The following is a 47,386-nucleotide window of genomic DNA, read 5'->3' as shown; positions in this document are numbered from 1 at the left end:
AATTCAGCATCAAATCCTAAAGCAGCTTCAGTAAGCCAGGACATAGAATATGACTGGGTTGTTCAGAATAATGGCGGACTAGCCAACACCAACTACTGTTTCAGAATGGTTAAATCAGATGGCACAGCATTAAGCACTTACAATAATTATCCCAAGGCAACTACTCCTTCTTCAGCTTTTGACCAGACTACTTTCCGTTTCTATGACAATGCTGATGCTGTTCAGCCAACAACAGCCAAAGCAGCTGAAAACACTGCCATTACAGATGTTACTAGTGGTGATGTATTAAGAATCAGAATGTCAGTAGGAGTGAGCAGTGTTGCATTAGCCACAAGCTCTCAAGCTTTTAAGTTACAATACGCTTCAACCACAGCTGCCTGCGCTCCAACTCTTAACTGGTATGACACTGGAGCAATATCAAGTTCAGTTATCTGGAGAGGCTTCAACAATACTACACCTGTTGATGGAGCAAGTATTACTTCATCATTACTGGATTCTCAAACCAATAAGCTGCAGTCATATGAAGAACAAAATAATTCCTTGTCTAATCCTGCTGCTATTGGTGTAGCAGAAAAAGGAGAATGGGATTGGGCAATAGAGAATAATGGAGCTTTAGGTTCTACTGCTTACTGTTTCAGAATGGTTAAATCAGATGGCAATGTTTTAGATACATACACTAATTATCCCAAAGCTACTACAACTGCAGCTACATTTATCCAAAACTATTACCGCTTCTATGACAATACTGATGCTGTCCAGCCAACAACAGCCAAAGCTGTTGAGAATACTGCTATTACCAGTGTAGCTACTAATGATGTATTAAGAATCAGAACATCAATACAAATAGCATCATCATCTTTAGCCACTTCAACACAAGCATTTAAACTTCAGTATGCATCAACAAGCGATGCCTGCAGCGCAGGTCTTAGCTGATCTGACTTAGGAGCAATATCAAGCGGAACCATCTGGAGAGGCTATAATAATACTACACCATCAGATGGAGCTACTATTACTTCAACACTCTTATCAGTATCTGATGTATTAGGCACTTATGAAGAAGAGAATAATTCAGCATCAAACCCCAAATCAGCTTCAGTAAGCCAGGACATAGAATATGATTGGGTTGTTCAGAATAATGGAGGGTTAGCCAATACCAGCTACTGTTTCAGAATAGTTGAATCAGATGGTACAGCGCTAAGCACTTACAATAATTATCCTAAAGTTACTACTCCTTCTTCAGTACTTGACCAAACTACTTTTCGTTTCTATGACAATGCTGATAATGTTCAGCCAACAACAGCCAAAGCATCTGAGAATGCTACTGCGACTGATATTGTTAGTGGTGAAGTGTTGAGATTAAGAATGTCATTGGAAGTAAGCACTATTGCTTTGGCAACAAGTTCTCAAGCATTCAAACTACAATACGCTTCAACAAGTGATGCCTGCAGCGCAGGTCTTAACTGGTATGACACTGGAGCAATATCAAGCGGAATCATCTGGAGAGGCTATAATAATGCTGCTCCTTCTGATGGAGCAAGTATCACTGCTTCATTATTGGACTCTCAAGCCAACAAACTTGAAAGCTATGAAGAACAGAATAATTCTTTATCTAATCCTGCTGCTATTGGTGTAGCAGAAAAAGGTGAATGGGACTGGGCAGTAGAGAATAATGGGGCTAGTGCTTCTACTACATATTGTTTTAAAATGGTTAAATCAGATGGAACTAGTTTAACTACATATACTCAATATCCTAAATTAATTACTGCTTCTGGTCCTGACGCTCTTTCATTTACTAACGGCACAGAAGCAGGGCTAACTGACGGCGGACGTATTGGTCAGCAGATTACGGTTTCTGGTACTAATTTTGGTTCTTCCTGCAGTTCACCGCAGCGTAAAGTAAAAATTGGTTCTTATTCTATTTCTTGTGATGATGTTTCTTCTTGGAATTCTACAACCATTACTTTTACTGTTTCTTCGGATATTAATATTTTTGGAGGCATTAATAGTAATGGATTAATAATTAGAGCTAATAATACTGATGATTCTACGCCTTTAACATTTTATGTATATCCTGATATTACTTCTTTAACAACGCCAAATGTAAGTAATGCTGCTAGAGAATATAGTTCAGGAGATAGTGACGGTATAATAACAATCAATGGAAATCGTCTTTCAGGAACACAGGGAACAGTCAGTGTATTAGGAGAAAGTGTAACAGTTAATTCATGGTCTGATACTGCTGTTCAGATAAGAATTCCCACAAGTATTAATAATGACACTTATACAGGCAGTATTATTCTAACTCGTTCTTCTGACAGCAAGGCAGATAACTGGACTAATTTTAGAATTCTTCCAAAAATTACCAGTCTTAGTCCAAGCACTGCTCAAGCTGGAGAATCAGTTGTAATTTCAGGAGATCATTTTTGCCAATCAGGAACTTGTCCTTCTCAGGGTAATCGTGCAAGTTCCAGCGATAAAATTACTATTAATGGGGTTTTGACTGGAGACAGCAAGGTTTCTGCCTGGACAGATACATCTATTACTATTGAAATTCCAGATGACGCTTCTTCTGGAAACGTAATAGTTCGTTCTAATAGTTATGACTCCAATAGCAATAGCTTTACCTTAACAGGAGAGGAGGAAGTTCCTGAAGTAGTTACAGCTCCAGCGCCGACGCGTCCATCAGGTGAAGCGCCGCCTGCGCCTGAAGAAGAAATTCCGCCTTCTGTAATTACAGAGGCTTTAATCACAGATTTAAAAATTATAATTATAAATATTCAAAAAGAAATATTACGGCTTCAAAAAGAGCTTCAAGAGCAAATTTTTCCTGAACCAGAGGTTGAAGAACCTTTGCCCGTTCCAGTACCTCCAGAGATTGAAGAACCCCCTGTTGTTTTACCAGAACCAGAACCTTTATTGCTTCCAATTGAGATAGAAGTTCCTCAGGCCTTGAAGGAGCTGGGAAAAGAAATTATTGAAACAACCCAGGAAGTGATTAGTAAAGGATTTGAGACAGTTAAAAGCATAACTACATTTATAGCTGAGTCTTTTGAGAATATAGCCGAGAAAACCCAGGAAGGAACAAGAAGTATAACCAAATATTCGCGCCAGGTTGTAAAAACGATAGACGAGGAAATTGATTCAATAGTTTCTGAAATTGAAAAATCAAGAGATTTGGCAATTGAAAATGTAACTGAACAAGTTCAGGAAAATACAAGAAAAATAACCCAGTTCATAAATCAAGTTGCAAAAACAGTGGACCAGCGCATTGAATCAATGAATGGTAGGATAAGTTATTTCACTGATTTAACATTTCGTCAATTAAAATCATTCCAGACTTATTTTCAGATTCCTATAGAGCTGCCTTCAGAAAAGAAAGTAGTTCAACCAGAAATCATTCCTGACCTTAGACCTTCTGTGATATCTGAAACTGTAAAAGTGGATACTATCTTCGTTCGCAGCAGTTTTGGCAATATTGATTTGGATATAGATTATGATCAATCCCGGGTGATTGCTGGAAAACAGGTTACTGTCTTTATTAAGCCCTCTAAACCAGTTTCAAGCTTGCAAGGATTTTTATACTTTGAAAAAATATCTCAAATAAAATCAAAACAAACATTTCATCTTCCTTTTGTTAATAAAGTGTCTGCTAGCAGTGTTTTTGCAAAAACCTATGAATTATTATCTCTTATCTTTGAAGGGCCAGATGAGCAAGGGTTTTTCAAAGCAGTGTTAAGTATTCCTCCTGTGGCAGGAGAGTATAAAATAGGGGTTGATATTGATTTTGCTGATGGAACAGAAAAAGAAGTAGAAAAGATTGTTCTAGTTGACCCTGAAGGATATGTTTATGAGCAGCTTAAAAGAGGTGAGCTTCGTATTAGGGGAGCTGTTGTTAGGTTGTTTGTGTTTGATAAATCTGTAAATGATTTTATTCTTTGGCCAGCAGGAAGTTATGATCAGAAAAACCCTCAAATAACAAAACAAACTGGCCAGTACTCATTCTTAGTGCCAGAAGGAAGATATTATATTACAGCAGAGCATTCTGATTATGAAGATTATCAATCAGATATACTTGAGGTAAGGGAAGGTGATCCGGTTCATTTTAACATTGAAATGAAACTAAAAAGTTTTTGGGAAAGAATATTTTAATTATCCACAAGCTTACTTAAATTTATTTATATATAATAAAAGAGCATGGTTTCAAAATGGAAAAAACTAGAAGTAATGTTTGAATTCTTGCTTTTCGGAATTATTATTGGTATCACTGAAGATATTATTGCTGTTAAATTAACAACAGGAGCTTCAATAACGCCAAAGATGATTCTTATAATAGTGGCAATTGCAGTTCCTTTTGCAATAATAGGGGAAATGATTGCTGATAGAGTTAATCTAGCAAAACCTTTAAAAAGAATTTCTGACGGAATGAATCATAACCACAAAAGAAATCATCAGAGAAGAAGATAGTGTTAATAAGTCTAAATTTTCATTGCGTGATTAAACCAAAAACAAAAAACTACTAAATAGTAGTTTTTTTGCTTTTGGAAAATTCTATTTACAAACAGGCTTGCCGTAAGGATAGGTATTAATGACAAGGCCGTTTTTATCTTTTAAATAAAGCGTGTCATAACAATCATCAGCAAGAATATTTTTCCCATGAAGGTAAATATACCAGTTGTTTCCCAAAAAATATTTATCTTGAGAATGATTCATAAAACAACCAATATTATTAAGGTTTTCATCAATGTACTCTGTGCATTGTTTATCGCTTCTTACATCTGCATCCTCAGAATAATCAGGATATTGGCAGGATTTTAATTTAAGAATGAATTGCTGGCAACATGGGTCCAGATGCGATACTTCTTGTGCTGTTGGTTTTGGACATTTTTTAGAAATAGAAACAGGAAAATCAAAAGAGTTTGTTAAATATCCCATGCACTTATTGTCTTTAAAGTTTCTATCTCTTCCTAAAGGATTATATCCGCTCGATAAATAGATTCTTTCACCTTTTTTAATTATAATATCTTCATTATTATGTGAGCCATAATAATGATAATATTTTTCTGTTGCTTGAGGAATGACTATCTTTCCGTTTTTGGATTCAATAGACCAGCCAGTAATATTAATTTCTTCGTTCTGATTCAAATTGGTAATTAAAGTAATTAAAGCTGGCCTTGATGTAGATTCATATTGAATGGTAGATATCTTAACTTTCTTAAAATAAGGAGAGATATTTAAAGTAAAAGCTCTTTGCGCTGGAGTTAAATCAACTGTTTTATTAATTTTCGCCCTTACTAAAAAAGTGTATTGATTGGAGCCAGAGGGAAGAACAATTGTTCTTTTTTTAGCACTGGTTTTTTTCCAATCATTATCAAATCCCAAAACTTTTGTTTCAAAATATAATTTCCCTTTTAAATTATCTGATAAAATATTTGCATCAAATTCAAAAACAACACTATTAGTGTTTTTTAGAATTTCACCTTGCTCTGGTCCCGACACTATATATGTATCAATCAGGTTTATTGTTGGTTGCTGAATTGCTGGTTGAGATTGGATTGTTTGGCTTGGTTGGACTAAAGATGCTGTATAAATAACATCCTGAACAGCAGGTTCTTCATTCACATCAGTAGGTTTTTTAGCCGGAGAACTAGCAAAGGAAAAAAGCAAGGCAATTATAATTATAAAGGTTAAAAATGCTTCCATGGTTTAATATTATGTAATGATTTTATGAAAGAGTCAAGTTTAATTACCTTTCGGCGAATTGTTATTAATGGGTTTTTTTGTTAGTATAATTTTAATTAATAACCAATAAAAACAATTAATAAATATGAAAAAAATCATTATATTCACTGTTTCAATTATTTTAATCTTCGCTTCTTATTTTTACCTTCAAAATAAAAACAAAAATTCAGAATCAGTAAATGAACAGGAACTAGCAGCTAAGTTTGAAAGACAAGGTGTTCAAATTGAAATTTTACAGCTTGGCTCAGGAGAACAAGCGCGAAGTCAAGATATTGCAACAGTGCATTATACAGGATGGCTGGAGAATGGAACAAAATTTGATTCAAGCCTAGATAGAAATGTACCTTTTAGTTTTGCTTTGGGAGTTAATCGAGTAATCCAAGGATGGGATATAGGGGTTTTAGGAATGAAAATAGGGGAGAAAAGAAAACTAACAATTCCGTCAGAATTAGGTTATGGGACGGCTAGCGTTGGCCTTATACCAGCTAATTCTACATTAATATTTGAAGTTGAATTGTTGAGTATTCAAAGATATTAATATGGATCATTTGGCAATAATGAAAAAATCGTGGGGATTGCTTCCTAAAATTCTGACAGGAGAAAAAACAATAGAATCTAGGTGGTATAAAACAAAATATAGGCCTTGGGACAATATACAAACAAGGGATGTAGTATATTTTAAAGATTCTGGAAAATTAGTTAGTGTCAAAACTGAAGTTAGAAAGGTTATTCAATTCTCTAATCTTATACCAGAAAAGGTGAAAGAAATTTTAGAAAAATATGGAGAAAATGATGGTTTAGGAATAGACGATATTCCTAGATTTTTTGAAATGTTTAAAAATAAAAAATATTGTATCTTAGTTTTTTTAAAAAATCCAAAGAAAATAAAACCTTTTAGAATAAATAAAAAAGGATATGGAACGATGAGTGCTTGGATAGTGGTTAATGATATTTCTCAGATTAAAATTAAATAGTTTATTTAGCTTTATTCTTCTAAAAAAATAGTCTGGATATTATCCAGACTTTTAGTTTTTAATAATCTTCTATTTCTTCTCTTGCTTGGTCATGAATTGTTGCGAGTCCTGCAAACAGGGTGAGCTGTTGTGCAACATTGCTTATATTGTGACAATCAAAGTTATATCCAACCCCAGGTTGATTGTAGCCATCAGAAGGGTCAATACCGCAAGCATTTCCTGGACAGCTGGCATGAAGCAAACCTCTTTCGTCAATAACATAAGCGCTGAAATTGTGTTTATTGATATGTTCTAGGCCTAGCATCTGACCATAAGAGGTTTTCATTGCTTGAATCATTTGTGAAAATTTGTATTCATTTTCATCAAGAGATCCTAGAGAGTTTAACCACTTGCGAAAAGGAATACTGAACGATCCTGATATAGAATATCCACGACCATCTTTTCCATTTGTAGTTATCACCGTCATGAGCTGAGGTAGCTTAGATGAAGTATCTTTTTTAAGAAGACAAAGCTTGTTGGTAAGTATAGAAAGGCTTGCTGATATCATACTGGCAGTGCGCCAGTTATGAACAATTTTTCTTCCAGTGCCATCACAATACAAACACTCTTCGTTATCATCTTGACCGGAGCCTTTGCATTCTACACATTCTTCATCGGTTTCAATCCTAATCGGCGGTATTCTGATAAGAAATTCATTAAAACCATTCTTTTCATTAATGAATTCCAGTATTCCTCCAAAACCAAGGTCCTTGTTAAAATCTCCTGAAAAATCAGGAAAATTGAAATCTTTTAATTCTCTCACTATTGGAGCCGTTTGCGATATTGGCTTGGATTCTTCAATGAAATCTTGATGTATTTTTAGTAAAATAGCTAGGTTTTCTGCTTGCCAAGATAATTCATACCAACATGGTATTGTTTCTTTCGTTAAGTTTTTCATATCTGTTCATTCCTTATTTTGTTGTAAAACAACAATATTTCTGTTTACTATCAAGAGGAAACATAGTCAAGCTCAAATAAAACAGTTTTAGGTTGGATTGAAAAGTAAAAACAGGCTCATTCTAACCTGTTTTTAAAACAATAATTTTTGATAAGAATTCCTGACTTTGAATTATTTTATTTTTTGAGTGCGTCAATAATGTCTTTTGCTCCCTCAATACTTGTTGAAAGAGCATCTTTTACAGCAGTAACTGATTCATCACTTATATCCCTAGCAGCAGAAATAGCAGCAGTAACAGCTTGTTTTGTTGCTTCAGCTGCATTGCCACCTACTTTTTTGACTGCTTCAACTGAACCGCTTACTGCTTCAACAGCAGTTTTGCCAACATCTAATCCAAGTTCTTTTGCACTATGAATTGATTGAGCAACAGCTCCTTGAATTGCTTGTTCTTGTTTTCCACCAGCTTCCATAACGCCATTTATTGTTCCCATTACAATTCCTTTTATTGCTCCTATCACTGAAGTTCCAATATCAGATATCCCGAATATTGCACCTTTTACAACTGAACCAGCGACTTCAATTCCTTTAGAGACTACTTCTCCTGTACCTTTAACTAAAGTTATTGTTGTGTTTTTAACAACGTCAATAACAGCATTGCTAGTGTCGCTTACTCCTTGAAGGCCTGCTTTTACTCCTTCTTTTACTCCGTTAACTAAACGTGAAATAATAGAAAAAACCATATTATTAATGTAGGTTATGTTATAACACGACCTTTTGTGTTTTAATTTTAACAAATTCTGTTAAAATTAGAATACATATCTATACTATTACCTTTGACAATATAGGCAAAAGTACGTATAGTATAGCGTATAAAGATTATATGAAAAAGCTAATTTTTGCAATACTCATCTTATTTTCATTGCTTGGCAGTGCTAATTTTTCATTGGCTCAAGAAGAGGTGGTCGTTGACTTTTTCTTTAGTCCAACCTGTTCTCGTTGTGCTGATGAAAAAGAATTTCTTAAAAATTTAAAAGAAAAATATCCTGATATTGAATTTAGAAATTATGGAATTTTTGAAAAAGAAAGCACAAACCTTTTAAAGCAGATGTATCAAGAATATAGTGTTCCTGTTAACGAACAGGGCCTTGTCCCAATAACATTTATTAAGGATCGTTACTTTTTAGGTTTTGCTCAGAACATAGCAGTTGATATGGAAAGCTATCTTTTAGAATTAGTTGAACGGGCGTCTCAGCCTGAGTCTCCAAGTCAAAGCAGAAAAATAACCCTTCCAATCATAGGTGAAATTTCTCTTGAAAATATGTCTCCAATGGTTTTGGCAGTAGTGCTGGGAGCTTTAGATGGATTTAATGCTTGCGCTATGATTGCTTTAGGATTTTTGCTCACTGTTTTAGTTTCTACTGGAATCAGAGAAAGAGTATTTTTAATAGGAGGAACTTTCATTTTAGTTTCAGGAATAGTATATTTTCTATTTATTTCAGCCTGGCTAAATCTATTTTTAGTTTTAGAACAGGTAAGATATCTTACGCTTTTAATAGGAATAATAATAATTGTATTTTCAATATTTGTACTCAAGGACTATTTTCACAATGTGATTTGCAGGGTTTGTGAAGTAGATCCTGAAAAAGAAAAAAGTATTTTTGTTAGATTTGAGAAAAAATTATTTAGAAAAATGCAGGAAATTTCTCAGGCAAAAACCTCTTTACCATTAATGCTTTTAGGTGTAGCTGTAGTTGCAGCTGGGGTTAATTTAGTAGAGTTGGTTTGTTCTCTGGGTTTTCCTTTAGCATTCACAAAGATGCTTACAAGCTATAATTTAGGCACCAGTTCTTATTATTCCTACCTTCTAGTCTATATCTTATTTTATATGCTTGATGATTTAATAATTTTTGGCTTAGCTATTTGGACATTGAGGATTACTCAGGTTTCAGAAAAATATCTTAAAGTAATAAAATTAATTTCAGGGATTGTGCTCTTGATTTTGGGCCTAATAATCCTTTTTAAACCTCAGTTTTTAATGCTTATTTAAAAATGACAGTTTTGCTAAATATCATTATCTCCACTTTTTTAATAAGCTTCATCGCTTTTATAGGAGCTTTAACTTTGTTTTTAAAAGAAAAGCTACTTGATAAGATTCTTTTGATTTTGGTTTCCTTTTCCGCAGGTTCTTTAATGGGGGGAGCATTTTTTCACTTAATCCCAGAAGCACTTGAAGGGATTGGATTGGAAAATAGTTTAAATGTATTTCTATATGTTATTTTAGGGTTTTGCACCTTTTTTATTTTGGAAAACTTTATCAAATGGCATCACTGTCATGCAAGAGAGCACCCTAAAATAATGCCATTTTCATACTTAATTTTGGTTTCTGATGCTGTTCATAATTTTATTGATGGTTTGATTATTGCTGCTTCTTTTGCCACCTCTTTTTCTATTGGAGTGATTACAACTTTAGTGGTGGCTTTTCATGAGATTCCTCAAGAAATAGGGGATTTTGGGATTCTAGTTTATGGAGGAATTGAAAAAGTAAAAGCACTGTTTTTAAACTTTTTATCAGCTACTGGTGTTATCTTTGGCGGAATTGTTGGGTTTTTTATTTCAGAGAAAATAGGGGATTCAATCTTTTTTATTCTTGCCTTTGCTGCTGGGAGTTTTATTTATATTGCTTCATCAGACTTAATTCCTGAAATTAAAACCTGCACGGCCTTAAAAAAATCAACAAGTTATTTTTTAGTTTTTTTGTTCGGGATAGCATTAATGTTATTAATGAAAACAATTCCTTTATTATAGGTTAAAGGAATTTTAATCAGATTACTTAATCTGCTATTATTTTTTGAGAATAAATTTATGAACTTAGATAAAAAAACAAAAAAAGAAATTCTGACTGCTCAAAGGAATGAAATTACTGAATACTTAATATATAAGAAGTTGTCTGAATCAGCCAAAAATCTTCACAATAAAGAGGTTTTAAAAAGAATATCAGACGATGAGCTTCGTCACTATGATTTTTTCAAAAAATATACTGGTAAAGATATAGAGCCAGATAATTTAAAGATAAGGATGCATCTTCTAATTTCAAAAATATTGGGTATAACTTTCACAGCAAAATTAATGGAAGACATGGAGGGGAAAGAGGGAGTAGTTTATGAAAAAATATCTAAGCTTATACCAGCTATAAAAGATATTGCAAAAGATGAAGCTAATCATAAAAGGCAGCTTATTAACTTAATCAACGAAGAGCGGCTTAAATACATGGGCTCTTTTGTTTTAGGGCTAAATGATGCTTTAGTAGGGCTTACAGCAGCCCTGGTTGGATTAACCTTTACTCTTCAAAATACACGCTTGGTAGCTGTTACTGGTTTGATTATAGGGCTGACAGCATCTTTATCAATGGCAGCCTCTGAATATCTATCAACCAAGTCGGAAAAAAGCAGTCGAACTCCTCTTAAAGCGTCAATTTATACTGGTTTTGCATATATCGCTGTGGTTTTGATTTTAACCTTCCCTTTTTTAATTTTAGAAAATATTTATCTTGCTTTAGGAATTACAATTTTAAATGCTATTCTGATAATTATTATGTTTACATTTTATGTTTCTGTAGTTAAAAGTGTTTCTTTTAAGAAAAGATTTTCTGAGATGATAGTAATTAGTTTTAGCATAGCAACTTTTAGTTTTAGCATAGGGTTTTTGTTAAGAAAATTTTTCAATATAGACATATAAAAACCACCATGGCATTTTAAAAACATGAAAATTAGAATAATAAAAACTAAAGCTAAGACCATATTCACAAAGACGCGCCTCCCAGGCGTTTCTTATGTTATTAATCAATATGTTGGTTGTGACCATCTTTGTTTATATTGTTATGCCAGGTTTACTGCTAGATGGAAGAATTATGGAAAATGGGGGTTATGGGTTGAGGCAAAAATAAATGCTCCAGAACTAGTTAAAAACAAATATGTCAAAGGATCTGTCTGGATGAGCTCTGTATCTGATCCTTATCAGCATGTTGAGAAAAGACTTAAGCTTACAAGAAAAGTTTTAAAAAACATGAATAAAAGAATAAACTTAGCTGTTCAAACCAAATCAGATTTGATTTTAAGGGATGTTGATTTATTTAAAGAATTTAAAAATATTGAAATTGGCCTAACTGTCAATGGCTTTAATAAAAAAGCTAAAGAATTATTTGAACCTTATTCTTCAACCCATGAGAAAAGATTAAAGACTTTAAAGAGCTTAAAACAACAAGGCATTAAAACATATGCATTTGTAAGTCCAATAATCCCAGGATTGGTTGATGTTAAAAAAGTAATAAGTCAAACCAAAAGCTTGGCAGATTATTATTTTTTTGAAACTATAAATACCAGAGGAGCTGGCAAAGAATTTGTTAGTGTTTTGGAAAAAGAATTCCCTGATAGCTGGGAGATTTTAAAAGATAAAGAAAAGTTTAATGGATTTGTAGCGGATATAAAACAAATTGTTAAAAAAGAAAAAATAAAAAGCAGGGGAGTATTTGTTCACTAGTTAGGTTTTCCACAGGCTGTTTACTTGACAGTTTCTTTATTAGTAATAATATTTAGATAGGAATGATTACTAATAAATATTATGACTAAAGTAGAAAGAATTACTTCTCAAAAAAAGATTGTATTAGATTATTTAAAAAGTGTTGAAACTCATCCTTCTGCAGATAAGGTCTATTTAGTTGTGAGAAGAAAACTTCCAAGAATCAGTAAAGGAACAGTTTATAGAATATTAAAAAATCTAAAAGAAAAGGGGGAAATATTAGAACTTCCTTGTAAAGAATGTCAGCGCTATGACGGTGATATTTCAAATCACGGTCATTTTTTTTGTAGGAAATGTAAAGAAGTTTTTGATATTTTTGAAGATTTTAAAATTCCAAAATTAAAAAAAATAAAGGTTGGCGAAATTAATAATTATCAAGTTTCTTTTTATGGCACTTGTAAAAAATGCAAAAAATAATTTAAATTTATTTTGTCATGACTGCAAAAAACAAATAAAGGTTGAAAATAAAAATATTCAGGACGGAATAATACTTGTTTATAATGATGAAGGAGAAAAGATAAAGATTCTGAAATGCAATGATTGTTTTAAGAAAAATCCAAGTTTAACGAATTTTAAAAAATGTGAAGTGTACTCCAGAATAGTAGGATACCTTAGGCCTGTTAGCCAGTGGAATGTTGGAAAAATTCAGGAATATGAACAAAGAAGAGAGTATAAATTATCAAAAAACTAATTAATTAAATTAATCTTAAAAAATATGACAAAAAAAGAAAAAAATAAAGTAAACAGAAAAGAAATTCAGTGCTTAAAATGTAAAGTCAAATTTGATTCTTGGCTTTCTGGAACTGAATTTACTTCTGATGTCGAAGGGGAAATAAAGGAGAACTTTCATCTTCATTGTCCTTCTTGCAGAACTTTAGAACAGAATAATTAAAAAAGGTCTAATTCATTAATTAAGTAAAAACAAATAAACATGTTATCACAATTACCAATTAATCTTAAAAATGTAAAAAAAGAGGATATAGACAAAGAAATACTAAGAGCTGGGATGATTGCTGAACTTGATGCAGTAAGTTTTTATGAACAAATGGCTGCTATGACTGACAATGAAAATATTAAAAAAGTTCTTTTAGATATTGCCAAAGAAGAAAAAACTCATGTTGGAGAATTTGAAGCTTTATTAGTTAATCTTGATAAAGAGCATGCACAAGAATTGGAAGAAGGAAAAAAAGAAGTTGAGGAATTAACAAACTAATAACTGCATTATGAAACATTATACTTTACCTGATCTTTCTTATAGTTATAAGGATTTGGAACCGCACATATCTCAAGAACAGCTGGAGATTCACCATAAAAAACATCATCAATCATACGTAGATGGCGCAAATGCTATTCTGGAAAAAATAGAACAAGCAAGAAAAGATAGTATTGATTTGGATTTAAAGTCAACTTTAAAGAACCTTTCTTTTAATATTGGAGGACATTTGCTTCATTCTCTGTTTTGGGAGAGTTTAACTTCACCATTAAAAGGAGGTGGAGGAAAACCCAGTGATAAGTTGGAAAAAGCTATTAATCATGAATTTCAGAGTTTTGAGAGGTTTAAACATGAATTCAGTCAGGCCGCAGCATCTGTTGAGGGTTCTGGTTGGGCAGCTTTATCTTTTGATAAGCAAATAAAAAAACCAATAATAATGCAAATAGAAAAACATAATACCAATATTTATCCAACATTCGATATTTTAATGGTAATAGATGTTTTTGAGCATGCGTATTATCTGGATTATAAGAATAACAGAAATGGCTTTATTGATGCTTTCTGGAATGTTGTCAATTGGAAAGCAATAAGTGAAAGACTTGAGAAATTGCTTTAATAAAAAATAAAGGATAAAATATTGAGCAAAGAAATAAGAGGCAAAATTATAGGTTTTTAAATGTTGAAATATAATTAAAAATTGATAAAATAGATTTTGTCGTCTTAATGAATAATAAATGGTCGTTTTATGAAAAAAATCTTATTCGTCATATTACTGTTTATTATCGCTTTTGGCTTGGGATTGGGAATTAATAGTTTTCTTTCTTCTTTTGAAAGATTATCACCAGAAGAAATGCAGCAGCGGGTTGCAAAAGAACAAGGTTTAGGCATTGAGAAAGCAATTGCAGCTGGAGTTTATAGGTGCTGTGTTGAGCCAGCTTGTACCATGTGTTACATGGAGGATAACATCTGGAACAACCAGACTGCAGGAACTTGCGCTTGCGATGATTTGATTGCTCAAGGAAAAGAGCCTTGTCCTCAGTGTGGGGGAGTAATTTCTGGAAATGGAGATACGACTTGCAGTGTATTTGAAGAGGAAGATTTATAAAATTAAATTAAAAAAAACATGACAAACAAAGATACAACAAGCAAAATTTTTTTAAAGGGATTGTTGACAGGATTAGCTATAATAACTTTAGTTGGTGCAGGATTTTTGATTGGTCAAAATAAAAATGTAGCCAGTGTAAACCCTTCACTAAATGAAAATAGCCAAAAAAAAGAAACTACCAAAGAAATAGAAATCAGCTCCGATGATAACATTAAAGGGGATGTAAGTGCAGCCATTACTATTGTTGAGTTTTCTGATTTTCAGTGTCCATTTTGTCTGAGATTTCATCAAACAATGCTACAAATAATGAAAGATTATCCTGATAAAGTAACATGGGTCTATAAGCACTTTCCTTTAGATTCTATTCATCCTCAGGCCAGGCCAGCTGCTGAGGCTTCAGAGTGTGCCGCAGAACAAGATAAATTTTGGGAATTTTCAGATGGTTTATTTAAAAATCAATCAGAACTTGGATTAAATTTATACAAAGAATTAGCTTTAGAACTTGGTCTTAATGAGATTCAATTCAAGGATTGTATTTCTTCAAGAAAATACAAAGACAAGGTTGAGGCAGATTTACAACAAGGAATAGCAGCAGGAGTAACTGGAACACCAGGCAGTTTTCTAAACAACCAACCGCTTGGTGGTGCTGCGCCTTATGAGAACTTAAAATCAATTATAGATCAGATTTTGTCTGAAATTTAAACAAGAATAGTTGCTTTATTCTATGCAAGAGTTTAAAAAAGTTGATAAAAAAGGTGGAGTGATCGGTGCCTTGACTGGACTTTTAGCATCTCTTTGTTGTATTACTCCAATAGTTTTAATATTTTTAGGATTAGGCAGTGTTTCTTTTGCCTTTTCTTTTATAAAGTTAAAACCTTATTTTCTGTTGACCAGTACTTTGCTTTTAGGGATTGCCTTTTTTATTCATTTCCGACAAAGAAAATGTGGGATTCGAGCAGGAATTAAAAGTCCATTTGTGTTAACTGCTTTAACAGTACATTTAGTATTGTTTGTAGGCAGCCTTTATTTTCTTTTGCCTATAGTTAGTCCTTATGTTTTTGAAAAGAGACTTTTTTCAACGCGTGATACTCCCTTACATCCTCCTTCTTGTCATCTTCAACTAGAAATTGTTTCAAAGTCTTTTAATGCTTTGACCTGCGTTAGTTGCGAGGCATCTTTAAAATATTCACTTGAAAAGAATTCTGGAGTCTATGCGGCTGAAGTTGATTTATCTAATTCGCAAACTTTGGTTCACTATAATAAAGAAGAAGTTTCCTCAAGAGAAATCCTTGAAGCTGTGCCTGTTGATTTTGAAGTAAAAAACAAAGTCGATTTATGCTCGTAAATCATTATTAACATTATTAATTAGAAAAAAATATGTGTGAAAGTTGCGGATGTAGTTCTTCTGAAGAAAAAGGACAAGAAGAAAAAGGACAAGAAGAAAAAGAAGAATAGTCTAAACATAAAACTTTGATATGTCAGAGAAGAGAAAAATAAAAAACAAACTTTATAAGTGTAAGTTTTGCGGTTTAGAGTACAAAGAAAAGAAATGGAAGGATGAATGTGAAACTTGGTGTAAAAAGTATAAAAGCTGTAATCTAGAAATAATAAAGTATTCTGTTAGTAAGCAACAACCAGAATAATATGTACAATGCTGAAGATTATTGTAAGCCAGACAAAAACACTGTGCATGTAAGCAATAGGCTGAAATCCTTTCCAATCACATTTATCAGGTCCTGGATAATCGCCCTTCCAAAGACACTTGGTTTTTGACCAAGGCATATTCAAACACGTTAAAAAATTTAAAGCTAAGGATATTGCTGCTGCCCAACCTGAATAAATCACTAAATTATGTAAATTCATAGTTAGTATGTTTAATTAATTTTTAGTAACTAATCCATATACAGCATAACCAGTAAAGAAGTCAGTTAAAGACATCATTATATCTGCCCAGCCACCTGGTAAAAATTTAAGGTGAAATCCTATTCCTATAATCACAAAGATAGAATTAAGAAAAAGAGCATAAACAGCTGTTTTTCTTGATTTAAACATTAATGTGACAACAATAGCGTCAAATAAAGTCAAGTAAGGTAGCCAAACTATTCCCGAATGGATTTTAAAGTGAATAAACGTTGCTCCGGCTGGCAGGAAAAATAAGGCCAAGAGCAGGGCATATATAATTCTTTTTTCTTTCATAATTTTCAATTAAAAGTAATATAACCTTTATTAGCTTATTATAACAAATATTGAAATGAAATAATTGTGGATAATTTTTATTTTTCTTGACATAAAAAGAGTCTCAGTGCTATTATTTATATACCCCTCCCTATAGGGTATAAAAATATGAAAAAATTAGAAGAAAAACAAATTCTAAACAGAATGAATTATCTTTCTGGTCATTTGGAAGGAGTTAAGAAAATGATTAAAAATGATAAATATTGTATTGATATTATAAAACAAAATGAAGCAGTGATTGCGGCAATTAAAAAAGTAAATCAACTTATTTTAAAAGACCATCTTAATAGTTGTGTAAGTAAAGCCATCAAGGGGAAAGACGAAAAGGAAAGAAGGAAAAAGATAAAAGAGCTTTTAGAAATCTTTAAAAATGGAAAAAATTAATTAATGAAAATATGGAAAATAATTCTCAATCTGAAAAACACGGACCTGCTTTAAATAACAATCAAAACTTTTCTCCAAGAAAGAACTCTTATTATCGTGCCGCAAGTTTTTTGTGGGGTTTTGCGTTGGGAGCTGTTTTATTGAGCCTTGTTTGGTTTTATTTTCCATCTTTAGCGCCAAGAAAATCAGCAAAAATAAATCTTGCTCAGGTTAGCGATTTAATGGAGAATGTTCCTAAAACCCTTGAAGATATAAATGAAGAAGATGAAAAAGAACTTTTAGCCTATTTGCAATTTAAATACATTAAACAGTCTTTTATTCCTACTGGAGTACCTGAAATTTATGGTGAAGAATTAAATATTTCTTTTGATAGGGTACAGGACGCTATTAATAAGGTAAGGATTTTCGGGCCCACTTATGGACAGGGTAGCAATAAAATTGTTTTAGCTGGTGATGATCTAGAAAGATATATAGACATAGGTTTTAAAATTGCTTGTGAATATTGCTGCAATGTAAAAACATTAGTTAATAAGGACGGTAGTGCTGCTTGCGGATGTGCTCATTCTATAATGATGAGGGGATTAGCTGCTTATTTGATTAAGAATCATCCGGAATTGATTAACGAAGAAATTTTAGGAGAATTAACTAAATGGAAAATCACTTACTTTCCCAAACAAACTTTATCAGCTCAGCTTTTTGAAATGGAAAGAGCAGGAGTGGAAGGAGTGAAAGAATTATTAGAAACATTTCCAGACTTTTTACCGCAAATGGTTGGAGGTTGTTAATTAAATATAAATAAAGATGCAAAATTTAAATTCACAATCTAAAATTAAAAACACATCTAATCAATTAATAAATCCTTGGAAGATTTTTAGTTTGATATTAAGTATTATTTTGGCAGGAAGTTTAATTCTTAATGCGTTTTTTATTCAAAGGAATTCTCATAAAAACAGCAACCTTTCGGCGTCTTTAATTGAAAATGTTTCAGCAGAAGAAATTTATCCAATTTTTGAATGTCCTTGCTGCGGCAAACCAATTGATCAATGCACTTGTCCAATGGCCAAGGAAAGAATGACGTTTATAGATGCGTTAGCTGGAGTAAATATTTCTGAACATGATATTATGATGGCTTATGTTAAAAAATATGGACTTAATTATTTTGTTGATAAGGAAAGGCAGGAAGAGTTTAAACAATATTTAATAGAGCAGGCTTCAGAAGAAAGGCCAATTATATCTTTAAGTTCTGATGTTTATGATTTTGGAGATGTTAGTCAAAAGGATGGAAAAGTTTTCGCTTATTTTGAAATTAAAAATAATGGCCAAAATGATTTAATTATAGACAGATTATCAACTTCTTGCGGCTGTACTTTTGCTTCAATTATTTTTGAAGGGGCAGAAGGGCCAGGCTTTACAATGTCTGGTCATGGCTATGAAAATCCAACTAATTGGAAAGTTGTAATTCCAAAAAACCAAACAGCTCAATTGAAAGTTAGTTATGATCCAGATATGCACAAAGATTTTAGAGGCCCAGCCATTAGAACTATTTCTATATTTTCTAATGATCCAATTGATTTTGAAAAGAGTGTTAAAATTGAATTAGATCAAGTCGATTAAAATAACTTGAAAGATTAAAAAACTATGACCAAGAAATTAAAACTATCCTTAATTTTAAAACCATTTTTAATAACAGTTTTTTCTTCCTTACCAAAATATGTCTTGGCTGATGAAAATGATCATATGATGTCAATGATGGGCGATTTTAATAACATGAGTTTTTGGGGTTGGCTGGGCTGGATATTTATGATTTTATTTTGGGTTTTAGTTGTTTTAGCTATTGTTGCTTTAGTTAAATGGCTGACCGATCAGGCAAAAACTAAAGATGAGAGTAAATCTGTTTTAGATATACTTAAAGAACGTTATGTCAGGGGTGAAATCGATAAAAAAGAATTTGAAGAAAAAAAGAAAGATTTAATTAGTTAAAATCATGAAGTTAAAAATTAAACCATTTTTGATTTTAATAACAGCTATTTTAGTTTTGGCAATTTATGGATACTTTCAATCCATTCCAGAGTCAGAGCAGGGTCAGGATGTGCCAAAAATAGAACTTACATCAAACTTTTTTGATTTTGGAGAAGTAGAATATGGAAAAGTTTTAGAGCATTCATTCCAAGTAAAGAATATTGGGAAAAAAGTATTAGAAATTCAAAGAATAGCTACTTCTTGTGCCTGTACTAGCGCTGTGATAAATAAAGAACAAATAAATCCAAATGAGCAGGCTGAATTAACAGTGGAATATGACACAGGAGCTATGAGCGGTCCTCATGGCCAGGGAAAACAGGAAAGAATTATATATATTAAAACTAATGACCCATTAAATCCCCAAATAGAAATAACAATCAATGCTTATGTTAGATAATTTATCAATATTACCTTTAGTAATAACAGCAGGTTTTTTAGACGGACTTAGCCCTTGTGTGATTGCAATTTTAGTTTTTTTCATTGCTTTTCTGTTAAGCATGAGAAAAACTTTTAAAAACATTTTTTCTTTAGGTCTTTTATATATCTTTGTTATCTTTCTAACTTATCTTAGTGTGGGAGTGGGGCTTTTTTCAGGAATAATGCTTTTTGGAAGACATCATTTTTTTGCTGAGCTTGGTTCAGGAATTCTGATTCTATGGGGAATTATAGAAATAAAGAACTATTTTTTCCCGAATTCACCTATTCAGATTGGGATGCCAAAAAAACTTGGTGAAAAATCAAAAGCTTTAATAGAAAAAGCAACTATTCCTGCTATTATCTTGTCTGCTTTTTTAGTGGGCCTTTGTTCAGTGCCCTGTTCTGCTGGGATTTATACTGCCATCACATCTTTTTTGGCCTCTAAAACAACTTATTGGACTGGCTTCTTATATCTTATTGTTTATAATGTTATGGTAATAATTCCTTTACTTATTATTCTTGGCTTGTCAGTTAATCCATTTACTTTAGCGAAAATAACTGAATTTAGACAAAAGAATGAAAAACTTGAAAAATTGGTCATGGGAATTTCAATGGTTATTTTGGGAATTTTAATATTAGTATTTTTAATTTAATCAATAACATGGAAAAAGAAAAAAACAATCAAAAACAAAAAGAAAATGAAATATGCCCTCACTGTAAAGTTTCAGATGAAACTTTAGAAATATTGAGACAAGCAGGCAAAGATAAAAAAGATAAAGAAAATAAAGAAGATAATTAAGTTTATGAATAATCAAGAGCTTACTAAAAAAGAGCAATATTTGCTGAAAAAAGAACAAAAGAATAAAGAAAAATTAGGAAAAGTGCGTGCTAAAAAAAACAAAAAAATGATAGAAACTTTTATTGTTTTAGGATTGATTATAGCAGGAATTGGTTATGGTTTAAGTCGTTCATCTGGACAAAGTCAAAATCTTCCAAAAATAGAAATAAGTCCTTTACAATATGATGCTGGAATTGTTTCTATGGCAGATGGCTTAGTGAAAAAAACTTTTGAAATAAAAAATAATGGCATTGGTGATTTGGAGATTGGAGGTATTACAACTTCCTGTATGTGCACAACAGCTGTTTTAATAGTAGACGGTCAGTCTAGCCCAGAATTTGGCATGCATAATAATCAATTGTTTTGGTCTCAAAAAATTTCTCCAGACCAGACAGGATATTTAGATGTTGTTTTTGATCCAAACTTTCATGGTTCTCAAGGGACGGGCAACATTATGAGGGCTGTATACCTTTCAACCAATGATCCTCAAAACGGAAAAGCTGAAGCAAGGCTAATAGCCAATGTAATTCCATAGTTCTATAAATAAGCTCAAGAAAAGCGAATAAGTATTTAGATTTGCCCTAATAATGGAATTTAGTATACTGTTAAAATAGCAATATGTTGAGTCATTCTATAAAGAAAAGTTTTTTTTCTAGCAACATTTTATTAATAGGAGCGATCTTTGTATTTTTAGTTTTAGATAACATTTACTTGTAAATCTTTATCGCATCAAAGCAAAGGTCTATTTATTACTAATTATCACTAAATAAACACTTATATGAACAAAACTTTTATCATTATCATTGCTTTAATTGCTATTGTTATTGGATATCTTCTTTTAAAAGCACCAACGCCATTAGCGCCTGGACAAACTGTTCCTTTTTCAGAAAATACTGAAATCAAAGAATTTACTATTAAAGGAGCAGAATATAGCTTTAGTCCTTCTTCTATTACTGTTCAAGCAGGAGATAGGGTAAAGATAGTTTTTCAGAATATTGGTAACATTAAACATAACTTAATTATCCAAGGATTAGGAGTTAGTACAAAGTTAATAAGTTCTAATCAGACAGACGTGGTTGAATTTACTGCTCCATCTTCAGGAACCTACACTATTTTTTGTTCACTTCCTGGACATCAAATAGCTGGTATGATGGGCGATTTAATAGTTGAATAAAACAATGGTACCAACTTTAATTTTAGGTCAAGATTTACTTTTCTGGATTGCTATTTTGCTAACAGTGGTATTTTTTGTTGATCTTGCGACTTGCTGGTGGTATAACAGTTTAAATTGGGGGCCATTTAAAAAATTTAGGGACAAACTTGTTAAATATCATAAACATACTCGAATTTTATTAATCTTACTTGTTGTTGTTCATCTTGTCTTTCATATTTTATTTCAGGTTTTTGGAATTATATTTTAAGTAAGGTGAAAAATATCTTGGGGTTAATAAGTTCTTGTGAATAACTTAATTGGTATTGTTTTTATTTATTTGTTATTCTTAATATGCCCATACCAGGGGGTGGGGCTAATATTAAATTAAAAGAGAATTTTAAAAATATGCACAAAGATGCAAAAAAACAGATTCTTAGAAGGTTAAAAATTATTAGTGGCCATCTCAAAAAAGTTATTAAAATGATTGAGGAAGATAAATATTGTGTTGATATTTTACATCAATCTTTAGCTTGTCAGAATGCTTTAAAAAAAGCAGATAGTTTAATTTTAAATCAGCATTTACGAAAATGCGTGGCAGCAGCAATGAAAGAAGGAAGAGGTAAAAAAGAAAAAAGCATTGACGAATTACTTAAAATTTACCAATTTTCTAATAAGTAATAAAAGAAAAAAATGAGATAAACTATGATACATGAAAGCATTGTTAAATCCTTATTGGAAGAAGCTGGTATTAAGATTAACGGAAACAACCCTTATGATGTTTATGTTAATAATGAAAGATTTTATAGGAGAGTTTTAAGTCAAGGTTCTTTAGGATTAGGAGAATCTTATATGGAAGGTTGGTGGAACTGCAAGAATCTTGATGAATTTTTTTACAAAATACTTCGTTCTCAGATTGACGATAGGGTTAAAAGCTGGAGAGTAGCTCCTCGTATCTTAAAAGCAATAGTTTTAAATTTGGGGAATAAAAAACACTCTTTTGATATTGGTAAAAGTCATTATGATATTGGCAATGAGTTTTATCAAAACATGCTTGATAAGCGATTGGTTTACAGCTGTGGATACTGGGAAGAAGCAGAAACACTAGATAATGCTCAAGAAGCAAAACTTGATTTAGTTTGTAAAAAATTAAACCTTAAACAAGGAATGAAAATACTTGATATTGGCTGCGGTTGGGGAGCGTTTATGAAATATGCTTCAGAGAAATATGGAGTTAAAGGAGTTGGCATTACGATTTCTAAGGAACAGGTAAAGCTTGGACAGGAATTATGCAGAGGGCTGCCTGTTGAAATTAGATTAAAGGATTACAGAGATCTTGACGGAAAATTTGATTGTATTGTTTCCATAGGAATGTTTGAACACGTTGGTTATAAGAATTACCGAACTTATATGGAAATTGTGTATCGTCTTTTAGATGATAATGGTCTATTTTTATTGCATACAATAGGTGGAAACAAATCTACAATAACTACAGACTCATGGATGAATAAATACATTTTCCCTGGTGGCATGCTCCCTTCTATTAAGCAGATAGGGGCATCAATTGAAGGCTTGTTTGTAATGGAGGATTGGCATAATTTTAGTGCTGATTACGATAAAACATTAATAGCATGGTATAAGAATTTTGAAAGGAATTGGGATAAAATAAAATCAAATTATAACAAAAGGTTTTACAGAATGTGGAAATATTATTTGCTCTGTTGCGCTGGAACATTTCGAGCGCGAAAAAATCAATTATGGCAAATTGTCTTTTCCAAGAAAGGTGTTTTAAAAGGATATGAGTCAATAAGATAAGAAAAATATAAATTTTACAAACAATAAATTCTCAGAAGCTCAAAGTAAATTCATCAAATTATGAATGAATTAAGGCCAATACAAAAGAAATTAAGAATATATCTTGCTACAGTATTTTTCATACTAGTCACTATATTTTTAGTTGGTATATTTTGGCTTAGTTCTACACCCACTCAAACTGTTGGCCTAACACTGTCTTTTGCTGCCGGGTTATCAATGATAGTTTTGCCCTGCACCTTTCCACTGGTTTTTGTTATTGTGCCCATGGCAATGGGTAAAAACCCTAAAAAGGGATTGATAATGGCCATTCTTTTTGGTTTAGGACTAATCATTACCTTAAGTATTTATGGAATAGTTGTAGCTTGGGCTGGTAAGATTTTTGGTTTAGCCAGCATCAGCAAATGGATGTTTTTGGTGGCGGGAATGGCTGCATTACTGTTTGGTCTTTCAGAACTTGAATTAATAAAGTTGAAACTTCCTTCTTACGGTGGAACCACTCCTCGTTTCATTCAGGAACAAGGAGATTATCTAAAAAGCTTTTTTATGGGTTTATTCTTAGGAAATGCTGGCGTTGCCTGTCCCAACCCTGCGACCTATGTGATTTTAACCTATATTGCTGGTTCAGGTTCTATAGTTCACGGAGCAGTTCTTCAGGCAGTTAATGGTCTTGGAAGATTTTTACCGCTCTTGGCAATTACTATTTTAGCAATTGTTGGAGTAAATGCTTCAATGTGGTTGATGAAAAAGAAAAAAGCAATTCAAAAAGTTACTGCTTGGAGTTTAATTGTGGTTGGAGCTTTTATTGTGGTTTGGGGTCTTTATGGGCATTTTTGGTTTTTAAATACTCCAATCCATGAAGGATGGACAATGTGGTTTGGAAAAACAATAGGGGCTGGGACTGCTGAATATCAATGTTGCATTAATCCTATTTGCAGTCAGTGTCTTAAGGGTTGGATTTGGGGTCCTGGAGTTTGTAAGTGTCGAGTAATGTTGGCGCAAGGAAATTTAAATAATGTATGTCCTGAATGTAGGGCAGGACTTGCTGAAGGGAAAAGCGTTTTTGACATCGCTGAAAGAACTCAAGGGCCTGCTTTTGCTTTGCTGGGAGGTCTAATTTTAGGACCAGTTGTTTGGTATTTTCTAAATACGAAATTAAAGAAACCAAAGGTCGAAAATTAAAATTCATTAAATGATTTTTAACCATAAAAAATTATGAGTCATTGTTGCGGATCAAGCTCAAAAAAATCCAAAAATTATAACAAAGAGACTTCTGAAAACACTCCTAAAAATATTTTTGTTTGGGGAGTAGTTATTGTTGTAATCGTAGGATTTTTCACTTTATTAATGCAATAATATCGCTTAGAAATATGATAAAAACAAATTTAATTTTAGGATTAGTTTTAGTATTGATTGCCGGGGTATTCTTTGGTTATTTTATTAAACCATCAGTTCCATCAGAGGATTATTTAGCAATAATAAAAAATAAAAGCATCTCTGAACAAAGACAAGATTGGATGTCTATTGCTGATAACATTCGTAGTAATTTAGCAATGAAAGGAAAGTATAATTGCTGTTTAGTAAGTCCTTGTTGGTACTGTATTCAAAAGACGCCTGGACATGGTGAAGGAGCAGAGTGTAGTTGCAGACAGGATATTTTAGCAGGACGTCATCCCTGTGGTGAATGTATTGGTGAAATTTTAGAAGGTCATGGTTTGGTTGAATTAAAATCCTATTACGCCAAAGCCATTGCTCATAAAGTCGGAACAGAACACGAAGCTCACTTGCAAGAAATAATTAATGACATGTATTCTGAAACTCAATGAACTTTATAAATTGGTTTAATATTGGTTTAACATTGGATGTTTTAGGTAAAATATTACTAGGTATCACTGTGCTTACAGTCCATCAGCATGTTCTAAAAGAACATAGAATAGATGCTGATGTATTGCTTTCAATGAAACGAGAACAATTCTTAGGGTCTTTGGGGATTTTATTGATTATAGTCGGCTATGTTTTACAGCTGTTATTTCACGTCTAAAGGTCAGAAAAAAATATTAAATAATAAACAACAAATCTATGAATAACGAAAAACATTATTGTCATATCAGTGCAAAAGGCTTGGCTCTTGCTGGAGCTGTTATCTGGGGCGTATATCTTTTTCTATTAGCGCTTTTGGCTGGTTGGGGTATGAAATTTATGTGGGTAAGCAAAGAATTAGTCGGACTTTTGAATACAGTTTATCCTGGCTATGTAGTTGGTTTGGGCGGAGCGGTCCTTGGTTTATTCTATGGATTAATTTGCGGAGCAGTTTGTGGCGGTCTTATTGCTTGGTTTCATAATAAATTCTGCGGATCAAAAAATTAAAACCTTGTTTTTAGCGGGAAACTGAATATTTTATATTTAATTAAGGTTAAAAGAAAAATATGACACATAAAATTCAATTCTTAACAATGGTTGGTTGTCATAACTGTGCTGCAGCCAAAAAGATTTTTGACGAAATAATACCAGACTTTCCTAATGTTGAGGTGGAAGAAATCGATATAGCAAGCGCTAGGGGCCAAGAAATAGTTCAAAAGCATGGAATAATGTCATCTCCTGGTATTATTATTGATGGAGAACTATTTTCAACCGGTGGACTAGATAAAGAAAAGCTTATTAAAAAATTAAAAGGAGAATAAAAATATGTTTGATTTTTTCAAGAAAAAATGTCCTGTCTGCAAAATGCAATTAAAAGAAGGGGAGTATTATCCTAAAGGATTTAACAAAAAATTCTGCTCCGAAGATTGCCGAGAAGAATATCGGAAGAAATTGGTAAAAGAGCAATCAAAATCAGGAGGAGGAGGGCGTTGTCATTAATTCAACATTAATAAATGAAATACGATGCTATCATTGCTGGAGCTAGTTTTGCTGGTTTAGCTGTAGCTAAAGAATTAAAAGGCAATATCTTGCTTATTGATAGGAAAGCAGAAATTGGGGGTGAACAAAAGTCAACCTGCTGTACTTTTTATCATATTTTGGAGAAATTAGACTGCAAGAAAGCAATACTTCAGATTACTGATACAGTGATTTTACACATTGGTTCAAAAGATATTACTTATTGTTTAAAACATCCCTTTGCTACTTTTGATTATAAAAAACTCTGTCAGATCCTATATGAAAAAAGCAATGTCCAATTTCTTCAAGCTAAAGTTTATGGTGTAGAAGATGGTACTATTGTAATGACAGAAAAAGGTAATTTTCAATCAGAATGTATTGTTGATGCTACGGGTTGGCAGGCAGTTTTAGCAAATTCCATTAAAAAAGACTTTATTCCCTGCGAGAGGAAAAGCTTTGGTTTAGAGACCACGCCTCTTTATAAGAACAAAGCTATTGAAATCTGGGTTAATCCAAAAATGATGCCAAAAGGAGTTGCTTGGATTTTTCCTTGCAATGAATTTTCAAGGTTTGGTGTTGGAAGTTATATCGGCGAGACAAATATTAAGGAGGAATTAGATGCTTTTCTTAAAAAGTTTGATTTGAAAATAACCAAAGACTTACATGGTGGTTTTTTTCCAAACAAATTTCGAGAACCAACAATTGAAAATATATTCATAGTTGGGGATGCGGCTGGGCAGTGCATGGCTTTAAGCGGAGAAGGAATTAGGCAGTCATTTTATTTCGGTGAAAAGTGTGGAAAGATTATTCAAAAGATTATAGACAAAGAAGAGACTTTAGAGGAAGGCTTAAAAGAGTACAGAGAATTCGTGATGCGCCGCAGAAAATATTATACTTTTCTTTCAGGATTACAAAAAATGTTTGTTGCCGCTCCTAATTTTTGGATGGCTTGTTTTACTAAATTTATCAATCCAAAACCAATTTTTAAATATATAGAGAAAAAATATGTAAATTTAGCTAATTTATAATAACAAATCAACTTATAATATTAATAAATATAGTAGTAAGCACTTATTTTTAATGATCCCTTGCTGCAAGAGAGAATGAGATTTAATTTCTTCAAACTAAATTATGACTTCAAACTTAACAAATAAAAAATTTATCATTATAGGAACAACAGCCAGCTTGGCTTTGTTAGCTTTTTATTTTGCTGTCCTTTCGTTAGCTAATTCTTTTTCCCATGCTGTCTCGCAGTTTAGCCAGATGTGGTATTGGATTTTGCTTTTAGTGGCTGGCTTTGGTCTGCAAGCAGGACTTTATTTCTTTATTAAAGAGAGAATTCGTTCAAAACAAGTCAAAAGCTCAACAGTGGCTATAACTGCCTCAGGCGGTATTTCTACTGGCTCGATGATTGCTTGTTGTTTACATCATCTGGCTGATATTTTACCTTTAATGGGGTTAACAGCTGCAGCTGTTTTTCTGGTTCAATATCAATTGCTGTTTATAATTATTGGGATTCTTTCAAATTTTATTGGTATTATTATAATGTTAGAAGTTATCCAGAAGAATGATTTAGCTGGAGAGTTGTTCAAAAAAATATTAATTTTTGATATGGGTGAATTGAAAAAGAAAGCCATTGGATTATCTTTCGTCTTATTTTTAATAACCTTTTTAATGATAAATAATCAATCAGGCAATTTAAAAGCAGATATTTCTAGCACAATACAGAGTGAAGAATCTCAATTAGAAATAATTCCCTTATCAAATCAAACAAATAATCAGAACGAAGTTTCTTTTAGCGTGACTCCTTTAGATTTTAATTTTGATAATCCTGTTAGCTTTGAAGTAGAGATTAATACTCATTCCGTTTCTTTAGAGTTTGATATGACTGAAATTTCAATACTTGAAGATGATAAGGGTAATAAATTCCAGCCCTTAAAGTGGGAAGGTTCGCCGTCAGGAGGACATCATCGTTCAGGAATTCTTTTCTTTCCTGCTCTAGATAGTCAAACAAAAGAAATAAAGCTTACTATAGAAGATTTTTCAAAAAGAATATTTAGTTGGAAATTAAAATAAAAAAAGGTTTAAAATATTTATTATGAAAAAAGAAATTTTTAAAATTAAAGGAATGCATTGCGCTTCTTGCGCCAGAACGATTGAACGGGCAGTTTTAAAATTGCTCGGCGTAAGTTCGGCTCAGATTAATTTTGCAGCTGAAACTTTGCTAGTTGAGTTTAACGAACACAAGGTTGGTGTTTTAGATTTGGAAAAAGCGGTTAAAGAAGTAGGTTATCGTTTACTGATTTCTGAAAAGAGAATGGACAAGCTTTCTCCTGCCAAGGATATGGAGGGTAAGGAATTTTTAGCTTTAAGAGTTATTGGCATGGATTCGCCTCACTGCGCCATGATTGTTGAAAAAGCAATAAAAACTTTGCCTGGCATTGAGAAAATTGATGTTGATTTTAATAATAGTCGAGCTAAGGTGGTTTTTGATTCAAAGAAAGTAACTAACGAACAGATTGAAAAAGTGATTGATGACGTAGGATATGAAGCAGTTAGGGAAACTTCAGAAACCCGAGATGTTTTAGAAAAAGAAAAACAAGAAAGAGAAAAAGAACTTTCTTTACTTAAAAAAAAGTTCTTAGTGGGAGGATTTTTGTCTTTTATTATTTTTTTTGGAAGCTTTCCTGAATGGCTTTCGTTTTTGCCAAAAATTTTAGTAGAAAGTTTATCAAATTATTGGCTGCTTTTGATTTTAGCCATACCGGTTCAATTCTGGGTTGGCTCAAGATTTTATGCTGGATTAAAACTTCTTTTCAAATACAGAACAGCTGATATGAATACTCTAATTGCTATTGGCACTTTAGCTGCTTTTAGTTATAGCGCAGCTGTTACTGTTTTTCCTCAATTTTTTGAAATAGGAGGGATTGTCCCTAAGGTTTATTTTGATACAGCAGCCATTATTATTACCTTGATTTTATTCGGAAGATATTTGGAGCTTTTAGCAAAAGGCAGGGCTTCAGAAGCCATTAAAAAATTAATGAAGCTGTCTCCGAAAATCGCCCGAGTTGAAAGAGATGGCGAAGTTAAAGAAATTCCTATTGAAGAGGTTAAGATTGGTGAGATCATTATTATTAGGCCAGGAGAAAAGATTCCAGTTGACGGAGAGATTATTGATGGTTTTTCTGGAGTTGATGAGTCAATGGTTACTGGTGAAAGCATGCCCGTTTCTAAGAAAGCAGGTGATAGAGTTATTGGAGCAACAATTAATCAAACAGGCTCTTTTAAATTTAAAGCAATAAAAATAGGCGAAGAGACAATGTTGGCTCAGATTATTAAAATGGTTGAACAGGCTCAAGGATCAAAAGCCCCTATTCAACGTTTGGCTGATGTAATTTCAAGTTATTTTGTGCCAGTCATAATTTTCATTGCTATTTTGACCTTTACTGTCTGGATGATTTGGGGGCCTGATCCAGCCTTTACTTTTGCTTTAGTTAATTTTGTAGCAGTTTTAATTATTGCTTGCCCTTGCGCTTTAGGTTTGGCTACACCAATGGCAATGATGGTTGGAATGGGTAAGTCTGCTGAAAAAGGTATTTTAGTAAGAGATGCAGCATCTTTAGAAATTGCTCATAAAATTGATACTATTGTTTTAGATAAAACTGGAACTTTAACTCAAGGAAGGCCAGTTGTTACAGATATTGTAGAGCTTCAGGCTTTGGAAAATAAAGTTTTAAAAATAGCTGCCAGCATTGAACAAAGATCAGAGCATGTTTTAGGGCGAGCAATAATTCAAAAAGCCGCTAGTTTGGGCCAGAGATCAAGTCATTCTTTAGATACAGCTATACAACAAGAGGCGATTTCTGGGAACCTCGACTTATTTGCAGTTTCTGATTTTCAAGCAGTTCCTGGCAAGGGGATAAAAGGGAATCTTGAAATTGAGAATAAAAAAGTTAGCGTAGCTTTAGGCAATCGAGAATTAATGAAATTTTTGCAGATAAATATTTCAAACACAGAACAAACAATGGAAAAATTAGAAAGCGAAGGAAAAACAGTGATGATTTTAGCCCGAAAAGCTCAACAGCAATGGGAAGCTGTTGGCTTGATTGCTGTTGCTGATATTTTAAAAAAGGAATCAAAGAAAACCATAGAAATCCTGAAAAAGTCAGGTCTTGAAATATGGATGATTACTGGTGACAACCAGAAAACTGCAAGAGCTATTGCCAGACAAGTTGGCATAGAAAATATAATGGCTCAAGTGCTGCCTCAAAATAAAGTGGCTAAAATTCAAGAACTTCAAAAACAAGGGAAAAAAGTAGCTATGGTGGGTGATGGCATTAATGATGCTCCAGCTTTAGCTCAATCTGATTTGGGAATTGCTATGGGTGAAGGAACAGATGTGGCAATGGAATCAGCTAATATTACTTTAATGAGAGGAGATTTAATGTTAATACCTGAAATAATAAGGTTTTCTCGCCGAATAATGAAAATTGTTAAGCAAAATCTTTTTTGGGCATTTTTTTACAACAGCAGCCTTGTGCCAGTAGCAGCTGGAGTTTTATATCCTTTTTTTGGAATCCTGCTTAATCCTATTTTTGCTGCTGCTGCCATGGCTTTTTCCTCTATTTCAGTAATTCTTAATTCTTTGCGACTAAAAAGTGGGTAATTAAACTTAACAGGTTTATTCCTTATTACCATTAATTCCCTGAAAATAGCTTTGCTAAAGGAGGAATTATTTGTTTTTTCCGAGACATTACACCTTCAAGATATAAGGTATTATTCTCAGGTTTTTTATTAAAAGCTTTTTCAATATAATTTTCTTTTTCCCAGAATAAAAGTAATGAATCCTGTTTAATAATGTTTGTTGCAAGCAGCATTATCAGATCATAATTTTCTTTTTGTGCTAATTCTTTTAATTTTTCAAGAAGTTCTTGCTTTTTTTCATTGACTTCATCTAATTCGGTCACTTCAACCTGGCCTCCTCCTATTTTAATTTTTCCAAATTCATATATTTTAAAATCAGATGATATGATTTGCTCAGTCGTTAATCCTTTTAAACTTGCCTTTGATTTTTTCATTTTAATTCCAAAATCTTGGATATTTTTAATTCCAGCAATTCCAGCTAATTTCTCTGCAATTTCTTTATCTTCATCTGTTGAAGTTGGGGATTTAAATATTACAGTGTCAGAAAGCACTCCTGAAAGCAGCAAGCCAGCTGTTTTTTTATCTAAATTAACCTCTTTATCATTAAAGTATTTTTTAGCGATTATTGTTGAAGTAGAGCCAATTGGTTCATTGTGAAAATAAATTGGGTTTGTAGATTTAAAATCAATTTTATGATGGTCAATCACTTCTATAACTTTAGCTTTATCTATATTGTCAGGGCTTTGGATTTTTTCATTATGGTCAAGAAGAATTATCTTTTTCCCAATTACATCAGTTAAAAGTTCTGGAGCGTTAACCTCAAAATAATCTAAAACATATTTTGTTTCAGGATTAATATCGCCAGTTCTAACTGCAACAGTATTTCTGCCTTTTTGTTTTAAATAATTAGAATAAGCAACAGACGCGCAAATACTATCAGTGTCTGGTTGTTTATGTCCAGTGATATATATTGTTTTGTTTTCTTCCATATATATTAATTATATTGCTATATATGTCATATTAAATAAATTTGTTATAATATTCAAATCATTTAACCCACTATAACTATGACAAGAGACCAGGCACTAAGTTTATTAAAAGAGAATTTAAAAAACAATAATCTAATCAAACATTGTTTAGCAGTAGAAGCTGTTATGAGAAGTTTAGCTCAAAAATTCAATGAAGATGCTGAAGAATGGGGGATTTGTGGATTGGTGCACGACATTGATTATGAGAAAACTGCTGGCAATGAAAAGATTCATTCAAAGCAAGGAGCTGACATGTTAAAAGAACTAGGCTTTGATAAAGAGATCTATAATGCTGTTTTAACCCATAATGAATTCCATGGCATTAAACCAGAAAGCTTAATGGCTAAAGCTTTATTCTGTGTTGATCCCTTGACGGGTTTAGTTGTTGCTGCCACTTTAGTTTTGCCTTCAAAAAAGATTAATGACTTGGAGGCAGAGAGTATTTTGAAGCGCTTTAAGGAAAAAGCTTTTGCTAAAGGAGCTAACAGAGAAATTATTAAAAAATGTGGAGAATATCTTAATTTAAGTTTAGAAGAGTTTGTAGCTATTACTTTAAGCTCAATGCAAAAAATATCAGACGATTTGGGTCTATAGTATGGAAGAAGAGAAAAATTAAAGAAATTTATAAACAGAAATAGGAATTAAAGGGGCTTGACTATAATTTACGCTTAATTTAAGGTAAAATAAGGTTGTGGATAAGTTCATTTTATGAATAGTTAACTAAAGGTCGTTTTAAAGCTCATATCCAGAGCTTAATAGGGACTTAATCTAATTTAAATATATTTCTATGGCAACAGAAGCATACTGCGTTAAATGTAAAAAAAAGCAAGACATGCTGAATGAGAAAGAAGTTGAAATGAAAGGAAAAGGAGGCGCTAAAAGAAGAGCTATGACTGGCACCTGTCCAGAATGCGGCACTAAAATGTTTAGAATTTTGGGCAAAGCCTAAATTTGCACTCAAAACTTTTTAGAAGTTTTAAGAAGCACCAATCATTAATGGTTGGTGCTTTCTTGTACATTTTTCTTTTGCTTGATTTTTAGATAGAATAAAAAAATACAGTTAATTTTTAAAAATATGAATCATATTATTTCAAAGGAACTAGAACAAGAAATGGAGAAATTAAGCTATCTCATGAATTTTTATTAACTTGGCAAACAAGAAAAAAACAATTTTAATTGTTTTATTGTTCTTCAATATTTTTACTTGGTTAATTATCTACAATTATGATAGGCCTCAGTTGCTCGAGGTTATTTTTTTTGACATTGGGCAAGGTGATGCAGTATTTATTGAAACGCCCCTAAATTATCAAATATTAATTGATGGCGGTCCAAGTAGTGCGATTTTGAATAAGCTGGGAAAAGAAATAGACTTCTGGGACAGGACAATTGATTTAATAATATTAACGCATCCAGAACATGACCACATTGCAGGTTTGATTGAGGTTTTGAAAAGATATAATGTAGAAAATATTTTATGGACAGGCGTTTTAAGAGATACTGGAGAATATGATGAATGGACAAGATTAATTGAGGATTCAAATGTAGAAATTGCGCAGTTAGGCCAGAAAATCATTGCGCCAAATATTTTTTTTGAAATACTTTATCCTTTCGAAAATTTAGAAGGTCAGATTGTTAAAAATACTAATAATAGTTCAATTGTCAGTCGTTTAGTATTCAATGACACTTGTTTTATTTTCACAGGTGATATTTATAGCTCAGTAGAAAGAAAGATTATAGACAAACAATTAGATTTAGATTGTGAGGTTTTAAAAATCGGTCATCATGGAAGCAAAACTTCAACTTCAAAAGAATTATTGGAAAATGTTACTCCTCAAATTGCTGTAATATCAGCTGGAAAAGATAATAGTTATGGTCATCCACATGATAAAGTTTTGGAGATTTTGACTGATTATGATATAAAAGTTTTAAGAACAGATCAGCTGGGTGATATTAAAATCATTTCAGATGGAGATAATGTTACAATAACAGATTAAAATTATGCAGTTTCCAATTTTTAAAACTAAAATCAAAGGAATAGATAAAAAATTCAATTTAATAGATCCAAAAGAACAAAATGAGTATTTTCAAGCTAAAGCAGGAGAAGAAATTAAAAAATTGAAAGAATTTTTAAAAGAAAATACTTTCATTGCATATTTTTTAGGTAAAAAAAACTCAGGTAAAGGAACATATTCAAAAATGTTTGCCCGTCTCGTTGGTCCTGAACTAATACATCATTTTTCTGTAGGGGACATGGTTAGAGAAATTGACAAAGAGCTTTCCAGTGAAGATTCTAAAAAAGAACTGGTTTCTTTTCTAGAAACAAACTACAGAGGGCCGAAAGATTTAAAAGAAATCATTGCTTCCCTAGAGAGCAGAAGCACAAAAACATTACTGCCAACAGAACTTATCTTAATTTTAATAAAAAGAGAAATACAAAAGATTGGTAAAAAAACATTGTTTCTTGATGGATTTCCCAGGGATTTAAATCAAATAGACTTCTCTTTATTTTTTAGAGACTTAATTGGCTACAGAGATGACAGAGATGTTTTTATTTTAATTGATGTTCCTAAAAATGTAATTGATGAAAGAATAAAACATAGAAGAGTTTGCCCTGTTTGTAAAACTTCAAGAAATATTAGGCTTTTGCCAACTTCAAAGATTGGTTATGAAAACAATGAGTTTTATTTAATGTGTGATAATCCGGATTGCAAAGATGTAAAAATGGTTTCAAAAGAAGGAGATGAATTTGGAATTGAACCAATTAAAGATAGATTACAAAAAGATGATGAGTTAATTAAAAGAGCGCTTTCTCTTTATGGAATTTCAAAAGTTTTGATAAAAAATTCAGTGCCAGTCAATGTTGCCAAAGAATATATTGATGATTATGAAGTTACTCCTGAATATGTATATGAATGGGATGAAAGCAAACAAAAAGTAAATATTAAAGAAAAGCCATGGATTATTAAAGATGATAAAGGTGTTGATTCTTATAGTCTGTTAGCTCAACCGCCAACAGTTTCTTTAATCAAGCAACTTGTTAAAATTTTTAATTTATAAAAATTGACAGGGATTTTTAGATAAAGGTAAAATAGATAGTGCCCTAGTTTTTCTAACGAAATCTGAGAATACATTTTTATAGGGAGTCTGATATGATGCATACTCTGTGGAGTATGCCTAAGGATTCCCACCTGGAATTTTCTTCAGAAATTTCTTATGAAAAACAGGGCACTAAAAAACCACGTCAAACGTGGTTTTTTAGTGAAAAGCACTATATAATTAGCGCTCTTTTTTAGACAAGCTTTTGATACATTTTGTACAGGCTTTTATCCTTTTACCACCAAAGCCCTTAAAGTTCTTTTGTTTTGTTCCAACAGGAACATTAACCCATTGGATATTTGGGTATTTTCTTTTTTTGCTTGTTGGATTATATTTTCCACGAAGCTTTACCAGCTTCTGAATCATTCTTGATTTTTTGTTGCATATTTGACATTCTTTTGCCATGATTAAATAATTCTATAAGTTTTTTAAAATCTTTTCAAGTTATAGTATAATTTGTAGAATAAAGATATGAATCCAATTATTTTAATATTTACATTAATAGTGCTTCTGTTTTCAATTATAATTCATGAAATTGCTCATGGCAGCGTTGCTTATTATCTGGGAGATCCAACAGCAAAGTATGCTGGAAGATTAACTTTAAATCCTTTAAAGCACTTAGATCCGTTTGGCTCTGTTCTTTTGCCTTTAATGTTGTTTTTAATAACCGCTGGGAAAGGTCCAATTTTCGGATGGGCAAAACCAGTGCCAATTAATCCATATAACTTCCGTGACCAGAAATGGGGGACTTTAAAGGTTTCTATTGCAGGTCCTTTAAGTAATTTTCTTGTTGGAATAATTTTTAGTTTGATTATTAGATTTATCCCTTTATCATTAATACTGTTTATTTTATTTAGTATTATTGCTTTTTATAATTTTGTTTTGGGATTGTTTAATTTAATTCCTATTTCACCACTTGATGGCTATCATATTTTGTCTTCTCTGTTGCCAGATAAGCTCTCAGGATTTAAAATGTTTTTAAGACAATACAGCTTAGCTTTTCTTCTGCTATTTATATTCTTTGGAATAGGATGGATTTTTAGAGGAGCAGAAATTTTTTATACATTAATTTCAGGTCAGTTATTAATTTTTTAAAGCGCTTACATTAAACGAATAAATAAATTAAGGCATTGACTTTAATCATTTTCCTTGTTAAATTTATTCCATAAAAGTGCCAGAGCACTTAATTGTTTTTAATTATGCCAACAATTAATCAATTAGTTAAAAAACCAAGAAAAAAACCAAAAAAGCGAAAGAAAGCTTCTGTTTTTAAATTTAGTTTTAATGCTTTAAAAAACAGACCAATAAAATATCCTTCTCCGTTTAAAAGAGGGGTGTGCTTAAAAGTTTTTACAATGACTCCTAAAAAACCTCATTCAGGACTAAAAAAGGTTGCAAGAGTAAGACTGACTAATGGTCAGGAAGTAACAGCATATATTCCTGGAGAGGGTCATAACCTGCAGGAGCATTCTGTTGTAATGATAAGAGGCGGGAGAATTAAGGATTTGCCAGGAGTAAGTTATAAAGTAGTAAGAGGTGTTTTAGATGCAGGAGGAGTTGAGGGCAGAAAACAGATAAGATCAAAATATGGAACAAAAAGACCAAAAAAATAAACTATGGCTAGAAGAAGAAAAAAAATAAAGAAAAGAGAAATTCAGCCTGATCTTGTATATAACAGTGAAGAGATTTCCAAATTCATTAATTACATAATGAGAAAAGGTAAAAAAAGTATTGCTAGAAAAATTGTTTATAGTGCTTTTGATATTATTAAGGAGAAAACAAAAAAAGAACCATTAGAGATTTTTAATCAAGCGATTAAAAACACAAGTCCAATACTGGAAGTAAGACCAAGAAGAGTTGGTGGAGCAACATATCAAATTCCAGTAGAAGTAAAAGGAGAAAGAAAGTTTACTCTAGCAATGAGGTGGATAATAAAGGCAGCTAAAACAAAAAAAGGTAGGCCAATGAGGGAAAAGCTGGCTGAAGAATTAATGAGTGCTGCTAATAATACTGGCTGGGCAGTAAAGAAAAAAGAAGATACTTATAAGATGGCAGAAGCTAATCGTGCCTTCGCTCATTTTTCTTATTAATATGGCTAGAAAATATCCTTTAGAAAAACTTAGGAATATTGGGATAATCGCTCATATTGATGCTGGTAAAACAACAACTACTGAGCGTGTTTTGTTTTACACTGGTATTACTCATAAGATTGGAGACATTGATGAAGGTACAACTACTACTGACTGGATGGATCAGGAAAGAGAAAGGGGTATTACAATCACCTCAGCCGCTATTACTTGTTTTTGGACACCTCAAGATTTGGCTCAAAAAGGGGAAAAGGAATATAAGATCAATATTATTGATACCCCAGGACACATTGATTTCACAGCTGAAGTTCAAAGATCTTTAAGGGTATTAGATGGCGGAGTAGTTGTTTTTGATGGAGTGGCTGGTGTAGAACCTCAATCAGAAACTGTTTGGCGCCAAGCTGACAAGTTTAATGTTCCAAGAATATGTCTTATCAATAAAATGGACAGAATGGGCGCTGATTTTTACAAAGGATTAGAATCTATTTGGGAAAAACTAAATCCAAATGCCGTTGCAGTACAGCTTCCAATTGGAGCAGAGGAACATTTTAAAGGCGTGATTGATTTATTTACAATGAAAGCTATTAGATTTGAAGGAGATTCAGGAGAAATTGTAAAACAAGAAGATATTCCTGCTGATTTAACAGAGAAAGCCAAAGAGTGGAGAGAAAAAATGATTGAAAAGATTGCAGGAGAAGATGAAGCGCTTTTAGAAAAATATTTAGCTCAGCAAGAAATTTCAAATGATGAGTTAAGAGCAGCTTTAAGAAAAGCAACTATTGTCAATAAGCTGTATCCAGTGTTTTGCGGTTCATCTTTGAAAAACAAAGGAGTCCAGCCAGTTTTAGATGCAGTAATTTATTATTTGCCAAGTCCTATTGATCTTCCTCCTGTTGAAGGAACTGATCCTGATACAAATAAAGTGATCAAAAGAAGAACAGATGACAACGATCCATTTGCCTGTTTGGCTTTTAAAATTGCTACTGATCCTTATGTTGGTTCTTTAACTTTTTTCAGAGTATATTCAGGAACACTTAAAAAAGGTTCTTATGTTTTAAATACTGCTACTGGTGAAAAAGAAAGAATCAGTAGAATTTTAAGAATGCACGCTGATTCCCGCGAAGATATTGATGAGATTTATGCAGGTGATATTGCTGCTACTGTCGGCCTTAAAAATACTTCTACTGGTAATACATTGTGTGATGAAGACAATCCAATTGTTTTAGAAGAAATTATTTTTCCAGAACCAGTTATTTCTATTAGGGTTGAGCCTAAAAATAAAGTAGATGAAGAAAAAATGGGTGTTGCTTTAAAAAGACTGTCTCGAGAAGATCCAACTTTCACAATGAAAATAGATAACGAGACTAATGAAACTATTATTTCTGGCATGGGCGAGCTTCATTTAGAAATCATCGTTGATAGAATGAAAAGAGAATTTAGTGTTGAAGCAAATGTTGGAAGACCTCAGGTTGCATATAAAGAAACAATTAAAGCTACTTCTAAAGCTGAATCTAAATATGTTAAGCAGTCAGGTGGAAGAGGCCAATATGGTCATGTTGTACTTGAGATAGAGCCAAGAGAAAAAGGCAAAGGATTTGAATTCTTTGATAAGATTAAAGGAGGATCAATACCAAAAGAATTTATTCCAGCAGTTGAAAAAGGAGTAAAAGAAGCTATGGAAAAAGGAATAGTTGCAGGTTATCCTATGATTGATATTGGTGTAACTCTTCAAGATGGTTCTTTCCATGAAGTTGATTCTTCTGAATTCGCCTTTAAAATCGCTGGTTCCATGGCTTTTCAAGATGCAGCTAAAAAAGGAAATCCAGTACTGTTAGAACCAATAATGAAACTAGAAGTAGTTATTCCTGAGAACTTTTTTGGTGATGTAATAGGAGATTTATCAGCGAGGAGAGGTAAAATAAAAGAAACTAAAGATAGGCTTAATTTAAAGATAATTGACGCTAATGTGCCTTTAGCTGAGATGTTTGGTTATGCTACAACTATAAGAAGCTTGACTGAGGGCAGGGGAACATTTACAATGGAGTTTGATAGTTATCAAGAAGTGCCTAAAAACGTGGTTGAACAGATTGTTGAAGGAAAGAAGAAATAGTGGTTTTTGGCGTTGGAAGGTATTGATATTTTTTCAAAATCTTGATATATATAAATAATTAATAACAATATATAATAAACAATTAATATGGCAGAAAAAGAAAAATTTGTAAGATCAAAACCCCATGTCAATATCGGTACTATTGGCCATGTTGCGCATGGAAAAACAACCACCACTGCTGCAATTTTACACGTTTCAAGATTGAAAGGTTTAAATGCAACAAATTTTGGTGTAGATGAATTAAATGCTGCTCCAGAAGAAAGAGCCAGGGGTTTAACAATCTCAGTTTCTCACGTTGAATTTGAGAGCGATAAACGCCACTACGCTTTAATTGATTGTCCAGGACACGCCGACTATATTAAAAACATGATTACTGGAGCTGCCCAAATGGATGGAGGAATTTTAGTAGTCTCAGCCGTTGACGGCCCAATGCCTCAAACAAGAGAACACATCCTTCTATCAAGACAGGTTGGCTTGCCATCTTTGGTTGTGTTTATTAATAAATGCGACCAGGTTGATGATCCAGAAATTATTGAGTTGGTTGAATCAGAATTAAGGGAACTTCTTAAAAAATATAAGTTTCCCGGAGATGAAATACCAATTATCAAGGGTTCATCTTTAAAAGCCTTAGATGCTAAATCAGTTGATGATGAAGCTATTAAACCAATACTGGAACTGATTAAAGTTGTTGATGAGTATATTAAAGAACCAGTAAGAGAAACAGATAAACCATTTTTAATGGCAATTGAAGATGTATTTACTATTGAAGGGAGAGGAACTGTAGCAACAGGAAGAATTGAAAGAGGAATTATCAAACCCAATGAAGAAGTGGCTCTGATTGGAATAAGGCCAACTGTTAAAACAACTGCTGTTTCTATTGAGATGTTTAGCAAGATCTTAGATGAAGGAAGAGCAGGGGACAATGTTGGAGTGCTTCTTAGAGGTATTAAAAAAGAAGATACTGAGAGAGGTCAGGTATTAGCTAAGCCAGACAGCATTACACCTCATTCTGAATTTGACGGTCAGGTTTATGTTTTAAATAAAGAAGAAGGGGGAAGACATACGCCATTTTTCACTGGTTACAAGCCTCAATTCTATTTTAGAACTACTGATATTACTGGTGATGTTGCTTTGCCTGAAGGAACTGAAATGGTAATGCCTGGCGACACTGTTACTCTGAAAATTAAGTTAATTGCTCCTATTGCTATGGAAGATGGTCAACGTTTCGCTATCAGAGAAGGAGGCAAGACTGTTGCATCAGGAGTTGTTACAAAAATATTGAAATAAATAAATGAAATTAAATTGCCAAGTTAACTTGGTAATTTAATTTATAGAGGTTATTAGTTCGTTAAGATGCCAAAGAAAAAAACAGATACTGTTGAGCCCGATATTAAGACTAGGCTCAGGATTAAGCTTAAAGCTTATGATCATAAAGTAATTGATAGTTCTGCCAAACAAATTATTGAAATGGCAGAGCGTTATAGTGTTAAGGTACTGGGACCTGTTCCTTTACCTACTGAAATTAATAAATACACTGTTAATAGATCTACTTTTATTCATAAAAAAAGCAAAGAACAGTTTGAAATTAGAATTCATAAAAGATTGATTGATATCCTGGAGCCAAGCCCTAAAGTGATTGATGCTTTGCAAGGTTTGAATTTACCTGCTGGAGTTGATATTGAAATCAAAATGTAAAATAGATATTTGTCAGAGGATTATTCTTAGCGTAATTAAAATGATGAAATTAGTTTTTAAAATATTATAAATCAATTTCAAATAGCCGATGGTTTTAGAGCCGGGCTATGCCCGGTTTTAAGTTAGAGAAAATATGAAGTTTATACTAGGTTTAAAAATAGGTATGTCAAAAGTGTTTGATGAAAAAGGAATTCCAGTTCCTGTTACTTTGGTTGAGGCTGGACCTTGTGAGATTACCCAAATTAAGACTAAAGAGAAAGATGGCTATAAAGCTGTTCAGATTGGCTTTTTGAAATTAAAAGATAAAAAAATTAAGAAAAGTCAGAAAAACAAAGCCTTTAAACATTTAAGAGAGTTTCAGGCAAATATTTCAGATTATAAAGTTGGACAGAAAATTGATGTCTCTAATTTTGAAGAGGTTAAGTTAATAAAGATATCAGGGATTTCTAAAGGAAAAGGATTTGCTGGAGGAGTAAAAAGATGGGGGTTTAGGGGGCAGCCTAAATCCAGAGGGGCAAAAGGCTTTTTAAGATCAATAGGTTCAATAGGAGCTTCAAGCCCTTCAAGAGTGATAAAAGGAAAAAAAATGCCTGGCAGAATGGGCTTTGATAGAATTACAGTAAAGAATTTAAAAATTATTAAAATTGATAAAAAGAACAATGCTTTGTTTATAAGAGGGGCTATACCTGGAAGAAAAGGAACTTTGCTTGAAATAAGAGGATAATATGAAAACTGAAATAATAAACAAAAAAGAAAAAAAACCAACACAATCTTTGCTGCCAAAAGAGATTTTTGAAGTGAAATTTAATAGTGATTTAGTTCATCAGGTTGTTGTATCTCAGATGGCAAACAAAAGAAGGTCAATCGCTCATACCAAAGACAGAAGTGAGGTAAGAGGTGGGGGAAAAAAACCTTGGCGTCAAAAAGGATTAGGAAAAGCAAGACACGGTTCAATTAGATCTCCTATTTGGATCGGCGGAGGAATTACTTTTGGTCCAAGAAAAGATACTATTTTTAAGAAAAGAATTCCCAAGAGAATGAAAAGATTAGCTTTGTTTATAGTTTTGTCTCAAAAAGAAAAAGACAAGCTGCTTGTTGTTTCAGATGATTTAAAATTTGATAGTCCAAAAACAAAATTGATGCTTGAATTTATAAATAATCTTAATTTAAAAAAGAAAAGCGCTTTGATCGCATTGCCGGAGTTAGATAAGAACATAATTTTAGCAGCAAGAAATATTCCCAATATTAAAGTTGTTCAGGCAAAGGATTTGAATTGTTTAGACCTTGTATCTTTTAAGTACTTGATTATTCCAAAACAAAGCATAAAGGTCATTAAAGAAACATTTTTAGTAAAAAGTAAAAAACAGAAAACAAAAGACAAAAAATAATTGTTTTCTGTTAATTGCTTTTTATTTCTTAGACTATGGCATTAAAAGATTTATTTAAAAGAAAAAAGAAGGAAGAGGTTAAAGAAAAGAAGGAAGAAAAAAAGGAGGTTGAAAAAAAGCCTGAAAATGTTAAAAAAGAACCTGTTGGGTCTGTTAAAAAAATAAAACCTAGCTTAAAGGGTTTTGCTTATCAAATATTGAAGTCGCCTCATATTACAGAAAAAGCAACAGATTTAGCAAAGGAAAACAAGTATGTTTTTAGGGTTTATCCAAGAACTAATAAGATTGAGATTAAAAAAGCAGTTGAATTGCTATATGGCGTTAAGGTTTTAAGCGTTAAGATTATTAAAGTTCCGCCAAAGAAAAGGGTTTTTAAGGGAATAAAAGGGGAAAGGAGTGGTTATAAAAAAGCAATTGTTGAGGTTTTAAAAGGCCAAAAAATTGAAATTGCTTCAGGATAATTTTATTAAAGTATGCAAAAAAGACAAGTTCAATTTAAAAGCAAAAAATTGTTATCAAAGAAAAAGCCTGAAAAAGCTTTACTTTTGACTTTGAAAAGAAAGGCTGGCAGATCAAAGTCTGGAAAAATTACTATTCGTCATCAAGGAGGTGGAGTGAAAAGACGCTATAGAATTATTGATTTTGGCCAAGAAAAGATTAATAAAAAAGGAAAAGTAATAGCAATAGAATATGATCCAAATAGAACAGCATTTTTAGCTTTAATTGAGTATGAAGACAATGAAAAAGGCTATATTCTTGCTCCAGCTGGAATTAAGGTTAATGATGAAATAATTTGTGCTGAAAAAACTGAACTTAAAATAGGTAATAGATTGCAGCTCAAAAATATTCTTATTGGAACCCAAGTTTATAATATTGAAATGATAAAAGGAATAGGCGGCAGAATGGTAAGGTCAGCAGGAACTTCAGCTAAGGTTTTAGCCAATGACGGAGGTTATATTCATCTTCAAATGCCTTCTAGTGAAGTAAGAAAGGTTCCAGAGCATTGTTTTGCTTCAATCGGTCAGGTTTCTCATCCAGAAAAGAGATTTGAGAAATTTAGAAAAGCAGGAACAAAAAGATTAAAAGGGATAAGACCAACAGTAAGAGGTTCAGCAATGAATCCTCCTGACCATCCTCATGGAGGAGGTTCAGGGAGGAGTGGTATTGGAATGAAACATCCTAAAACGCCATGGGGAAAGATAGCATTAGGGGTTAGAACAAGAAAAAAGAAATGGACAGATAAATTAATTTTAAAAAGAAGGAAAAAGAAATAAATATGACAAGAAGTTTAAAAAAAGGCCCATATATTGACGAGAAATTACTGAAAAAGGTTGAAGAGCTGAGAGGAGATAAAACAAAGCCAATTAAGACTTGGTCTAGGCGTTGTGCTATTTCACCGGAAATGCTTGGCTTTACATTTTTAGTTCACAATGGCAAGCAATTTATTTCAGTAAAAATTGACGAAGGCATGATTGGTCATAAACTTGGCGAATTTGCTCCAACAACAAAATTCTTAAGACATGGTGGAAGAATGCAGAAAGGATTAGAGAAAAAAACAACTGCTAAACCAGCAGAGAAAAAATAGTTTAAAAATATGATTTCAAAAGCAAAGCTCAGTTATTTAAGGATTGCGCCCAGAAAAGTGAGATTAGTCACTGACTTGATTAGGGGAAAAAAAGTTGAAAAAGCTCAAAAACTTTTAGCTTTTACAAGAAAAAAAGCAGCCTTGCCAATTTTAAAGCTTTTAAACCAGGCGCTGGCTAATGCAAAAAGTAATTTTCAGACAGATGAAAGCAATCTTTATATCTCTGAATTATTGGTTAATGAAGGAACAAGACTTAAAAGACAGCTTCCAAGAGCAAGGGGCAGAGCTGATATAATTCATAAAAAAACTTCGCATATAACCCTTGTTTTAGATGAGATTGATAAAAAAGCAAAGAAAACAAAAAAGAAAAAAGTGGTTGGAAAAAAGAAATTAGAACCTGTCCAAGAAGAAGAGAAAGAGAAAGCAGTTAAATCCGTTGTTATTAAAAAAGAAAGGCAGAAGCCAGATTTTGAAAAGGCTGTTAAACAAAAAAAAGAAAGAGGTTTAAGAAGATTTTTCAGGCGAAAAACATTTTAATTTAAAGAACATTATGTCACATAGAGTCCATCCAAAAATATTTAGAATAAGGCAAACTGAAGAGTGGGAATCACGCGGTTTTTATGAAAAAGATTTTGCCTCATACTTAGAAGAAGATTTTAAGATAAGAAAATTTCTTGAAGAAAAAATTGGTAAATTTGGTGTTGCAAAAATTGGGATTGAAAGATCTCCAAGCAGAATAAATATTATAGTTTCTACTTCAAGACCGGGTTTGATTATCGGAAGAAGAGGCGAGGGTATAGAAAGATTAAAACAGGAACTTATCAGCAAGGTTTTACAAGAAAAATATTTTATAAAATCAAAGAAAGAAAAAGGTAAGGCTAGATTAGAATTAAGGCTTGAGATCAGGGAGATTAAAAACCCCTGGGTTCATGCGTCTTTAGTTGCTCAATTAATGGCAGCTCAGATAGAGAAGAGAATGCCTTACAGGCGTGTTTTAAAACAAACCCTATCTAGGATTATGTCTCAAAAAGGAATAAAAGGTGCTAGGGTTGAGTTGGCTGGCAGGCTGAATGGCGTTTCAATTGCAAGAAAAGAGTGGTTAGGACAGGGTCTTCTTCCAAGACAGACAATAAGAGCAGATATTGATTATTCTCATAAAATAGCTAAGTGCAGTTATGGAGTAATAGGAGTAAAGGTTTGGATATATAAAGGAGAGAAATTTGAAAAATAATTATGGCAATTCTTCAACCAAAAAAAACAAAACATAGGAAAAGATTTAAGGGAAGATCAAAAGGTCTTGCAAAAAGAGGAACTGAACTTGCCTTTGGTTCTTATGGTTTAAAAACCTTAGAGCAAAGATGGATTACTGCCCGTCAAATTGAGGCAGCAAGGCGCGGGATTTTAAGATATTTAAAGAAAGGCGGTAAGCTTTGGATTAGAATTTTTCCTGACAAGCCCATTACATCAAAAGGTACTGAGTTTAAAATGGGAAAAGGCAAAGGACCTGTTTCTCATTATGCTTTTCCAATTAAGCCGGGAAGGATTATTTTTGAACTTGAAGGAATAAAAGAAGAAACAGCAGTAAAGGCTTTTAGAACTGCATCAGATAAATTACCGGTAAAAACCAAATTTATTAAGAAATAGTTATTAATAATTACGAATAAAAATATGAAAGTTGCTGAAATTAAAAAAAAGTCGAAATCAGAATTGAAAAAATTGCTTAATGAATCAAAAGACAAGCTAAGATTATTGCGCTTTGATTTAAGTGCGGGCAAGGTAAAGAACGTGAGAGAGATAAGAGAAGTTAGAAAAAGAATTGCAAGAATATTAACCATATTAAAAGAAGTAAAGTGAGTTTATGCCTAAAAGAAAATTAAGAGGAATAATTGTTTCTGACAAAATGCAAAAAACAGTTATTGTTGAGGTTGAGCGTATGAAGAAACATTCCAAGTATAAAAAGATGTATAAAATGAGCAAAAGGTACAAGGCTCATGATGAAAAGGAAAACTATAAATTAGACGACAGGGTTATTATTGAGGAGTGCAGGCCAATCAGCAAAGACAAAAGATGGAGAGTAATAGGAAAAGTAAAACAGAGCGAGAGGCAAGAGCCAGAGGAAAAACAAGAAAAACTAACTGATGAAAAGCAAGAATCATGATTCAACTAAGAACAATGGTAAAAATAGCTGACAATTCAGGAGGTAGGGTGCTTCAATGCATTCATGTTTTAGGTGGAAGCGTAAGGCGCTATGGCCGTTTGGGTGATATTATTGTTGGTACAGTAAAGGTTGCTGATCCCAGAAAAGAAGTAAAAAAACATGATGTAGTAAGGGCTTTGATTATTAGGCAAAGAAAAGAGTATAAAAGGTCTGATGGCACGCATATTCGTTTTGATGATAATGCTTGTGTGATTTTAGAGGGCAAGACAAAAAAACCAAAAGGCGGAAGAATTTTTGGCCCTGTGGCAAGAGAAATAAAAGAAAAAGGTTTTCAAGAAGTAGTGGGCATAGCTCAGCAATTGGTATAATTTTAAAAATATGAAGATAAAAAAAGGCGATAAAGTACTGGTTGTTTCAGGAAAAGATAAAGGTAAGAAAGGCAAGATTTTAAAAGCTTTCCCAATCGAAAGAAAAGTTTTGATTGAATCAGTGAATTTGAAAAAAAGACATCAAAAACCGAAAAAAACAGGAAGTAAAGGCCAGATTATTCAAAAACCAGCGCCTATTGATATTTCTAATGTGAAAATAATTTGTTCAAAATGCAATAAGCCAGCAAGGGTTGGCTATAAGGTTATAAATAATAAAAAATATAGGATTTGCAAAAAATGCAATAAACAAATATGATTGGCTTAAAAGAAAAGTATAACAAGGAAGTAATTCCTAAAATGATGGAAAAGTTTGGCTATAAGAGCAGGATGGCAGTTCCCAAAATTGAAAAAGTAGTTATCAATACTGGTTTTGGCAAAGCTATTATTCCAAAAGGTTCTGATGAAAGAAGAAAAATGCTGGAGGCAATTACAAAAGATTTGTCTTCAATTACTGGTCAAAAGCCAGTGCTGACAAAAGCAAGAAAATCAGTTTCAGGTTTTAAAATTAGAAGAGGCATGGAAATAGGGGCAATGGTAACTTTAAGGAAAAAAATGATGTTTGATTTTTTAGAGAGATTGATTCACATAACTCTTCCTCGTTCCAGAGACTTTTCAGGGATTGATCCTAAAACAGTTGATAAAAATGGTAATTTAACTTTAGCAATCAAAGAACAAATCTCTTTTTCTGAGATTATGCCAGAACACGCCAAGTTTTTGTTTGGGTTAGAGATTACTGTGGTAACAACAACCAAGGATAAAGAAGAAAGTTTAGAATTATTAAGATTGATAGGATTTCCAATAAAAAAGTAATATGCCAAAAAAATCACAAATTGCCAGAGCAAAAAAGAAACCAAAGTTTAAAACACGAATAGTTCGAAGGTGTTTTCGGTGT

At 32.5% G+C, this 47,386-nt stretch carries 68 protein-coding genes and 1 pseudogene (1 of these 69 only partly in view); 62 read left to right on the top strand and 7 right to left on the bottom strand.

Annotated elements, in window-relative coordinates; all coding sequences use genetic code 11:
• The 3 genes from KJI70_01465 to KJI70_01455 form a co-directional block, all read left to right on the top strand.
• On the top strand, window positions 1–933 hold a 933-nt coding region (locus KJI70_01465), incomplete at its 5' end, for a hypothetical protein (protein MCP6718202.1).
• A gap of 429 nt (window positions 934–1,362) precedes the next feature.
• A complete protein-coding gene (locus KJI70_01460; GenBank protein MCP6718201.1) occupies window positions 1,363–4,149 on the top strand; it encodes an IPT/TIG domain-containing protein in 2,787 nt (928 codons plus the stop codon).
• Between the two features lie 45 nt (window positions 4,150–4,194).
• Window positions 4,195–4,464, top strand: a complete 270-nt coding sequence (locus tag KJI70_01455; protein MCP6718200.1) for a hypothetical protein — start codon at window positions 4,195–4,197, stop codon at window positions 4,462–4,464.
• 84 nt (window positions 4,465–4,548) lie between these two features.
• Here the strand turns inward: KJI70_01455 and KJI70_01450 are convergent, their stop codons facing one another.
• A complete protein-coding gene (locus KJI70_01450; protein ID MCP6718199.1) occupies window positions 4,549–5,700 on the bottom strand; it encodes a hypothetical protein in 1,152 nt (383 codons plus the stop codon).
• 262 nt (window positions 5,701–5,962) lie between these two features.
• Here KJI70_01450 and KJI70_01445 point away from each other — a divergent pair, with 262 nt between their 5' ends.
• Together KJI70_01445 and KJI70_01440 are read left to right on the top strand one after the other, a co-directional pair.
• Window positions 5,963–6,277 (top strand): FKBP-type peptidyl-prolyl cis-trans isomerase, encoded by a 315-nt coding sequence (locus KJI70_01445; protein MCP6718198.1) that lies wholly within the window; start codon window positions 5,963–5,965, stop codon window positions 6,275–6,277.
• Window position 6,278: 1 nt separating this feature from the next.
• Window positions 6,279–6,713 carry a hypothetical protein gene (locus tag KJI70_01440; protein ID MCP6718197.1) on the top strand — a complete coding sequence of 145 codons (435 nt, stop codon included), beginning with the start codon at window positions 6,279–6,281 and terminating at the stop codon, window positions 6,711–6,713.
• A 58-nt stretch (window positions 6,714–6,771) separates the two neighbouring features.
• Here KJI70_01440 and KJI70_01435 read toward each other — a convergent pair whose 3' ends face one another.
• Both KJI70_01435 and KJI70_01430 read right to left on the bottom strand, forming a co-directional pair.
• A complete protein-coding gene (locus KJI70_01435; GenBank protein MCP6718196.1) occupies window positions 6,772–7,650 on the bottom strand; it encodes a hypothetical protein in 879 nt (292 codons plus the stop codon).
• A 176-nt stretch (window positions 7,651–7,826) separates the two neighbouring features.
• On the bottom strand, window positions 7,827–8,390 hold the full coding sequence (locus KJI70_01430) for a hypothetical protein (GenBank protein ID MCP6718195.1): 564 nt from the start codon (window positions 8,388–8,390) through the stop codon (window positions 7,827–7,829).
• A 140-nt stretch (window positions 8,391–8,530) separates the two neighbouring features.
• Between KJI70_01430 and KJI70_01425 the strand changes: the two genes are divergently transcribed.
• The 12 genes from KJI70_01425 to KJI70_01370 all read left to right on the top strand — a co-directional run bounded on the left by KJI70_01425 (window position 8,531) and on the right by KJI70_01370 (window position 15,888).
• Window positions 8,531–9,697 carry a hypothetical protein gene (locus KJI70_01425; GenBank protein MCP6718194.1) on the top strand — a complete coding sequence of 389 codons (1,167 nt, stop codon included), beginning with the start codon at window positions 8,531–8,533 and terminating at the stop codon, window positions 9,695–9,697.
• A 2-nt stretch (window positions 9,698–9,699) separates the two neighbouring features.
• Window positions 9,700–10,455, top strand: coding sequence for a ZIP family metal transporter (locus KJI70_01420; protein ID MCP6718193.1), 756 nt, complete (start codon window positions 9,700–9,702; stop codon window positions 10,453–10,455).
• 57 nt (window positions 10,456–10,512) lie between these two features.
• On the top strand, window positions 10,513–11,385 hold the full coding sequence (locus KJI70_01415) for a VIT1/CCC1 transporter family protein (protein ID MCP6718192.1): 873 nt from the start codon (window positions 10,513–10,515) through the stop codon (window positions 11,383–11,385).
• A 24-nt stretch (window positions 11,386–11,409) separates the two neighbouring features.
• On the top strand, window positions 11,410–12,186 hold the full coding sequence (locus KJI70_01410; protein MCP6718191.1) for a radical SAM protein: 777 nt from the start codon (window positions 11,410–11,412) through the stop codon (window positions 12,184–12,186).
• 81 nt (window positions 12,187–12,267) lie between these two features.
• Window positions 12,268–12,642, top strand: coding sequence for a transcriptional repressor (locus tag KJI70_01405; GenBank protein MCP6718190.1), 375 nt, complete (start codon window positions 12,268–12,270; stop codon window positions 12,640–12,642).
• Window positions 12,614–12,916 carry an anaerobic ribonucleoside-triphosphate reductase gene (locus KJI70_01400; protein ID MCP6718189.1) on the top strand — a complete coding sequence of 101 codons (303 nt, stop codon included), beginning with the start codon at window positions 12,614–12,616 and terminating at the stop codon, window positions 12,914–12,916. Before KJI70_01405 ends, KJI70_01400 begins: the two co-directional genes overlap by 29 nt.
• A 24-nt stretch (window positions 12,917–12,940) precedes the next feature.
• Complete coding sequence (locus KJI70_01395) at window positions 12,941–13,117, top strand: hypothetical protein (GenBank protein MCP6718188.1); 177 nt, start codon at window positions 12,941–12,943, stop codon at window positions 13,115–13,117.
• Window positions 13,118–13,156: 39 nt separating this feature from the next.
• Window positions 13,157–13,438, top strand: coding sequence for a rubrerythrin (locus KJI70_01390; GenBank protein ID MCP6718187.1), 282 nt, complete (start codon window positions 13,157–13,159; stop codon window positions 13,436–13,438).
• 10 nt (window positions 13,439–13,448) lie between these two features.
• On the top strand, window positions 13,449–14,054 hold the full coding sequence (locus tag KJI70_01385; protein MCP6718186.1) for a superoxide dismutase: 606 nt from the start codon (window positions 13,449–13,451) through the stop codon (window positions 14,052–14,054).
• 129 nt (window positions 14,055–14,183) lie between these two features.
• Window positions 14,184–14,543 (top strand): hypothetical protein, encoded by a 360-nt coding sequence (locus KJI70_01380; GenBank protein MCP6718185.1) that lies wholly within the window; start codon window positions 14,184–14,186, stop codon window positions 14,541–14,543.
• 18 nt (window positions 14,544–14,561) lie between these two features.
• Window positions 14,562–15,245 carry a DsbA family protein gene (locus KJI70_01375; GenBank protein MCP6718184.1) on the top strand — a complete coding sequence of 228 codons (684 nt, stop codon included), beginning with the start codon at window positions 14,562–14,564 and terminating at the stop codon, window positions 15,243–15,245.
• A 22-nt stretch (window positions 15,246–15,267) separates the two neighbouring features.
• Window positions 15,268–15,888, top strand: coding sequence for a cation transporter (locus KJI70_01370; GenBank protein MCP6718183.1), 621 nt, complete (start codon window positions 15,268–15,270; stop codon window positions 15,886–15,888).
• A gap of 275 nt (window positions 15,889–16,163) precedes the next feature.
• On the opposite strand, the gene KJI70_01365 is transcribed toward KJI70_01370, so the two are convergent.
• Complete coding sequence (locus KJI70_01365; protein ID MCP6718182.1) at window positions 16,164–16,406, bottom strand: hypothetical protein; 243 nt, start codon at window positions 16,404–16,406, stop codon at window positions 16,164–16,166.
• 15 nt (window positions 16,407–16,421) lie between these two features.
• Complete coding sequence (locus KJI70_01360; GenBank protein ID MCP6718181.1) at window positions 16,422–16,739, bottom strand: hypothetical protein; 318 nt, start codon at window positions 16,737–16,739, stop codon at window positions 16,422–16,424.
• A gap of 147 nt (window positions 16,740–16,886) precedes the next feature.
• Here KJI70_01360 and KJI70_01355 point away from each other — a divergent pair, with 147 nt between their 5' ends.
• From KJI70_01355 to KJI70_01255, 21 genes are all read left to right on the top strand, one after another.
• Complete coding sequence (locus KJI70_01355; protein MCP6718180.1) at window positions 16,887–17,162, top strand: metal-sensing transcriptional repressor; 276 nt, start codon at window positions 16,887–16,889, stop codon at window positions 17,160–17,162.
• Window positions 17,163–17,173: 11 nt separating this feature from the next.
• A complete protein-coding gene (locus tag KJI70_01350; GenBank protein ID MCP6718179.1) occupies window positions 17,174–17,947 on the top strand; it encodes a hypothetical protein in 774 nt (257 codons plus the stop codon).
• A gap of 16 nt (window positions 17,948–17,963) precedes the next feature.
• Window positions 17,964–18,776, top strand: coding sequence for a DUF1573 domain-containing protein (locus tag KJI70_01345; GenBank protein ID MCP6718178.1), 813 nt, complete (start codon window positions 17,964–17,966; stop codon window positions 18,774–18,776).
• A 24-nt stretch (window positions 18,777–18,800) separates the two neighbouring features.
• Complete coding sequence (locus KJI70_01340) at window positions 18,801–19,142, top strand: SHOCT domain-containing protein (GenBank protein ID MCP6718177.1); 342 nt, start codon at window positions 18,801–18,803, stop codon at window positions 19,140–19,142.
• Window positions 19,143–19,146: 4 nt separating this feature from the next.
• Window positions 19,147–19,578, top strand: coding sequence for a DUF1573 domain-containing protein (locus KJI70_01335; GenBank protein ID MCP6718176.1), 432 nt, complete (start codon window positions 19,147–19,149; stop codon window positions 19,576–19,578).
• Window positions 19,568–20,251 carry a hypothetical protein gene (locus KJI70_01330; protein MCP6718175.1) on the top strand — a complete coding sequence of 228 codons (684 nt, stop codon included), beginning with the start codon at window positions 19,568–19,570 and terminating at the stop codon, window positions 20,249–20,251. Before KJI70_01335 ends, KJI70_01330 begins: the two co-directional genes overlap by 11 nt.
• A gap of 8 nt (window positions 20,252–20,259) precedes the next feature.
• Window positions 20,260–20,397, top strand: coding sequence for a hypothetical protein (locus KJI70_01325; protein MCP6718174.1), 138 nt, complete (start codon window positions 20,260–20,262; stop codon window positions 20,395–20,397).
• 4 nt (window positions 20,398–20,401) lie between these two features.
• Window positions 20,402–20,971 carry a DUF1573 domain-containing protein gene (locus KJI70_01320; protein MCP6718173.1) on the top strand — a complete coding sequence of 190 codons (570 nt, stop codon included), beginning with the start codon at window positions 20,402–20,404 and terminating at the stop codon, window positions 20,969–20,971.
• A 243-nt stretch (window positions 20,972–21,214) separates the two neighbouring features.
• Window positions 21,215–21,610 carry a cupredoxin domain-containing protein gene (locus KJI70_01315; GenBank protein ID MCP6718172.1) on the top strand — a complete coding sequence of 132 codons (396 nt, stop codon included), beginning with the start codon at window positions 21,215–21,217 and terminating at the stop codon, window positions 21,608–21,610.
• Window positions 21,611–21,994: 384 nt separating this feature from the next.
• Window positions 21,995–22,267, top strand: coding sequence for a metal-sensitive transcriptional regulator (locus KJI70_01310; GenBank protein MCP6718171.1), 273 nt, complete (start codon window positions 21,995–21,997; stop codon window positions 22,265–22,267).
• Window positions 22,268–22,291: 24 nt separating this feature from the next.
• Window positions 22,292–23,401 carry a cyclopropane fatty acyl phospholipid synthase gene (gene cfa, locus KJI70_01305; GenBank protein MCP6718170.1) on the top strand — a complete coding sequence of 370 codons (1,110 nt, stop codon included), beginning with the start codon at window positions 22,292–22,294 and terminating at the stop codon, window positions 23,399–23,401.
• Between the two features lie 60 nt (window positions 23,402–23,461).
• A complete protein-coding gene (locus KJI70_01300) occupies window positions 23,462–24,580 on the top strand; it encodes a sulfite exporter TauE/SafE family protein (protein ID MCP6718169.1) in 1,119 nt (372 codons plus the stop codon).
• 33 nt (window positions 24,581–24,613) lie between these two features.
• The gene (locus tag KJI70_01295; GenBank protein MCP6718168.1) at window positions 24,614–24,754 is read left to right on the top strand and encodes a hypothetical protein; all 141 of its coding nucleotides are present in this window, start codon (window positions 24,614–24,616) and stop codon (window positions 24,752–24,754) included.
• A gap of 14 nt (window positions 24,755–24,768) precedes the next feature.
• Window positions 24,769–25,224: a hypothetical protein gene (locus KJI70_01290; GenBank protein MCP6718167.1), complete on the top strand. Its 456-nt coding sequence runs from the start codon at window positions 24,769–24,771 to the stop codon at window positions 25,222–25,224.
• Window positions 25,221–25,439 (top strand): hypothetical protein, encoded by a 219-nt coding sequence (locus KJI70_01285; protein ID MCP6718166.1) that lies wholly within the window; start codon window positions 25,221–25,223, stop codon window positions 25,437–25,439. The genes KJI70_01290 and KJI70_01285 overlap by 4 nt, the downstream gene beginning before the upstream one ends.
• Before the next feature lie 38 nt (window positions 25,440–25,477).
• The gene (locus KJI70_01280; GenBank protein MCP6718165.1) at window positions 25,478–25,765 is read left to right on the top strand and encodes a hypothetical protein; all 288 of its coding nucleotides are present in this window, start codon (window positions 25,478–25,480) and stop codon (window positions 25,763–25,765) included.
• Window positions 25,766–25,824: 59 nt separating this feature from the next.
• Window positions 25,825–26,079, top strand: coding sequence for a thioredoxin family protein (locus KJI70_01275; protein ID MCP6718164.1), 255 nt, complete (start codon window positions 25,825–25,827; stop codon window positions 26,077–26,079).
• 4 nt (window positions 26,080–26,083) lie between these two features.
• Entirely contained in the window at window positions 26,084–26,257 is a 174-nt protein-coding gene (locus tag KJI70_01270; protein ID MCP6718163.1) for a hypothetical protein, read from the top strand.
• A gap of 14 nt (window positions 26,258–26,271) precedes the next feature.
• Window positions 26,272–27,303, top strand: a complete 1,032-nt coding sequence (locus KJI70_01265; protein ID MCP6718162.1) for an NAD(P)/FAD-dependent oxidoreductase — start codon at window positions 26,272–26,274, stop codon at window positions 27,301–27,303.
• A 103-nt stretch (window positions 27,304–27,406) separates the two neighbouring features.
• A complete protein-coding gene (locus KJI70_01260) occupies window positions 27,407–28,351 on the top strand; it encodes a hypothetical protein (protein ID MCP6718161.1) in 945 nt (314 codons plus the stop codon).
• Window positions 28,352–28,373: 22 nt separating this feature from the next.
• Window positions 28,374–30,941, top strand: a complete 2,568-nt coding sequence (locus KJI70_01255; GenBank protein ID MCP6718160.1) for a copper-translocating P-type ATPase — start codon at window positions 28,374–28,376, stop codon at window positions 30,939–30,941.
• 31 nt (window positions 30,942–30,972) lie between these two features.
• On the opposite strand, the gene KJI70_01250 is transcribed toward KJI70_01255, so the two are convergent.
• Entirely contained in the window at window positions 30,973–31,908 is a 936-nt protein-coding gene (locus KJI70_01250; GenBank protein MCP6718159.1) for a manganese-dependent inorganic pyrophosphatase, read from the bottom strand.
• Window positions 31,909–31,986: 78 nt separating this feature from the next.
• On the opposite strand from KJI70_01250, the gene KJI70_01245 reads away from it, so the two are divergent.
• The 4 genes from KJI70_01245 to KJI70_01230 all read left to right on the top strand — a co-directional run bounded on the left by KJI70_01245 (window position 31,987) and on the right by KJI70_01230 (window position 35,004).
• A complete protein-coding gene (locus KJI70_01245) occupies window positions 31,987–32,541 on the top strand; it encodes an HDIG domain-containing protein (GenBank protein ID MCP6718158.1) in 555 nt (184 codons plus the stop codon).
• Window positions 32,542–32,734: 193 nt separating this feature from the next.
• Window positions 32,735–32,896, top strand: coding sequence for a DUF5679 domain-containing protein (locus tag KJI70_01240; GenBank protein ID MCP6718157.1), 162 nt, complete (start codon window positions 32,735–32,737; stop codon window positions 32,894–32,896).
• A 199-nt stretch (window positions 32,897–33,095) separates the two neighbouring features.
• A complete protein-coding gene (locus tag KJI70_01235; protein MCP6718156.1) occupies window positions 33,096–33,941 on the top strand; it encodes an MBL fold metallo-hydrolase in 846 nt (281 codons plus the stop codon).
• A 4-nt stretch (window positions 33,942–33,945) separates the two neighbouring features.
• A complete protein-coding gene (locus KJI70_01230; GenBank protein ID MCP6718155.1) occupies window positions 33,946–35,004 on the top strand; it encodes a nucleoside monophosphate kinase in 1,059 nt (352 codons plus the stop codon).
• 219 nt (window positions 35,005–35,223) lie between these two features.
• Here KJI70_01230 and KJI70_01225 read toward each other — a convergent pair whose 3' ends face one another.
• Window positions 35,224–35,448 (bottom strand): hypothetical protein, encoded by a 225-nt coding sequence (locus KJI70_01225; protein ID MCP6718154.1) that lies wholly within the window; start codon window positions 35,446–35,448, stop codon window positions 35,224–35,226.
• 66 nt (window positions 35,449–35,514) lie between these two features.
• Here KJI70_01225 and KJI70_01220 point away from each other — a divergent pair, with 66 nt between their 5' ends.
• From KJI70_01220 to KJI70_01125, 20 genes and pseudogenes are all read left to right on the top strand, one after another.
• Window positions 35,515–36,138 (top strand): site-2 protease family protein, encoded by a 624-nt coding sequence (locus tag KJI70_01220; GenBank protein MCP6718153.1) that lies wholly within the window; start codon window positions 35,515–35,517, stop codon window positions 36,136–36,138.
• Between the two features lie 104 nt (window positions 36,139–36,242).
• Entirely contained in the window at window positions 36,243–36,656 is a 414-nt protein-coding gene (rpsL, locus tag KJI70_01215; protein MCP6718152.1) for a 30S ribosomal protein S12, read from the top strand.
• Between the two features lie 3 nt (window positions 36,657–36,659).
• Entirely contained in the window at window positions 36,660–37,133 is a 474-nt protein-coding gene (gene rpsG / locus KJI70_01210) for a 30S ribosomal protein S7 (GenBank protein MCP6718151.1), read from the top strand.
• A 1-nt stretch (window position 37,134) separates the two neighbouring features.
• Window positions 37,135–39,240 carry an elongation factor G gene (fusA, locus tag KJI70_01205; GenBank protein ID MCP6718150.1) on the top strand — a complete coding sequence of 702 codons (2,106 nt, stop codon included), beginning with the start codon at window positions 37,135–37,137 and terminating at the stop codon, window positions 39,238–39,240.
• 87 nt (window positions 39,241–39,327) lie between these two features.
• On the top strand, window positions 39,328–40,527 hold the full coding sequence (gene tuf, locus KJI70_01200) for an elongation factor Tu (GenBank protein MCP6718149.1): 1,200 nt from the start codon (window positions 39,328–39,330) through the stop codon (window positions 40,525–40,527).
• Between the two features lie 66 nt (window positions 40,528–40,593).
• Window positions 40,594–40,935 carry a 30S ribosomal protein S10 gene (gene rpsJ, locus KJI70_01195; GenBank protein ID MCP6718148.1) on the top strand — a complete coding sequence of 114 codons (342 nt, stop codon included), beginning with the start codon at window positions 40,594–40,596 and terminating at the stop codon, window positions 40,933–40,935.
• 133 nt (window positions 40,936–41,068) lie between these two features.
• The gene (rplC, locus tag KJI70_01190; protein MCP6718147.1) at window positions 41,069–41,659 is read left to right on the top strand and encodes a 50S ribosomal protein L3; all 591 of its coding nucleotides are present in this window, start codon (window positions 41,069–41,071) and stop codon (window positions 41,657–41,659) included.
• 1 nt (window position 41,660) lies between these two features.
• A complete protein-coding gene (rplD, locus tag KJI70_01185) occupies window positions 41,661–42,323 on the top strand; it encodes a 50S ribosomal protein L4 (protein ID MCP6718146.1) in 663 nt (220 codons plus the stop codon).
• Window positions 42,324–42,358: 35 nt separating this feature from the next.
• A complete protein-coding gene (gene rplW, locus KJI70_01180; GenBank protein ID MCP6718145.1) occupies window positions 42,359–42,784 on the top strand; it encodes a 50S ribosomal protein L23 in 426 nt (141 codons plus the stop codon).
• Between the two features lie 12 nt (window positions 42,785–42,796).
• Window positions 42,797–43,597 carry a 50S ribosomal protein L2 gene (gene rplB, locus KJI70_01175; protein ID MCP6718144.1) on the top strand — a complete coding sequence of 267 codons (801 nt, stop codon included), beginning with the start codon at window positions 42,797–42,799 and terminating at the stop codon, window positions 43,595–43,597.
• Between the two features lie 2 nt (window positions 43,598–43,599).
• Window positions 43,600–43,908: a 30S ribosomal protein S19 gene (rpsS, locus tag KJI70_01170; protein MCP6718143.1), complete on the top strand. Its 309-nt coding sequence runs from the start codon at window positions 43,600–43,602 to the stop codon at window positions 43,906–43,908.
• Between the two features lie 9 nt (window positions 43,909–43,917).
• Window positions 43,918–44,256 (top strand): annotated as a pseudogene (gene rplV, locus KJI70_01165) (50S ribosomal protein L22).
• 202 nt (window positions 44,257–44,458) lie between these two features.
• A complete protein-coding gene (rpsC, locus tag KJI70_01160) occupies window positions 44,459–45,139 on the top strand; it encodes a 30S ribosomal protein S3 (protein MCP6718142.1) in 681 nt (226 codons plus the stop codon).
• Between the two features lie 8 nt (window positions 45,140–45,147).
• Complete coding sequence (rplP, locus tag KJI70_01155) at window positions 45,148–45,552, top strand: 50S ribosomal protein L16 (GenBank protein ID MCP6718141.1); 405 nt, start codon at window positions 45,148–45,150, stop codon at window positions 45,550–45,552.
• A gap of 24 nt (window positions 45,553–45,576) precedes the next feature.
• Window positions 45,577–45,762, top strand: a complete 186-nt coding sequence (gene rpmC / locus KJI70_01150; GenBank protein ID MCP6718140.1) for a 50S ribosomal protein L29 — start codon at window positions 45,577–45,579, stop codon at window positions 45,760–45,762.
• Between the two features lie 4 nt (window positions 45,763–45,766).
• Window positions 45,767–46,066 (top strand): 30S ribosomal protein S17, encoded by a 300-nt coding sequence (rpsQ, locus tag KJI70_01145; protein MCP6718139.1) that lies wholly within the window; start codon window positions 45,767–45,769, stop codon window positions 46,064–46,066.
• Window positions 46,063–46,434, top strand: coding sequence for a 50S ribosomal protein L14 (rplN, locus tag KJI70_01140; GenBank protein MCP6718138.1), 372 nt, complete (start codon window positions 46,063–46,065; stop codon window positions 46,432–46,434). The genes rpsQ and rplN overlap by 4 nt, the downstream gene beginning before the upstream one ends.
• A 10-nt stretch (window positions 46,435–46,444) precedes the next feature.
• Complete coding sequence (gene rplX, locus KJI70_01135) at window positions 46,445–46,750, top strand: 50S ribosomal protein L24 (GenBank protein ID MCP6718137.1); 306 nt, start codon at window positions 46,445–46,447, stop codon at window positions 46,748–46,750.
• Entirely contained in the window at window positions 46,747–47,304 is a 558-nt protein-coding gene (gene rplE, locus KJI70_01130) for a 50S ribosomal protein L5 (GenBank protein MCP6718136.1), read from the top strand. The genes rplX and rplE overlap by 4 nt, the downstream gene beginning before the upstream one ends.
• 1 nt (window position 47,305) lies before the next feature.
• Window positions 47,306–47,386, top strand: partial view of a type Z 30S ribosomal protein S14 gene (locus KJI70_01125; GenBank protein ID MCP6718135.1) — the 5' end (the start) only. Its footprint extends 105 nt past the window's final position; the window shows 81 of its 186 coding nt (coding positions 1–81); the start codon lies at window positions 47,306–47,308; its stop codon lies beyond the right edge, outside the window.

Source organism: Patescibacteria group bacterium, from assembly GCA_024238995.1.
GTDB lineage: Bacteria > Patescibacteriota > Minisyncoccia > Minisyncoccales > JANBVM01 > JANBVL01.
This window is presented reverse-complemented; position numbering and strand designations above follow the sequence as displayed.

Excerpts from the sequence above, each read along its gene's own strand:
- KJI70_01460 (MCP6718201.1), top strand. The coding sequence starts at position 1,363 with ATGTCATTGGAAGTAAGCACTATTGCTTTGGCAACAAGTTCTCAAGCA.
- KJI70_01455 (MCP6718200.1), top strand. The coding sequence starts at position 4,195 with ATGGTTTCAAAATGGAAAAAACTAGAAGTAATGTTTGAATTCTTGCTT.
- KJI70_01450 (MCP6718199.1), bottom strand. The coding sequence starts at position 5,700 with ATGGAAGCATTTTTAACCTTTATAATTATAATTGCCTTGCTTTTTTCC.
- KJI70_01440 (MCP6718197.1), top strand. The coding sequence starts at position 6,279 with ATGGATCATTTGGCAATAATGAAAAAATCGTGGGGATTGCTTCCTAAA.
- KJI70_01435 (MCP6718196.1), bottom strand. The coding sequence starts at position 7,650 with ATGAAAAACTTAACGAAAGAAACAATACCATGTTGGTATGAATTATCT.
- KJI70_01430 (MCP6718195.1), bottom strand. The coding sequence starts at position 8,390 with ATGGTTTTTTCTATTATTTCACGTTTAGTTAACGGAGTAAAAGAAGGA.
- KJI70_01425 (MCP6718194.1), top strand. The coding sequence starts at position 8,531 with ATGAAAAAGCTAATTTTTGCAATACTCATCTTATTTTCATTGCTTGGC.
- KJI70_01420 (MCP6718193.1), top strand. The coding sequence starts at position 9,700 with ATGACAGTTTTGCTAAATATCATTATCTCCACTTTTTTAATAAGCTTC.
- KJI70_01415 (MCP6718192.1), top strand. The coding sequence starts at position 10,513 with ATGAACTTAGATAAAAAAACAAAAAAAGAAATTCTGACTGCTCAAAGG.
- KJI70_01410 (MCP6718191.1), top strand. The coding sequence starts at position 11,410 with ATGAAAATTAGAATAATAAAAACTAAAGCTAAGACCATATTCACAAAG.
- KJI70_01405 (MCP6718190.1), top strand. The coding sequence starts at position 12,268 with ATGACTAAAGTAGAAAGAATTACTTCTCAAAAAAAGATTGTATTAGAT.
- KJI70_01400 (MCP6718189.1), top strand. The coding sequence starts at position 12,614 with ATGGCACTTGTAAAAAATGCAAAAAATAATTTAAATTTATTTTGTCAT.
- KJI70_01395 (MCP6718188.1), top strand. The coding sequence starts at position 12,941 with ATGACAAAAAAAGAAAAAAATAAAGTAAACAGAAAAGAAATTCAGTGC.
- KJI70_01390 (MCP6718187.1), top strand. The coding sequence starts at position 13,157 with ATGTTATCACAATTACCAATTAATCTTAAAAATGTAAAAAAAGAGGAT.
- KJI70_01385 (MCP6718186.1), top strand. The coding sequence starts at position 13,449 with ATGAAACATTATACTTTACCTGATCTTTCTTATAGTTATAAGGATTTG.
- KJI70_01380 (MCP6718185.1), top strand. The coding sequence starts at position 14,184 with ATGAAAAAAATCTTATTCGTCATATTACTGTTTATTATCGCTTTTGGC.
- KJI70_01375 (MCP6718184.1), top strand. The coding sequence starts at position 14,562 with ATGACAAACAAAGATACAACAAGCAAAATTTTTTTAAAGGGATTGTTG.
- KJI70_01370 (MCP6718183.1), top strand. The coding sequence starts at position 15,268 with ATGCAAGAGTTTAAAAAAGTTGATAAAAAAGGTGGAGTGATCGGTGCC.
- KJI70_01365 (MCP6718182.1), bottom strand. The coding sequence starts at position 16,406 with ATGAATTTACATAATTTAGTGATTTATTCAGGTTGGGCAGCAGCAATA.
- KJI70_01360 (MCP6718181.1), bottom strand. The coding sequence starts at position 16,739 with ATGAAAGAAAAAAGAATTATATATGCCCTGCTCTTGGCCTTATTTTTC.
- KJI70_01355 (MCP6718180.1), top strand. The coding sequence starts at position 16,887 with ATGAAAAAATTAGAAGAAAAACAAATTCTAAACAGAATGAATTATCTT.
- KJI70_01350 (MCP6718179.1), top strand. The coding sequence starts at position 17,174 with ATGGAAAATAATTCTCAATCTGAAAAACACGGACCTGCTTTAAATAAC.
- KJI70_01345 (MCP6718178.1), top strand. The coding sequence starts at position 17,964 with ATGCAAAATTTAAATTCACAATCTAAAATTAAAAACACATCTAATCAA.
- KJI70_01340 (MCP6718177.1), top strand. The coding sequence starts at position 18,801 with ATGACCAAGAAATTAAAACTATCCTTAATTTTAAAACCATTTTTAATA.
- KJI70_01335 (MCP6718176.1), top strand. The coding sequence starts at position 19,147 with ATGAAGTTAAAAATTAAACCATTTTTGATTTTAATAACAGCTATTTTA.
- KJI70_01330 (MCP6718175.1), top strand. The coding sequence starts at position 19,568 with ATGTTAGATAATTTATCAATATTACCTTTAGTAATAACAGCAGGTTTT.
- KJI70_01325 (MCP6718174.1), top strand. The coding sequence starts at position 20,260 with ATGGAAAAAGAAAAAAACAATCAAAAACAAAAAGAAAATGAAATATGC.
- KJI70_01320 (MCP6718173.1), top strand. The coding sequence starts at position 20,402 with ATGAATAATCAAGAGCTTACTAAAAAAGAGCAATATTTGCTGAAAAAA.
- KJI70_01315 (MCP6718172.1), top strand. The coding sequence starts at position 21,215 with ATGAACAAAACTTTTATCATTATCATTGCTTTAATTGCTATTGTTATT.
- KJI70_01310 (MCP6718171.1), top strand. The coding sequence starts at position 21,995 with ATGCACAAAGATGCAAAAAAACAGATTCTTAGAAGGTTAAAAATTATT.
- cfa (MCP6718170.1), top strand. The coding sequence starts at position 22,292 with ATGATACATGAAAGCATTGTTAAATCCTTATTGGAAGAAGCTGGTATT.
- KJI70_01300 (MCP6718169.1), top strand. The coding sequence starts at position 23,462 with ATGAATGAATTAAGGCCAATACAAAAGAAATTAAGAATATATCTTGCT.
- KJI70_01295 (MCP6718168.1), top strand. The coding sequence starts at position 24,614 with ATGAGTCATTGTTGCGGATCAAGCTCAAAAAAATCCAAAAATTATAAC.
- KJI70_01290 (MCP6718167.1), top strand. The coding sequence starts at position 24,769 with ATGATAAAAACAAATTTAATTTTAGGATTAGTTTTAGTATTGATTGCC.
- KJI70_01285 (MCP6718166.1), top strand. The coding sequence starts at position 25,221 with ATGAACTTTATAAATTGGTTTAATATTGGTTTAACATTGGATGTTTTA.
- KJI70_01280 (MCP6718165.1), top strand. The coding sequence starts at position 25,478 with ATGAATAACGAAAAACATTATTGTCATATCAGTGCAAAAGGCTTGGCT.
- KJI70_01275 (MCP6718164.1), top strand. The coding sequence starts at position 25,825 with ATGACACATAAAATTCAATTCTTAACAATGGTTGGTTGTCATAACTGT.
- KJI70_01270 (MCP6718163.1), top strand. The coding sequence starts at position 26,084 with ATGTTTGATTTTTTCAAGAAAAAATGTCCTGTCTGCAAAATGCAATTA.
- KJI70_01265 (MCP6718162.1), top strand. The coding sequence starts at position 26,272 with ATGAAATACGATGCTATCATTGCTGGAGCTAGTTTTGCTGGTTTAGCT.
- KJI70_01260 (MCP6718161.1), top strand. The coding sequence starts at position 27,407 with ATGACTTCAAACTTAACAAATAAAAAATTTATCATTATAGGAACAACA.
- KJI70_01255 (MCP6718160.1), top strand. The coding sequence starts at position 28,374 with ATGAAAAAAGAAATTTTTAAAATTAAAGGAATGCATTGCGCTTCTTGC.
- KJI70_01250 (MCP6718159.1), bottom strand. The coding sequence starts at position 31,908 with ATGGAAGAAAACAAAACAATATATATCACTGGACATAAACAACCAGAC.
- KJI70_01245 (MCP6718158.1), top strand. The coding sequence starts at position 31,987 with ATGACAAGAGACCAGGCACTAAGTTTATTAAAAGAGAATTTAAAAAAC.
- KJI70_01240 (MCP6718157.1), top strand. The coding sequence starts at position 32,735 with ATGGCAACAGAAGCATACTGCGTTAAATGTAAAAAAAAGCAAGACATG.
- KJI70_01230 (MCP6718155.1), top strand. The coding sequence starts at position 33,946 with ATGCAGTTTCCAATTTTTAAAACTAAAATCAAAGGAATAGATAAAAAA.
- KJI70_01225 (MCP6718154.1), bottom strand. The coding sequence starts at position 35,448 with ATGGCAAAAGAATGTCAAATATGCAACAAAAAATCAAGAATGATTCAG.
- KJI70_01220 (MCP6718153.1), top strand. The coding sequence starts at position 35,515 with ATGAATCCAATTATTTTAATATTTACATTAATAGTGCTTCTGTTTTCA.
- rpsL (MCP6718152.1), top strand. The coding sequence starts at position 36,243 with ATGCCAACAATTAATCAATTAGTTAAAAAACCAAGAAAAAAACCAAAA.
- rpsG (MCP6718151.1), top strand. The coding sequence starts at position 36,660 with ATGGCTAGAAGAAGAAAAAAAATAAAGAAAAGAGAAATTCAGCCTGAT.
- fusA (MCP6718150.1), top strand. The coding sequence starts at position 37,135 with ATGGCTAGAAAATATCCTTTAGAAAAACTTAGGAATATTGGGATAATC.
- tuf (MCP6718149.1), top strand. The coding sequence starts at position 39,328 with ATGGCAGAAAAAGAAAAATTTGTAAGATCAAAACCCCATGTCAATATC.
- rpsJ (MCP6718148.1), top strand. The coding sequence starts at position 40,594 with ATGCCAAAGAAAAAAACAGATACTGTTGAGCCCGATATTAAGACTAGG.
- rplC (MCP6718147.1), top strand. The coding sequence starts at position 41,069 with ATGAAGTTTATACTAGGTTTAAAAATAGGTATGTCAAAAGTGTTTGAT.
- rplD (MCP6718146.1), top strand. The coding sequence starts at position 41,661 with ATGAAAACTGAAATAATAAACAAAAAAGAAAAAAAACCAACACAATCT.
- rplW (MCP6718145.1), top strand. The coding sequence starts at position 42,359 with ATGGCATTAAAAGATTTATTTAAAAGAAAAAAGAAGGAAGAGGTTAAA.
- rplB (MCP6718144.1), top strand. The coding sequence starts at position 42,797 with ATGCAAAAAAGACAAGTTCAATTTAAAAGCAAAAAATTGTTATCAAAG.
- rpsS (MCP6718143.1), top strand. The coding sequence starts at position 43,600 with ATGACAAGAAGTTTAAAAAAAGGCCCATATATTGACGAGAAATTACTG.
- rpsC (MCP6718142.1), top strand. The coding sequence starts at position 44,459 with ATGTCACATAGAGTCCATCCAAAAATATTTAGAATAAGGCAAACTGAA.
- rpmC (MCP6718140.1), top strand. The coding sequence starts at position 45,577 with ATGAAAGTTGCTGAAATTAAAAAAAAGTCGAAATCAGAATTGAAAAAA.
- rpsQ (MCP6718139.1), top strand. The coding sequence starts at position 45,767 with ATGCCTAAAAGAAAATTAAGAGGAATAATTGTTTCTGACAAAATGCAA.
- rplN (MCP6718138.1), top strand. The coding sequence starts at position 46,063 with ATGATTCAACTAAGAACAATGGTAAAAATAGCTGACAATTCAGGAGGT.
- rplX (MCP6718137.1), top strand. The coding sequence starts at position 46,445 with ATGAAGATAAAAAAAGGCGATAAAGTACTGGTTGTTTCAGGAAAAGAT.
- rplE (MCP6718136.1), top strand. The coding sequence starts at position 46,747 with ATGATTGGCTTAAAAGAAAAGTATAACAAGGAAGTAATTCCTAAAATG.